General features: G+C 69.2%; 63 protein-coding genes and 1 tRNA gene (2 of these 64 running past the window's edge). 35 read left to right on the forward strand and 29 right to left on the reverse strand.

The features are described from left to right. The 8 genes from iscX to ACO073_RS14030 all read left to right on the forward strand — a co-directional run. Positions 1-201, forward strand: partial view of a Fe-S cluster assembly protein IscX gene (gene iscX, locus ACO073_RS13995; protein WP_421998100.1) — the 3' portion only. 6 nt of this gene lie to the left of the window's left edge; the window shows 201 of its 207 coding nt (coding positions 7-207); the start codon falls outside the window, past its left edge; its stop codon occupies positions 199-201. A gap of 57 nt (positions 202-258) precedes the next feature. Continuing rightward, complete coding sequence (locus ACO073_RS14000) at positions 259-975, forward strand: hypothetical protein (RefSeq protein WP_421998101.1); 717 nt, start codon at positions 259-261, stop codon at positions 973-975. Between the two features lie 49 nt (positions 976-1,024). Beyond that, the gene (locus ACO073_RS14005) at positions 1,025-1,528 is read left to right on the forward strand and encodes a hypothetical protein (protein WP_421998102.1); all 504 of its coding nucleotides are present in this window, start codon (positions 1,025-1,027) and stop codon (positions 1,526-1,528) included. Positions 1,529-1,606: 78 nt separating this feature from the next. Further along, positions 1,607-2,749 carry a tRNA 2-thiouridine(34) synthase MnmA gene (mnmA, locus tag ACO073_RS14010; RefSeq protein WP_421998103.1) on the forward strand — a complete coding sequence of 381 codons (1,143 nt, stop codon included), beginning with the start codon at positions 1,607-1,609 and terminating at the stop codon, positions 2,747-2,749. A gap of 84 nt (positions 2,750-2,833) precedes the next feature. Continuing rightward, positions 2,834-2,910 (forward strand) — tRNA-Met (locus ACO073_RS14015). A 153-nt stretch (positions 2,911-3,063) separates the two neighbouring features. Continuing rightward, a complete protein-coding gene (locus tag ACO073_RS14020) occupies positions 3,064-4,083 on the forward strand; it encodes an amidohydrolase family protein (RefSeq protein ID WP_421998104.1) in 1,020 nt (339 codons plus the stop codon). Beyond that, positions 4,080-4,397, forward strand: coding sequence for a NifU family protein (locus ACO073_RS14025; RefSeq protein WP_421998105.1), 318 nt, complete (start codon positions 4,080-4,082; stop codon positions 4,395-4,397). The genes ACO073_RS14020 and ACO073_RS14025 overlap by 4 nt, the downstream gene beginning before the upstream one ends. Positions 4,398-4,449: 52 nt before the next feature. After that, complete coding sequence (locus ACO073_RS14030; RefSeq protein ID WP_421998106.1) at positions 4,450-5,472, forward strand: NAD(P)/FAD-dependent oxidoreductase; 1,023 nt, start codon at positions 4,450-4,452, stop codon at positions 5,470-5,472. A 77-nt stretch (positions 5,473-5,549) separates the two neighbouring features. Here ACO073_RS14030 and ACO073_RS14035 read toward each other — a convergent pair whose 3' ends face one another. The 7 genes from ACO073_RS14035 to ACO073_RS14065 all read right to left on the reverse strand — a co-directional run bounded on the left by ACO073_RS14035 (position 5,550) and on the right by ACO073_RS14065 (position 14,287). Further along, positions 5,550-6,689, reverse strand: coding sequence for an epoxide hydrolase family protein (locus tag ACO073_RS14035; protein WP_422002137.1), 1,140 nt, complete (start codon positions 6,687-6,689; stop codon positions 5,550-5,552). Between the two features lie 262 nt (positions 6,690-6,951). Next, positions 6,952-8,025, reverse strand: a complete 1,074-nt coding sequence (locus tag ACO073_RS14040) for an ABC transporter ATP-binding protein (protein ID WP_421998107.1) — start codon at positions 8,023-8,025, stop codon at positions 6,952-6,954. Continuing rightward, on the reverse strand, positions 8,022-9,026 hold the full coding sequence (locus ACO073_RS14045) for an ABC transporter ATP-binding protein (RefSeq protein ID WP_421998109.1): 1,005 nt from the start codon (positions 9,024-9,026) through the stop codon (positions 8,022-8,024). The genes ACO073_RS14040 and ACO073_RS14045 overlap by 4 nt, the downstream gene beginning before the upstream one ends. A gap of 100 nt (positions 9,027-9,126) precedes the next feature. Then, the gene (locus tag ACO073_RS14050) at positions 9,127-10,593 is read right to left on the reverse strand and encodes an amidohydrolase family protein (protein WP_421998110.1); all 1,467 of its coding nucleotides are present in this window, start codon (positions 10,591-10,593) and stop codon (positions 9,127-9,129) included. Between the two features lie 159 nt (positions 10,594-10,752). Then, positions 10,753-12,330 (reverse strand): ABC transporter substrate-binding protein, encoded by a 1,578-nt coding sequence (locus ACO073_RS14055; RefSeq protein WP_421998111.1) that lies wholly within the window; start codon positions 12,328-12,330, stop codon positions 10,753-10,755. Positions 12,331-12,342: 12 nt separating this feature from the next. Further along, positions 12,343-13,248 carry an ABC transporter permease gene (locus ACO073_RS14060; protein WP_421998112.1) on the reverse strand — a complete coding sequence of 302 codons (906 nt, stop codon included), beginning with the start codon at positions 13,246-13,248 and terminating at the stop codon, positions 12,343-12,345. A gap of 100 nt (positions 13,249-13,348) precedes the next feature. Further along, a complete protein-coding gene (locus ACO073_RS14065; protein ID WP_421998113.1) occupies positions 13,349-14,287 on the reverse strand; it encodes an ABC transporter permease in 939 nt (312 codons plus the stop codon). Between the two features lie 113 nt (positions 14,288-14,400). Between ACO073_RS14065 and ACO073_RS14070 the strand changes: the two genes are divergently transcribed. From ACO073_RS14070 to ACO073_RS14090, 5 genes are all read left to right on the forward strand, one after another. Beyond that, positions 14,401-15,360 (forward strand): dihydrodipicolinate synthase family protein, encoded by a 960-nt coding sequence (locus ACO073_RS14070; protein WP_421998114.1) that lies wholly within the window; start codon positions 14,401-14,403, stop codon positions 15,358-15,360. A 93-nt stretch (positions 15,361-15,453) separates the two neighbouring features. After that, positions 15,454-16,929: a dihydropyrimidinase gene (gene hydA, locus ACO073_RS14075; protein WP_422002139.1), complete on the forward strand. Its 1,476-nt coding sequence runs from the start codon at positions 15,454-15,456 to the stop codon at positions 16,927-16,929. A gap of 12 nt (positions 16,930-16,941) precedes the next feature. Next, positions 16,942-17,892 (forward strand): N-carbamoyl-D-amino-acid hydrolase, encoded by a 951-nt coding sequence (locus ACO073_RS14080; RefSeq protein ID WP_421998115.1) that lies wholly within the window; start codon positions 16,942-16,944, stop codon positions 17,890-17,892. Between the two features lie 90 nt (positions 17,893-17,982). Next, complete coding sequence (locus ACO073_RS14085; RefSeq protein ID WP_421998116.1) at positions 17,983-18,612, forward strand: flavin reductase family protein; 630 nt, start codon at positions 17,983-17,985, stop codon at positions 18,610-18,612. A 44-nt stretch (positions 18,613-18,656) separates the two neighbouring features. Continuing rightward, the gene (locus ACO073_RS14090; protein ID WP_421998117.1) at positions 18,657-19,418 is read left to right on the forward strand and encodes a hypothetical protein; all 762 of its coding nucleotides are present in this window, start codon (positions 18,657-18,659) and stop codon (positions 19,416-19,418) included. Between the two features lie 278 nt (positions 19,419-19,696). Here ACO073_RS14090 and ACO073_RS14095 read toward each other — a convergent pair whose 3' ends face one another. The 6 genes from ACO073_RS14095 to ACO073_RS14120 form a co-directional block, all read right to left on the reverse strand. Then, positions 19,697-19,867, reverse strand: a complete 171-nt coding sequence (locus ACO073_RS14095; protein ID WP_421998118.1) for a hypothetical protein — start codon at positions 19,865-19,867, stop codon at positions 19,697-19,699. Positions 19,868-19,949: 82 nt separating this feature from the next. Then, positions 19,950-20,138, reverse strand: coding sequence for a CsbD family protein (locus ACO073_RS14100; protein WP_421998119.1), 189 nt, complete (start codon positions 20,136-20,138; stop codon positions 19,950-19,952). A 17-nt stretch (positions 20,139-20,155) separates the two neighbouring features. Further along, positions 20,156-20,401, reverse strand: a complete 246-nt coding sequence (locus ACO073_RS14105; protein ID WP_421998120.1) for a hypothetical protein — start codon at positions 20,399-20,401, stop codon at positions 20,156-20,158. A 127-nt stretch (positions 20,402-20,528) separates the two neighbouring features. Next, complete coding sequence (locus ACO073_RS14110) at positions 20,529-21,128, reverse strand: general stress protein (protein WP_421998121.1); 600 nt, start codon at positions 21,126-21,128, stop codon at positions 20,529-20,531. A 23-nt stretch (positions 21,129-21,151) separates the two neighbouring features. Then, entirely contained in the window at positions 21,152-21,619 is a 468-nt protein-coding gene (locus ACO073_RS14115) for a hypothetical protein (RefSeq protein WP_421998122.1), read from the reverse strand. 152 nt (positions 21,620-21,771) lie between these two features. Then, complete coding sequence (locus ACO073_RS14120; RefSeq protein WP_421998124.1) at positions 21,772-22,446, reverse strand: aspartate/glutamate racemase family protein; 675 nt, start codon at positions 22,444-22,446, stop codon at positions 21,772-21,774. A gap of 86 nt (positions 22,447-22,532) precedes the next feature. Between ACO073_RS14120 and ACO073_RS14125 the strand changes: the two genes are divergently transcribed. The 6 genes from ACO073_RS14125 (at position 22,533) to ACO073_RS14150 (ending at position 27,933) form a co-directional block, all read left to right on the forward strand. Beyond that, the gene (locus tag ACO073_RS14125) at positions 22,533-23,381 is read left to right on the forward strand and encodes a transporter substrate-binding domain-containing protein (RefSeq protein WP_421998125.1); all 849 of its coding nucleotides are present in this window, start codon (positions 22,533-22,535) and stop codon (positions 23,379-23,381) included. Positions 23,382-23,497: 116 nt separating this feature from the next. Continuing rightward, the gene (locus ACO073_RS14130; RefSeq protein ID WP_421998127.1) at positions 23,498-24,238 is read left to right on the forward strand and encodes an amino acid ABC transporter ATP-binding protein; all 741 of its coding nucleotides are present in this window, start codon (positions 23,498-23,500) and stop codon (positions 24,236-24,238) included. A gap of 104 nt (positions 24,239-24,342) precedes the next feature. Continuing rightward, positions 24,343-25,023: an amino acid ABC transporter permease gene (locus ACO073_RS14135; protein WP_421998129.1), complete on the forward strand. Its 681-nt coding sequence runs from the start codon at positions 24,343-24,345 to the stop codon at positions 25,021-25,023. Further along, positions 25,020-25,685: an amino acid ABC transporter permease gene (locus ACO073_RS14140; RefSeq protein ID WP_422002141.1), complete on the forward strand. Its 666-nt coding sequence runs from the start codon at positions 25,020-25,022 to the stop codon at positions 25,683-25,685. The genes ACO073_RS14135 and ACO073_RS14140 overlap by 4 nt, the downstream gene beginning before the upstream one ends. Before the next feature lie 35 nt (positions 25,686-25,720). Next, positions 25,721-26,686 carry a Bug family tripartite tricarboxylate transporter substrate binding protein gene (locus tag ACO073_RS14145; protein ID WP_421998131.1) on the forward strand — a complete coding sequence of 322 codons (966 nt, stop codon included), beginning with the start codon at positions 25,721-25,723 and terminating at the stop codon, positions 26,684-26,686. After that, on the forward strand, positions 26,683-27,933 hold the full coding sequence (locus ACO073_RS14150; RefSeq protein WP_421998133.1) for an alpha/beta fold hydrolase: 1,251 nt from the start codon (positions 26,683-26,685) through the stop codon (positions 27,931-27,933). The genes ACO073_RS14145 and ACO073_RS14150 overlap by 4 nt, the downstream gene beginning before the upstream one ends. A gap of 4 nt (positions 27,934-27,937) precedes the next feature. On the opposite strand, the gene ACO073_RS14155 is transcribed toward ACO073_RS14150, so the two are convergent. The 3 genes from ACO073_RS14155 to ACO073_RS14165 form a co-directional block, all read right to left on the reverse strand. After that, on the reverse strand, positions 27,938-28,333 hold the full coding sequence (locus ACO073_RS14155; RefSeq protein WP_421998135.1) for a hypothetical protein: 396 nt from the start codon (positions 28,331-28,333) through the stop codon (positions 27,938-27,940). Between the two features lie 121 nt (positions 28,334-28,454). Then, positions 28,455-28,778, reverse strand: coding sequence for a hypothetical protein (locus ACO073_RS14160; protein ID WP_421998137.1), 324 nt, complete (start codon positions 28,776-28,778; stop codon positions 28,455-28,457). A gap of 140 nt (positions 28,779-28,918) precedes the next feature. Next, positions 28,919-29,278: an MliC family protein gene (locus ACO073_RS14165; protein WP_421998139.1), complete on the reverse strand. Its 360-nt coding sequence runs from the start codon at positions 29,276-29,278 to the stop codon at positions 28,919-28,921. Positions 29,279-29,375: 97 nt separating this feature from the next. Between ACO073_RS14165 and ACO073_RS14170 the strand changes: the two genes are divergently transcribed. After that, positions 29,376-29,843, forward strand: coding sequence for a YbaK/EbsC family protein (locus tag ACO073_RS14170; protein ID WP_421998141.1), 468 nt, complete (start codon positions 29,376-29,378; stop codon positions 29,841-29,843). An 8-nt stretch (positions 29,844-29,851) separates the two neighbouring features. Here ACO073_RS14170 and ACO073_RS14175 read toward each other — a convergent pair whose 3' ends face one another. From ACO073_RS14175 to ACO073_RS14185, 3 genes are all read right to left on the reverse strand, one after another. Beyond that, complete coding sequence (locus tag ACO073_RS14175; RefSeq protein ID WP_421998143.1) at positions 29,852-30,487, reverse strand: isochorismatase family protein; 636 nt, start codon at positions 30,485-30,487, stop codon at positions 29,852-29,854. Positions 30,488-30,629: 142 nt separating this feature from the next. Continuing rightward, on the reverse strand, positions 30,630-30,929 hold the full coding sequence (locus ACO073_RS14180; RefSeq protein WP_421998145.1) for a hypothetical protein: 300 nt from the start codon (positions 30,927-30,929) through the stop codon (positions 30,630-30,632). A 98-nt stretch (positions 30,930-31,027) separates the two neighbouring features. Next, entirely contained in the window at positions 31,028-31,600 is a 573-nt protein-coding gene (locus ACO073_RS14185) for an NnrU family protein (RefSeq protein WP_421998147.1), read from the reverse strand. Between the two features lie 218 nt (positions 31,601-31,818). Between ACO073_RS14185 and ACO073_RS14190 the strand changes: the two genes are divergently transcribed. Beyond that, the gene (locus ACO073_RS14190) at positions 31,819-32,313 is read left to right on the forward strand and encodes a hypothetical protein (protein WP_421998149.1); all 495 of its coding nucleotides are present in this window, start codon (positions 31,819-31,821) and stop codon (positions 32,311-32,313) included. Between the two features lie 37 nt (positions 32,314-32,350). Here the strand turns inward: ACO073_RS14190 and ACO073_RS14195 are convergent, their stop codons facing one another. The 4 genes from ACO073_RS14195 to bamE form a co-directional block, all read right to left on the reverse strand. Continuing rightward, positions 32,351-32,875 carry a chromate transporter gene (locus ACO073_RS14195; protein WP_421998151.1) on the reverse strand — a complete coding sequence of 175 codons (525 nt, stop codon included), beginning with the start codon at positions 32,873-32,875 and terminating at the stop codon, positions 32,351-32,353. After that, on the reverse strand, positions 32,872-33,444 hold the full coding sequence (locus tag ACO073_RS14200; RefSeq protein WP_421998153.1) for a chromate transporter: 573 nt from the start codon (positions 33,442-33,444) through the stop codon (positions 32,872-32,874). The genes ACO073_RS14195 and ACO073_RS14200 overlap by 4 nt, the downstream gene beginning before the upstream one ends. Beyond that, positions 33,441-34,391: a hypothetical protein gene (locus tag ACO073_RS14205; protein WP_421998155.1), complete on the reverse strand. Its 951-nt coding sequence runs from the start codon at positions 34,389-34,391 to the stop codon at positions 33,441-33,443. The genes ACO073_RS14200 and ACO073_RS14205 overlap by 4 nt, the downstream gene beginning before the upstream one ends. 85 nt (positions 34,392-34,476) lie before the next feature. Further along, entirely contained in the window at positions 34,477-34,764 is a 288-nt protein-coding gene (gene bamE, locus ACO073_RS14210) for an outer membrane protein assembly factor BamE domain-containing protein (protein WP_421998157.1), read from the reverse strand. 123 nt (positions 34,765-34,887) lie between these two features. On the opposite strand from bamE, the gene ACO073_RS14215 reads away from it, so the two are divergent. From ACO073_RS14215 to ACO073_RS14230, 4 genes are all read left to right on the forward strand, one after another. Continuing rightward, positions 34,888-36,084, forward strand: a complete 1,197-nt coding sequence (locus tag ACO073_RS14215) for a pyridoxal phosphate-dependent aminotransferase (RefSeq protein WP_421998159.1) — start codon at positions 34,888-34,890, stop codon at positions 36,082-36,084. A gap of 106 nt (positions 36,085-36,190) precedes the next feature. Next, positions 36,191-36,964, forward strand: a complete 774-nt coding sequence (locus ACO073_RS14220) for an ABC transporter ATP-binding protein (protein WP_421998161.1) — start codon at positions 36,191-36,193, stop codon at positions 36,962-36,964. After that, the gene (locus tag ACO073_RS14225) at positions 36,961-37,758 is read left to right on the forward strand and encodes an ABC transporter permease (protein ID WP_421998163.1); all 798 of its coding nucleotides are present in this window, start codon (positions 36,961-36,963) and stop codon (positions 37,756-37,758) included. The genes ACO073_RS14220 and ACO073_RS14225 overlap by 4 nt, the downstream gene beginning before the upstream one ends. Before the next feature lie 22 nt (positions 37,759-37,780). Next, positions 37,781-38,152: a hypothetical protein gene (locus tag ACO073_RS14230; RefSeq protein ID WP_421998165.1), complete on the forward strand. Its 372-nt coding sequence runs from the start codon at positions 37,781-37,783 to the stop codon at positions 38,150-38,152. A gap of 10 nt (positions 38,153-38,162) precedes the next feature. On the opposite strand, the gene mepA is transcribed toward ACO073_RS14230, so the two are convergent. Then, a complete protein-coding gene (gene mepA, locus ACO073_RS14235; protein WP_421998167.1) occupies positions 38,163-38,993 on the reverse strand; it encodes a penicillin-insensitive murein endopeptidase in 831 nt (276 codons plus the stop codon). A 128-nt stretch (positions 38,994-39,121) separates the two neighbouring features. Here mepA and ACO073_RS14240 point away from each other — a divergent pair, with 128 nt between their 5' ends. From ACO073_RS14240 to ACO073_RS14250, 3 genes are all read left to right on the forward strand, one after another. After that, positions 39,122-39,925: an enoyl-CoA hydratase/isomerase family protein gene (locus ACO073_RS14240; protein ID WP_421998169.1), complete on the forward strand. Its 804-nt coding sequence runs from the start codon at positions 39,122-39,124 to the stop codon at positions 39,923-39,925. A gap of 2 nt (positions 39,926-39,927) precedes the next feature. Further along, positions 39,928-40,764: a TauD/TfdA dioxygenase family protein gene (locus ACO073_RS14245; protein ID WP_421998171.1), complete on the forward strand. Its 837-nt coding sequence runs from the start codon at positions 39,928-39,930 to the stop codon at positions 40,762-40,764. A gap of 171 nt (positions 40,765-40,935) precedes the next feature. Beyond that, on the forward strand, positions 40,936-42,255 hold the full coding sequence (locus tag ACO073_RS14250; protein ID WP_421998173.1) for a hemolysin family protein: 1,320 nt from the start codon (positions 40,936-40,938) through the stop codon (positions 42,253-42,255). Between the two features lie 103 nt (positions 42,256-42,358). On the opposite strand, the gene ACO073_RS14255 is transcribed toward ACO073_RS14250, so the two are convergent. From ACO073_RS14255 to ACO073_RS14265, 3 genes are read right to left on the reverse strand one after another with little or no spacing between them, the layout of a single operon-like run. Beyond that, on the reverse strand, positions 42,359-44,779 hold the full coding sequence (locus ACO073_RS14255) for a penicillin acylase family protein (RefSeq protein ID WP_421998175.1): 2,421 nt from the start codon (positions 44,777-44,779) through the stop codon (positions 42,359-42,361). Positions 44,780-44,811: 32 nt separating this feature from the next. Further along, positions 44,812-45,969 carry a CaiB/BaiF CoA transferase family protein gene (locus ACO073_RS14260; protein WP_421998177.1) on the reverse strand — a complete coding sequence of 386 codons (1,158 nt, stop codon included), beginning with the start codon at positions 45,967-45,969 and terminating at the stop codon, positions 44,812-44,814. A 9-nt stretch (positions 45,970-45,978) separates the two neighbouring features. Beyond that, positions 45,979-46,854, reverse strand: coding sequence for a DMT family transporter (locus ACO073_RS14265; protein WP_421998179.1), 876 nt, complete (start codon positions 46,852-46,854; stop codon positions 45,979-45,981). A 28-nt stretch (positions 46,855-46,882) separates the two neighbouring features. On the opposite strand from ACO073_RS14265, the gene ACO073_RS14270 reads away from it, so the two are divergent. From ACO073_RS14270 to ACO073_RS14280, 3 genes are all read left to right on the forward strand, one after another. Next, complete coding sequence (locus tag ACO073_RS14270; RefSeq protein WP_421998181.1) at positions 46,883-47,875, forward strand: YheT family hydrolase; 993 nt, start codon at positions 46,883-46,885, stop codon at positions 47,873-47,875. A 195-nt stretch (positions 47,876-48,070) separates the two neighbouring features. Then, positions 48,071-49,066, forward strand: coding sequence for a YheT family hydrolase (locus ACO073_RS14275; RefSeq protein ID WP_421998183.1), 996 nt, complete (start codon positions 48,071-48,073; stop codon positions 49,064-49,066). Positions 49,067-49,070: 4 nt separating this feature from the next. Beyond that, positions 49,071-49,196, forward strand: a complete 126-nt coding sequence (locus ACO073_RS14280) for a hypothetical protein (RefSeq protein ID WP_421998185.1) — start codon at positions 49,071-49,073, stop codon at positions 49,194-49,196. Positions 49,197-49,205: 9 nt separating this feature from the next. Here ACO073_RS14280 and ACO073_RS14285 read toward each other — a convergent pair whose 3' ends face one another. Beyond that, entirely contained in the window at positions 49,206-49,694 is a 489-nt protein-coding gene (locus tag ACO073_RS14285; protein WP_421998187.1) for an NUDIX hydrolase, read from the reverse strand. Positions 49,695-49,703: 9 nt separating this feature from the next. Further along, complete coding sequence (hemB, locus tag ACO073_RS14290; protein WP_421998189.1) at positions 49,704-50,714, reverse strand: porphobilinogen synthase; 1,011 nt, start codon at positions 50,712-50,714, stop codon at positions 49,704-49,706. 97 nt (positions 50,715-50,811) lie between these two features. On the opposite strand from hemB, the gene ACO073_RS14295 reads away from it, so the two are divergent. The 4 genes from ACO073_RS14295 to ACO073_RS14310 form a co-directional block, all read left to right on the forward strand. Beyond that, the gene (locus tag ACO073_RS14295; RefSeq protein ID WP_421998191.1) at positions 50,812-51,951 is read left to right on the forward strand and encodes an acyl-CoA dehydrogenase family protein; all 1,140 of its coding nucleotides are present in this window, start codon (positions 50,812-50,814) and stop codon (positions 51,949-51,951) included. 112 nt (positions 51,952-52,063) lie between these two features. Further along, positions 52,064-53,131: an enoyl-CoA hydratase/isomerase family protein gene (locus ACO073_RS14300; protein WP_421998193.1), complete on the forward strand. Its 1,068-nt coding sequence runs from the start codon at positions 52,064-52,066 to the stop codon at positions 53,129-53,131. Between the two features lie 21 nt (positions 53,132-53,152). Further along, positions 53,153-54,034, forward strand: coding sequence for a 3-hydroxyisobutyrate dehydrogenase (mmsB, locus tag ACO073_RS14305; RefSeq protein ID WP_421998195.1), 882 nt, complete (start codon positions 53,153-53,155; stop codon positions 54,032-54,034). Positions 54,035-54,041: 7 nt separating this feature from the next. Beyond that, on the forward strand, positions 54,042-54,049 hold the start of the coding sequence (locus ACO073_RS14310) for a glutathione S-transferase N-terminal domain-containing protein (protein WP_421998197.1). The gene runs 679 nt beyond the window's last position; only the first 8 of its 687 coding nucleotides appear in the window; it begins with the start codon at positions 54,042-54,044; its stop codon lies off the right edge, out of view.

Below are 54,049 nucleotides of genomic sequence, written 5' to 3' on the forward strand. Positions count from 1 at the left end.
GGCAAGCTGCGCTGGACCGACGTGCGCGACATCGCCATCGAGCTCGAGGAGCGTCATCCCGACGCCGACAACGTCAACCTGCGCTTCACCGACCTGCATCGCTGGGTGATGGAGCTGCCGGATTTCGGCGACGATCCCAACAAGTCGAACGAGAAGATCCTGGAGGCCATCCAGGCGGCCTGGATCGAGGAACGCGACTGATCTGCCGCAATTCGGCCGAAAATTCACCCGTATACAGTGTTCCACTGGGAGGGTCGGATGAGGGGCATTCGCGTTCTGGTACTGCCGCTGCTGCTGGCCGTCGGTCTGGGCGCCTGCGCGTCCAATGCCGTTCAGCCCGGCATCGTCTACACGTCCGGCGCGCCAAGCGGACCGGCTGGCGGGGCCTATGGCAGCCCTCCCCCTGGGAGCTATCCGGGGACCTACAATAGCGGGGGACCCTATGGCGCGACGCGGGTCAGCAGCACGGGGCAGCCCGTGCAGACCGCCGCCTATCCGTCGCAGGCCTATCCCTCGCAAACCTATCCGTCCCAGCCCTCCTATCCGCCGTCCAACGTCCCGCCCCAGGGCAGCTATGCCGGCGGCGTGGGCGACAGCGGTCGGGTCGTGTCCATCCGCGAGGTGCCGCTGGCCGGCCCGGGGTCGGGCGGCGGCGGCAACGGCGCCTTCATGGGCGGCCTGATCGGCGCGGCCGGCGGCGCCACCCTGGGTGCCATCACCAGCCAGACCCTGGGCGGCGGCATCGTCGGCGCGGTGCTCGGCATGGTGGGCGGCGCCATCGCCGGCAGCATCGCCGACGGCCAGCGCGGCTCCGGCCGCGGCATCGAAGTCGTGGTCCAGCGCGACGACGGCCAGCAGGTGACGATCGCGCAGCGCGACGACGGCGACATCCAGCTGGGTGACCGGGTGCAGATCGTGCAGAACCGGCAGGGCGTCGCCCAGGCGGTGCGCGACACGACCCGCAACCCGGACTGACGCTGGCGCGTTTCTCTACTTCTACTACGCTTCGGAGATAGGACGTTCGATGGTCGGCAAGTGGTTGCTCAGCGTTCTCGTGCCGCTGGCTCTGGTGAGCGGGCTTGCTGCCTGCAACGGCGGCGGCGTGCAGCCCGGCGTCGTCAACACCTCGGCCGCCGGCGGTTATCGCGGTGAGACGGGTCGTGTGGTCGGCATCACGGAAGTGCCGGTCCGGACGCGCAACTCCGGCGTCAGCGACGGCACGCTGGTCGGCGGCGGCATCGGTGCCGCGGGCGGCGCGGCGATCGGTGCGGCGACGACGAATTCGGTGGGCGGCGCGGTGGTCGGCGGCCTGCTCGGCGCGGTGGCCGGCGGCATCGCCGGCACGGCGATCGACCAGAACTCGACCCGCCGCGGCATCCAGGTCACGGTCCAGAAGGACAACGGCCAGCGCGTGGTCATCGCCCAGCCCGACGACGGCGACATCCAGATGGGCGACCGGGTGGCGATCGTCTACGACCGCAACGGCACGGCCAAGGCCGTGCGCGACACCGGCTATCGCGACTACTAGCCGGCCGGGTTTCGGGCTCGGGTCCCTGAGGGACCCGAGGTGGCCGGCCGCGGGCGGGAGGCCTATATAGGCCCCGTCATGGCCCTCAACTCCCTCGATATCGACAAGGCGCCGGGCGACACCCGCGTGGTCGTCGCCATGTCGGGCGGCGTCGATTCGTCGGTGACGGCGGCGCTCCTGAAGGAGCAGGGCTACGACGTCGTCGGCATCACCCTGCAGCTCTACGACCACGGCGTCGCGGTGGGCCGCGCCGGGGCCTGCTGCGCCGGCCAGGACATCCAGGACGCCCGCACCGTCGCCGAGACGCTCGGCATCCCGCACTACGTCCTCGACTACGAGAGCCGGTTCCGGGCCGAGGTGATGGACGCCTTTGCCGAGTCCTACCTGCGCGGCGAGACGCCGGTCCCGTGCATCGCCTGCAACCGTACCGTCAAGTTCCGCGACCTGCTGCGCACGGCCCGCGAGCTGGGCGCCGAGGCGCTGGCGACCGGCCACTATGTCCGGCGGGTGGCGGGCGAGGCGGGGCCGGAACTCCATCGCGGCGCCGACCCGGCGCGCGACCAGAGCTACTTCCTGTTCGGCACGACGGCCGAGCAGCTCGACCTGCTGCGCTTCCCCCTGGGCGACCTGCCCAAGAGCGAGACGCGGGCGCTGGCCGAGCGCTTCGGGCTGGCCGTCGCCGACAAGCCGGACAGCCAGGACATCTGCTTCGTGCCGAACGGCGACTATGCCTCGGTCGTGCGCAGGCTGCGGCCGGACGCCGTCGAGGCGGGCGACATCGTCGACCTGGAGGGGCGGGTGCTGGGCCGCCACGACGGCATCGTGCGCTTCACCGTCGGCCAGCGTCGCGGCCTGGCGTTGGGCGACCGCGAGGGCACCGGGAACGAGCCGCTCTACGTCGTGCGTCTCGAGCCCGAGGCTCGGCGCGTCGTGGTCGGCCCGCGCTCGGCGCTCGGCCGCCAGGAGATCGCCCTGCACGACGTGAACTGGCTGGGACCGCGCACCGCGGGCTCCATGCCGGTGCAGGTGCGCGTCCGCTCCTCGCAGGCCCTTCGGCCGGCCGAGATCGAATTGTCGGCCGACGGCGATCCCGCGGGGGCTGTCGTCCGCTTCGCCGAGCCGGAAGTCGGCGTCTCGCCCGGCCAGGCCTGTGTCGTCTACGATGCCGAGACCGGCAGCCGCGTGCTGGGCGGCGGCTTCATCCGGCGATTCGCGGCCTGACGGGACCCTGCATTGGGCGAGAAATCGGCCGGCCGGGCGTTTCTTGACAGCGAGCGCGCGCTGCCCTTAATACCGCGCACCCATGGCTGGGTAGCTCAGCTGGTTAGAGCACGGCACTCATAATGCCGGGGTCGGCGGTTCAAGTCCGCCCCCAGCTACCAACCTTTCGATGACTTGGCCGCCGGATGTGCCCCACAACGGGCCATCCGGTGCGCCGGCATGCCTATTTGCGATCGGTGTGAAATGGTTTTCACTGACTTGGTGGCCGCAGGGCGTGGGACGCCTTGTCCTCGGCACGAGATGGGAGAACCGAAATGCTGAACGGCGATGTCTTCGTCTTCGACAATGTCGTGCACATGTACGACCTGTCGGACGACAACCTGAAGCGACCGGACAACGACGCCGACCGCCACTGGCATCTCACCATCGGCAAGCAGAAGCGGCCAAAGGGGCAGGACAAGGCTGCCGGCATCACCGACCCCTACAGCGCGTTCGCCAAGCGCTGGACCTCGCCCGAGCTCGGCAAGATGCTGTTCGAGGACAGCTCGACCGACATGGCGATGGCGCAGGCCGTCGTCCTCTACGACGTCTACAAGGACGGCTTCGCTCCGGTGCGCGCGCAGTACGATTTCTGCAAGGCGTTCCCCGAGCGCACGCTGTTCTGTGGCGGTGTCGATCCGGGCTACCCCAGTGTCGCAGCGGCCTGCGAGGAGATGGAGCGCCAGGTCAAGGAGTGGGGTGCTGTCTCCTTCAAGTTCTATACCGGCCACCTCGAGGGCAAGTCGTGGCGGGCCGACGATCCCAAGATCGCCTATCCCCTGTTCGAGAAGGCGCGTTCGCTCGGTGTCAAGGTCCTGCAGTTCCACAAGGGCTTCCCGATCACGCGGGCCAAGCTCGAAGATCTGAGCCCGCTCGACCTGCAGCAGGCGGCGATGGACTTCCCCGACATGATCTTCGGCCTGCACCACCTCGCGCTCCCTTACTTCGAGGAAACGGTGTTCATCGCCGAGCGCTTCCCCAACGTGCACCTGGTGCTGTCGGGCACCATGAACCTGCCGGTGGTGGCGCCCTGGGAGTTCAAGATGTATCTCGGCCGCATCCTGCGCGACATCGGCTCCGACCGTATCCTGTGGGGCTCGGAATGCCCGCTGCTCGGCAACCCGCAGCCGGTCATCGAGTGGTTCTGGAACATGCAGATCGACGAGGAACTGCAGGAGCGCTACGGCTTCCCCGAGATCACCGAGACCGACAAGCGCCGCATCCTGGGCGAGAACCAGGCAAAGCTGTTCGGCATCGACCTCGAGAAGAAGAAGCGGGAGCTGGCGGCGGTATGATCGACGATCTCACCACGACCGTGATCGAAGTGCTCGACACGCAGGTCCGGCCGCTGCTGGCGGTGCACGGCGGCGGCGTCGAGCTGATCGAGGTGACGCCGGCCGGCGAGGTCAGGCTCGAATACCAGGGCGCCTGCCGTGGCTGTGCGCTCAAGTCCACGACCTACGTGCTGGGAATCCGCCAGAAGCTGATGCCGGTTCCCGGCGTCACCGAGGTCACGGTCGAGGGCGTTCGCCTGTCGCGTGCTGCGCTGGAGCGCGCGGCCCGCATGTACGCCAGCTATTCGCCCTGGGTCGGCGCGCCGCCGACCTGAACCCCCCAGTCTGGGGCTTTATTTTGTGGACTCTCTTCGCCACGTTCAGCCCATGGCCAGCGGACACATGCACCAGACCGACGTCGTGATCGTGGGGGCGGGCCCCGTCGGCCTGTTCGCCGTGTTCGAGTGCGGCATGGTGCGGCTCAACTGCCACGTCGTCGACGTCCTCGACGATGTCGGCGGCCAGTGCACGGCCCTCTACCCCGAGAAGCCGATCTACGACATTCCCGGGTTCCCGCGCGTCGAGGCGGCCGAGCTGGTGGTGCGCCTGAAGGCCCAGGCCGCCGCCTTCCGGCCGGTCTACCATCTCGGCGAGCAGGTCCAGGCGCTGGAGCCCCTGACCGGCGGCTTCTGGAAGGTGACGACCTCGAAGGGCACGGTGATCCAGGCCCGGGCGGTGATCGTCGCCGCCGGCGTCGGCGCCTTCGGGCCGAACCGGCCGCCGCTGGCCGGCATCGAGGCGTTCGAGGGCCGCAGCGTGTTCTACTACGTGACCCAGCGCGAGGCCTTCCGCGGCAAGCGCGTGGTGATCGCCGGCGGCGGCGACAGCGCCGTCGACTGGGCGCTGTCGCTGTCGGAGATCGCGGCCCGCGTCTCGGTCGTCCATCGCCGCGCCCGGTTCCGCGCCGCCCCGGAGAGCGAGGCGCGCCTGCAGGCGCTGGCGAAGGAAGGTGGGCTCGATCTGGTCGTACCCTATCAGCTGCATGGGCTGGAAGGCGCCGACGGCCAGCTCACGGCGGTGACGGTCGCGACCCTCGACGGCGACGTGAAGCGCCTCGAGGCCGATGCGCTGCTGCCGTTCTTCGGGCTCTCGATGTCGCTGGGGCCGATCGCCGACTGGCAGCTCGCGCTGGAGCACAACCAGATCGCCGTCGAGGCGGCGACGGCCGCGACCAGCAAGCCCGGCATCTTCGCCATCGGCGACATCGTCACCTATCCCGGCAAGCTGAAGCTGATCCTGACCGGCTTCGCCGAGGCCGCCATCGCCGCACGCTCGGCCTATGCGCTGATCCATCCCGAGACGCCGCTTCACTTCGAGTATTCGACGACGTCCGGCGTGCCGACCGCATGATCTTCTGGACCGCGAGCGTCCACGCTCGCTCTTGCTCATGAGCGCGCCGGGAGGCGCGCAGTCCAGAAGAGTATGAGCTAACGCAGCGTCCGGAAGAAGCGGCGCACGTCCTCGACGAACAGGGCCGGCTGCTCGAAGGCAGCGAAATGGCCGCCCTTCGGCATCTCGCGCCAGTGCGAGATGTTGGCGAAGGAACCTTCCATCCATTTGCGCACCGGCGTCACGATCTCCTTGGGAAACACCGCGACGCCGGTCGGCACGTCGACCTGATGCCGGGTGCGGCGGTCGGGGCCGAAGCTCTCCCAGTAGAGCCGGGCCGAGGAGCCGGCCGTCGCCGTCACCCAGTAGAGCATGACGTTGTCCAGAAGCTCGTCGCGGCCCAGCACGGTCTCGGGATGGCCGTCGCAGTCGGTCCAGGCCCAGAACTTCTCGAGGATCCAGGCGGCCTGTCCGGCCGGCGAATCGGTCAGGCCATAGGCCAGCGTCTGCGGCCGCGTCGACTGCTGCTTGGAATAGCCCGAATCCCGTTCGGCGTAGTACTTGATGCCGTTCAGGGCCCGCACTTCCTCGGGCGTGGGTTCGCCGACGACATTGGGGCGCGCCGACATGGCGAGCGTGATGTGGATGCCGGCGCAGTGCGCGGCATCGAGCGCACCGATCGCCGTCGTCACCGCCGAGCCCCAGTCGCCGCCCTGCGCGCCGTAGCGCGCATAGCCCAGCCGCTCCATCAGCCGGGCCCAGGTGGCGGCGATGCGATCGACGCCCCAGCCCGTGGTCGCGGGCTTGCCCGAGAAGCCGAAGCCGGGGAGGGAGGGGCAGATCACGTGGAAGGCGTCGGCCGCCTCGCCGCCGTGCGCCGGCGGGTCGACCAGGGGTTCGATCACCTTGTGGAACTCGACGATCGAGCCGGGCCAGCCGTGGGTGATCAGCAGCGGCATCGCGCCGGGATGCGGCGAACGGGCATGGATGAAGTGGATGTCGAGCCCGTCGATCGGCGTGACGAACTGGGCGAAGCGGTTGAGCTCAGCCTCGCGCCGCCGCCAGTCGTACTGCTCGGCCCAATGGCGGCAGACCTCCTGGATCCAGGCGAGCGGCGCGCCCTGGCTCCAGTCGGCGACCGTCTCGCGCTCCGGCCACCGGGTGCGGCGCAGGCGCGTCCGGAGATCGTCGAGCACCTCGTCGGCGACGGCGATGCGGAAGGGCCGGATGTCGTTCATCGCGTCACCCGCCGACACCCGCTGGGTGATCGCCGTCATGTCGATGACCTCGGCGCGCGCCGTCGCTGGGGCCGCGAGCGATGGCCCAACGGCCGCCATCAGGATGTCCCCTTGTCATCTTCCCCCCAAAGCATTGGCGTCCTTAGCCTGCCCTGCGGGTGGTGGAGGCACAATGGACTTCGCTGAAGCATCGAGCGTTCGGTCGCAATCGGCCGAACGCTCGATGCCAAAGGCAGGGATGTCCGATCTATTGCAAGCCGCTCTAACCGGCGGCCGCTTCGGGCTGTGCGAGCTTCCGGAGGGCCGCCAGCCGGCGGGCATAGGGCGGCTCGGACTCGGGGACCAGGCCGGCGGCCGTGATGCTCTCGGCGAAGTGGCAGGCGACGACCTGGCCCTCGTCGCCGACCGGCCGGAGCGCCGGCTCCTCCGCCCGGCAGCGCTCCTGGGCATAGGCGCAGCGGGTGTGAAAGCGGCAGCCGGGCGGCGGATTGAGCGGGCTTGGCACGTCGCCCGCGAGTTGGATGCGCTCGCGCCGGGCGGTGGGGTCGGGAACCGGCACGGCCGACAGCAGCGCCTGGGTGTAGGGGTGGCGCGGCCTCGCGAACAGGCTGCGCTTGGGACCGAGCTCGACGATCTTGCCGAGATACATCACGGCGACGCGGTCGCTGATATGGCGCACCACCGCGAGGTCGTGGGCGATGAAGATGTACGACAGGCCGAGCCGCTGCTTCAGGTCCTGCAGCAGGTTGACGACCTGCGCCTGGATCGACACGTCGAGCGCCGACACGGGCTCGTCGCAGACGATCAGCCTGGGCTGCGAGGCCAGCGCGCGGGCGATGCCGATGCGCTGGCGCTGGCCGCCCGAGAACTCGTGCGGATAGCGCAGCGCATGCCAGGCCGACAGGCCGACCTCGCGCAAGAGCTCGTCGATGCGGCGGCGCAGGGCGGCGCCCGAGGCGATGCCGTGCAGCCGCAGGGGCTCGGCCAGCGTGTCGCCCACGGTGAGGCGCGGGTTCAGCGAGGCATAGGGATCCTGGAAGATGATCTGCATGTCCCGCCTGAGGTCGCGCAGCGCCCGGCGGTCGAGCGCCCGCACGTCGCGGCCGGCGAAGCGGATGGTGCCGGCGGTGGCCTCGATCAGGCGCAGGACCATGCGGCCGGTCGTCGACTTGCCGCAGCCGGATTCGCCGACCAGCGCCAATGTCTCGCCCGGCGCCACGTCGAAGCTCAGCCCGTCGACCGCGCGCACCGTCCCGACGGTGCTCTGGAAGACGATGCCGCGCTTCACCGGAAAGTGCTTGGTGAGGCCGGCGATGGAGAGGAGAGGCTCGCTCACGACGCGGCCGCTGCGGCGAGCGACAGGTCGAGGGGCGCCTTCCAGCAGGCGGCGCGATGGCCGGCAGTGATCTCGCGCAGGACGGGCGGTTCGGCGCGGCAGCGGGCATCGGCCAGCGGGCAGCGCGGGCTGAAGCGGCAGCCCGGGGGCAGGGCGAACGGGTTGGGCACGACGCCCTCGATCGCGGTCAGCCGCTCGTCGCCGTCGCTGCCCAGGCGCGGGATCGAGCCCAGCAGGCCGAGCGTGTAGGGATGCTGCGGGTCGGCGAAAAGGGCGCCTACCGGCGCCTCCTCGACGACGCGTCCGGCGTACATCACGATCACGCGGTGCGCGAGCTCGGCCACGACGCCGAGGTCGTGGGTGATCAGCATGATGGCCGTGCCGGTCCGTTCCCGCAGATCGCGCAGCAGGTCGAGGATCTGCGCCTGGATGGTGACGTCGAGCGCCGTCGTCGGCTCGTCGGCGATCAGGATCTTGGGATCGCAGGCCAGTGCCATGGCGATCATCACGCGCTGGCGCATGCCGCCCGAGAGCTGGTGCGGGTACTCGTCCAGCCGCGTCTCGGGCGAGGGGATCTTCACCAGCCGCAGCATCTCGAGCGCGCGCGCCCGCGCCGCCGCCGCCGAGACCGGGCGATGCAGCAGGATCGCCTCGACGATCTGCTCGCTGACCGTCTGGACCGGGTTGAGGCTGGTCATCGGCTCCTGGAAGATCATCGAGACCGCGTCGCCGCGTACCGCGCGCATCTCCGACTCGGGCAGGTCGAGGAGATTGCGGCCCTCCAGCCGGATCTCGCCGGCGGCGATGCGGCCCGGCGGGTTGGGGACCAGCCGCATGATCGACAGCGACGTCACCGACTTGCCGCATCCCGATTCACCCACGATGCCCAGCGTCTCGCCCGGCGCCAGGGCGAAGGAGACGCCGTCGACGGCGGCGAACACGCTGCCGGCGGAACGGAACTCGGTCCGCAGGTCGCGGACCTCGAGGAGGGGGGAAGTCATGTGCTGACGCTCGGTGTCATCCCGAGCGCAGCGAGGGACCTTTCCTGTTGCCTCAAAAGTCCCTCGGCCTTCGGCCTCGGGATGACAGCCTCCCCGTGAATCACGTCACCGGCCTCGACTGCGGCAGCCGGTCCTTGGTGCCGTACACGGCCGGGGCGAGCTGGTCGGCGGTGCGGCCGGCCCAGTCGCGCTGGGGCACGGTCTTCAGCCGCTTGCGCTGGCCCTCGATCAGGCCGGCCGTGGCCGCCTCGACGTCGACCGTCAGCACCTTGCCGTCCTTCACCACCTGCGCGCCGTCGACATAGACGTGGCGGATGGCGCGCTCGCTCGCCGAGTAGATCAGGCTGCGGACCGGCTCGTGCGCCGGCTGCATGTAGGGATGGCTCATGTCGACCAGCGAGAAGTCGGCCTTGGATCCCGGCGCCAGGCGGCCGAGGTCGGGCCGGCGCAGGATGCCGGCGCCGCCCACCGTCGCCGCCTCGAAGGCGTGCCGGGTTGTGCCCATCTTGTAGTTGCCGGTGAAGACGCGCGCGGCGTAGCAGGCCAGCCTGATCTCATCGACCATGTTGTGCGGGAACGTGTCGGTGCCGATGCCGACCGGGATGCCGGCGTCCATGTAGCGGCCGATCGAGTTCAGCACCATGCCGCGGCGGGCGAACACGGTCGGGCAGTGCGCCACCGCCGCGCCCGAGTCGCGCAGCCGCTCGAAGTCGTTGGCATGCGGATAGTGGATCTGCGGATGGTCGTTGAGAAAGATGCCGTGGCCGATCACCAGGTCGGGGCCCAGCACGCCGATCGACTCCAGCCACTCGATGGGAGTCTTGCCGTGTCGATGCACCATCTCGTGGAACTCGACGACGGCCTGGCAGGCGTGGGTCTGCATCGGGATGCCTCGCCGCTTCGCCTCCTGGTGGGCTTCCTTGAAGTAGCCCTCCTTGCAGGTGTCGATCTGCGAAGGCCCGACCATTCCCGACAGGCGGCCGCTGGGATGCTTCGTGGCGGCGTCGATCGTCTTCATGGCCGCGGCGAAGGCCTTCTCGCCGGCTTTCTCGTCCCAGGCGTATTCGACCGTGTGGCCGTTCTTCGTGTACCAGTAGCCTTGCCGCATCATCGGGCAGAGCACGGCGCGGATCCCGGTCGCGGCCAGGTCGTCGACCCAGCCGTCGCGGCTCATCGACAGGTCCGAGATCGTCGTGACGCCGCTCTTCAGCAGCTCGGACATGGCCACCATCGTCGATGGTCCGGCATCCTCGGCGTCGAGGCCGAACACCGGCAGGTACTCGTAGAGCGAGCTCTGGCCGAGCTTGTCGCTGCCATACTCCTCCGTGAGGCCCTTGTTGGCCGGCTCGGAGAAGGGGTGGCTGTGGACGTTGACGAATCCCGGGATCGCCATGAAGCCGCGACCGTCTACCGTCGTATCGGCCGCTCCGGCGTATCCCGGCCCGACATGAACGACCTCGTTGCCCTTGAAGACGAGATCGCCGCCGTCGAGGTAGACGTGGCGCCGCTCCGATTCGTCCCATGCCACCACATGGTCGAGGTCGGCGATGCGGGTGGTCCTTGTCATGGGTTTCATCCCTTGCTGTCCGTCGTCTCTTGTCATGCTCCTCTCCCCCGTCAGGGGGAGAGGCTGGGTGAGGGGCTACACCCGTCGATTCCCCCTCACCTTACCTCTCCCCCTGGCGGGGGAGAGGAACTTGAGGAGTGAAAGCGTCTAGCCGCCGTTCTACTTGAACGCGATCCCCAGGCCCTTGTAGAGGCCGCAGCCGTAGTTGCCGTGGGCCCGGATGGGCTTCAGCTTGGAACCGGCGACGACGAACAGCGGCTCGTGGAACAGGGGGATCCAGACCGCGGCATCATGCACCTTCTTCTGCACCGCCGCATAGGCGTCGGCGCGGGTCGCGTTGTCGGTCGCCGTCGAGCCCTTCTCGAGGAGATCGTCGGTCTCCTTGTCTTTCCAGTTCATGCGGTTCGGCGTCGGCGTGTTGGCCGAGCGGAAGTAGAGGTTCAGCGCGTCGCCGGCGCTGACATAGGGGAAGCTCATGCCGAAGGCGTCGAACTCCTGGGTCGCGAGCTTGCCCCAGGCCACCGTCGAGTCGAAGAGCTGGATCTGCAGGTCGATGCCCACCTTGCGCAGGTCGCCCTGCACGGCTTCGGCGATCTCCTTGAAGGCGCCGGCGATGCCGTAGACGATCGGCGCGAGCTTCTTGCCGTCCTTGTAGCGGAACCCGTCCGGGCCCTTCTTCCAGCCGGCCTCGTCGAGCAGCTTCTCGGCCTCCTTGACGTTCTCGCCGTAGATGGCGCGGTCGACCTTGTCGTTGAAGTCGAGCACGCCGGGCATCAGCATGGTCGAGGCGGGCTCGGCGAAGCCGAAGGTGACGGCCTCGGCGATCGCCTTCTGGTCCACGGCCAGGTTCATCGCCTTGCGCACGCGAACGTCGTTCATCAGCTCCTTGTCGACCTTGAAGCCGATGAAGTAGGTCCAGAAGTAGTTCTCGGCCTTGGTGACCGACAGCGACTTGTTGGCCTGCAGCTCCTTGATCGACCAGTAGGGCACGTACTGGCTGGCATCCGCCTGTCCGGCCTGGAGGGCGGTGACGCGCGTGTTCTCCTCGGGAACGACCTTCCAGATGAGCTTGTCGACCTGCGCCTCGGTGGCGTCGTAGATCGGCGGTCCCCACTTGTAGCCCTTGTGCTTGACCAGCACGGTCGAATCGCGCGGCGTCCAGCTTTCGAGGCAGTAGGGTCCCGTGCCGTCGAAGGCCTTGACGCCGAAATCGGCGCCCAGCTGCTTCACCTGGTCGATGTTCAGCACCGTGTGGAAATACTGCGTCATCTGATAGAGGAGCTCGGAGAAGGGCTTCTTGAGCTTGTAGACGACCGTGTAGTCGTCCGGCGCGGTGATCGTGTCGACGTCACCCATGCGCCACTTGACCAGACCCTTGGTCTCGGGATCGCGCCAGCGCTCGTAGGTCGCCACGACGTCCTTGGCGGTCATCTTCTTGCCGCTGCAGAAGCTGACGTCGTCGCGCAGCTTGAACGTGTAGGTGAGGCCGTCGGGCGACACGGTCCAGCTCTTGGCCAGGCCCGGCTTCACGGTCTTCATGTCGAAGTCGAGGTTCACCATCGTGTCGCCGATCATGTAGATGACCTCGGCGCCCGAGCGAGCCGTCGACTTGTGCGGGTCGTAGCGGTCGGTGTCGATCTCGCGCACCACCGTCACCGTCTTCTGTGCGAGGGCAGGACCCGCCGCACCGATGACGGCTGCCGCGGCCACCGCCGCCCATGCCATGCGATTGCTCATTGCCAGAACCTCCTACTGTCTGAGCTTGGGATCGAGGGCGTCGCGCAGCGCGTCGCCCAGGACGTTGAAGGCGAGGACGATCAGGAAGATCGCCGCGCACGGAAGGGTCGAGACCCGGGGCGCGATCTGCAGGAACTTGCGGCCGTCGGCCGCCATGCTGCCGAGCTCGGCCGTCGGCGGCTGGGCACCCAGTCCGAGGAAGGACAGGGCGGCGCCCAGCAGGATGGCCTGACCGAGCTGCAGGGTCATGTAGATCAGGATGGTCGGCCAGCAGTTGCGCGCGAGGTAGCGCCAGATCAGCGCGGCATCGCCCAGACCGACGGCGCGGCCGGCCTCCATGTATTCCTGCTGCATGATCGACTGCGCGGCGCCGCGGGCGATGCGGGCGATCGACGGCACCGCCGCGACGCTGAGCGCGATCACCAGCGACGTCAGCCCGGTGCCCAGGACCGCGGCGATCGCCAGGCCGAACAGGATCGAGGGGAAGGACAGGAGCACGTCGACCAGCCGCATCAGCGGCGTGTCGAGGCGCCTGAAATAGGCGGCGCTGAGCCCGATGAGGGCGCCGAGGCCGCCGCCGACCCCGACCGCGATCACGCCCATGCCCAGCGTGGCGCGCAGCCCGAACAGGATGCGGCTCAGCATGTCGCGGCCCTGGTTGTCGGCGCCCAGCAGGAACCCCGGGCAACGCTCGCCGAGCGGCGGGCAGAAGCGCAGCCGCATGTTGTTGGTGTAGGGATCGTAGGGCGCGATCCAGGGCGCCGTGATGGCGGCCAGCAGGACGATGATGAGAAAGATGGCCGCCGCGGCGGCCGGCGGGTCACGCAGGATGCGCCGCCACACCGCGTTCTTGCGCCGGATGGCCGCGATGGCGCGCTGGTCGGCCTCGCTCTGGAGGGAGAGGGCGGCGTCGGTCACGAGCGGCACCCCTTGCTCATCCGGACCGCGAGCCTCCGGCCCGAGTCATGGTCATGAGCGAGGGGGAGGCTCGCGGTGCCGAAGAGCACGAAACTGCGCTTCATGATCGGGCGATCCTGGGATCGAGATAGGCGTAGAGCACGTCGACGCCGAGGTTGATGACCATGAAGCCGACGGCGAGGATCAGGATGGCGCCCTGCGCCAGCGGGAAGTCGCTGGAGGTGATGGCGCCGACGGCCATGCGGCCGACGCCGGGCCAGGCGAACATGGTCTCGGTCACGATCGAGCCGCCGAGCAGGAAGCCGATCTGCAGGCCGACCAGGGTGACGACGGGGATCATGGCGTTGCGTAGCGCGTGCTTCAGCGTCACGCGCCAGTCCGAGGCGCCCTTGGCGCGCGCCGTGCGGACATAGTCGGCGCTCAGGGTCTCGAGCAGGGACGTGCGCGTCATCCGCGCCACCGGGCCCACGAAGACGGCGCCGAGCGTGACAGCCGGCAGGATGATGCTCAACGCGCCGGCCGGGGTCCAGATCGGCCCGTCACGGCCCTGGAAGGGCAGCAGGCCCGCACCGCCGACATACTGGATCAGCAGGAGGCCGACCCAGAAGACCGGCACCGATACGCCCATCACCGACAGGGCCATGATGGCGCGGTCGACCAGGGTGCCGCGGCGGCGCGCCGCGAGGGTGCCGAGCGCGATGCCGAGCGGCACGGCCCAGACCAGGCAGGCCAGCATCAGCTCGACGGTCGGCCAGAAGGTGAGCGCGATCTCCTCGGAGACCGGCCGGTTCGAGATCATCGACCGGCCGAGGTCGAACTGCAGGACGCGGCCCAGATAGCGGGCGAACTGCACCCAGAGCGGCTGGTCGAGGCCGAGCTGCTGGCGGATGGCCTCGACCTCGGCCTTGGTGGCGGTCGGCCCGGCCACCACGGTCGCGGGGTCCGTCGGCACGACCTGCAGCAGCAGGAAGCCTATCAGGAGAACGCCCAGCAGCACCGGCAGCGAAATCATCAGTCGATGGGCGATATGCCGCGCCATTCGAAAAACCTGCTCCCCTGTTCCCAACGCAACACAGTCCCGCACCTCGCCGCTCGACAAGCGCGATGCCGGTGGCATGATCGCTGCAAGAAGCGCGCCGGAGAATGAAACCGATGTCTGCAGGAAAGCTGAACGAGCAAGCAAAAGGCGTTTACATCATCGCCGCCACGCCCTTCACGGAGGAGGGGGCGCTGGATCTGCAGAGCGTCGACAGCATGACCGACTTCTATTTGGGCTGCGGCGTCAACGGATTCACGCTGCTCGGCATGATGGGCGAGGCGCACAAGCTCAGCCCCGACGAATCGCTCACCGTGGTGAAGCGCGTGGCAGCCCGCGCACAGGGCCGCCAGATCATCGTCGGCGTGAGCCATGCCGGCCTGGAGAACGTGCGGCGTCTCGCCCACGAGGCGATGACGGCCGATGCCGCCGGCGTCATGGTCGCCCCGCCGCCGGGCCTCAAGGGAGACGACGGCGTCTACAGTTACTATGCCCAGCTCTTCAAGGAGCTGGGGCCGGACATCCCGGTCGTCTACCAGGACTATCCGCAAAGCACCGGGATCTATCTCGCGCCGGCGGTGTTCGAGCGCCTGGTCGACGACTTCCCGCAGCTCGTCATGCTGAAGCACGAGGATTGCCCCGGCCTGGCCAAGCTGACGCGCGTCCGCGAGGGCGAGAAGAAGCCGGGGCGGCGCCGGGTGTCGATCCTGGTCGGCAACGGCGGACTGTACCTGCCGCAGGAGCTGCGGCGCGGCGCCGACGGCGCGATGACGGGCTTCGCCTGGCCCGAGATGCTGGTGCAGGTCTGCGACCTGTTCGCCGCCGGCCGGGCCGAGGAGGCGGAGGACCTGTTCGACATCTATCTGCCGCTGGTGCGGCACGAGCAGCAGATCGGCATCGGTCTGGCCCTGCGCAAGGAAGTGCTGTTCCGTCGTGGCGCCATCAGGAGCCCGAAGCAGCGTGCGCCGGGCTCCTCGCTCACCGCGACCGATCGCGCCGAGCTCGACGGGCTGATGGCCCGGCTCGAGCGGCGTCTGGCGGCCGCCGGCAAGTCGGCGAGGCTCGCGGCCGAGTGATCTTTGCTGGGAGCGCGCCACTCCAGTGGCGCATCTTCTCCGTATTCGACATGACATGAGCGCCACTGGAGTGGCGCGCTCCCAGCACAGAGTATCGAGATGCCCGACTACGACCTGATCATCCGCAACGCCCGCATCGTGACGGCCGAGCGCCAGAGCGAAGGCGACATCGCCGTCAAGGACGGCAAGGTTGCCGCCCTGGGCGCCGACGTCAAAGGTACGTCGACACGCGAGATCGATGCGGCCGGCCGGTTCGTGCTGCCGGGCGGCATCGACAGCCACTGCCACATCGAGCAGAAGTCGGGCATGGGCGTGATGTGCGCCGACGACTTCTACACCGGCACGGTCTCGGCCGCGTTCGGCGGCACCACGACGGTGATCCCCTTCGCCGCGCAGCATCGCGGCATGTCGCTGCGCCAGGTGGTGAAGGACTATCACGAGGTGGCGACACCGAAGGCGGTGATCGACTACGCCTTCCACCTCATCGTCACCGACCCCAGCGAGCAGGTCCTGGGACAGGAGCTGCCGGCGCTGATCCGGGACGGCTACACGTCGTTCAAGATCTACATGACCTACGATGCGATGAAGGTCAGCGATTACCAGATGCTCGACATCCTGGCGCTGGCCCGCCGCGACGGCGCCCTGGTCATGGTCCATGCCGAGAACCACGACATGATCACCTGGCTGGCGCACCATCTGGTCGACCAGGGCCATGTCGCGCCGAAGTTCCATGCCATCGCCCACGCCCGCGTCGCCGAGGCCGAGGCGACCAACCGGGCCATCTCGCTCGCCCGCCTGGTCGACGCGCCGCTGCTGCTGGTCCACATGTCGGAGGTCGAGGCGATCGAGACGCTGCGCCAGGCGCAGAAGAAGGGTCTCAAGATCTTCGGCGAGACCTGCCCGCAGTACATCGCGCTGACGGCCGACGACATGGACAAGCCGGGCGTCGAGGGCGCCATGTGGTGCTGCAGCCCGCCGCCGCGCGATTCGGAAGCGCAGGAAGCGGTGTGGGCGGCGCTGAAGGACGGCACGTTCCAGACCTTCTCCTCGGACCATGCGCCCTACCAGTTCAACGAGAAGGGTAAGATCCCCAAGGGCGACAAGACGACCTTCAAGGAGATGGCCAACGGCGTGCCGGGCCTCGAGATCCGCCTGCCACTCCTGTTTTCCGAGGGGGTGCAGAAGGGGCGCATCACCCTGCAGCAGTTCGTGGCACTGACCTCGGCCAACCACGCCAAGCTCTACGGACTCTATCCGCGCAAGGGCACGATCGCCGTCGGCTCCGACGCCGACTTCGCGATCTGGGATGCCGACAAGGACGTGACGATCCGCTGGAAGGACCTGCACGACAATGTCGGCTACACGCCCTACGAGGGCCGCCAGATCCGGGGCTGGCCGGTCGTGGTGGTGAGCCGCGGCCGCGTCGTGGTGGAGGAGGGCAAGCTCAACGCCGAGCGCGGCTCGGGCCAGTTCCTGCCCTGCGCCTCGCCGGATTCCGCCAAGCCGCAGGGCCAGGCCGCGCCCGAACTGCAGTCGATGTCGCGCTTCGGCCTGAAGCCGCTGTTCTAGAGGAGAAAGCCGTTGTCCCGTCGCCTGAAAGTCTCCGCCGCCCAGCTCGGGCCCATCAATCGCGCCGACAGCCGCAAGAGCGTGGTCGCTCGCCTGATCGAGATGCTGAAGGAGGCCGATTCGCGCGGCACCAAGTTCATCGTCTTCCCGGAGCTGGCGCTCACCACCTTCTTCCCGCGCTGGTGGATCGAGGGCCAGGCCGAGATCGACAAGTACTTCGAGGCGCAGATGCCGAGCCCCGAGACGCTGCCGCTGTTCGAGCTGGCGCGCTCCAAGGGCATCGGCTTCTACCTGGGCTATGCCGAGCGTACGGAAGAGGACGGCGGCGAGCACCGTTTCAACACCTCGATCCTGGTCGGGCCGGACGGGCGGCTGATCGGCAAGTACCGCAAGGTCCATCTGCCGGGCCATGCAGAGCACCGGCCGACGGCGCCCTACCAGCATCTCGAGAAGAAGTACTTCGAGGTCGGCAATCTCGGCTTCAACGTCTGGAAGATGTTCAAGGACGACATCATCGTCGGCCAGTGCATCTGCAACGACCGGCGCTGGCCCGAGACGTTCCGCGTCATGGGCCTGAAGGGCGCGGAGATGGTGGTGCTGGGCTACAACACGCCGACCGACAACGTCTACGCGCCCAAGGAGCCGCCGTACCTGCGCGTGTTCCACCACAATCTCTCGATCCAGGCCGCGGCCTACCAGAACGGCATCTGGGTCGTCGCCACCGCCAAGGCGGGCAAGGAGGACGGGTTCAGCCTGCACGGCGGCTCGGCCATCGTGGCGCCGACCGGCGAGATCGTCGCCAAGAGCACGACCGAGGAGGACGAGGTCGTCTCCTACGACTGCGACATGGAGCTGGGCGAGTATATCCGCAACACGACCTTCAACTTCGCCAAGCACCGCCGCCCCGAGCACTACAGGCTGATCGTCGAGCGCACCGGCGTGAAGGTCGAGCCGAGCAACTAGCTGGGGGCGCGAGACTCCAGTCGCGCGTCTTTGGCTGCCACAGGAATGATCGCGCCACTGGAGTGGCGCGCCCCCAGCGGAGAGGACTCAATGCAATACGCCGCATCCGACGTTAACCATCACGACCGCTACAAGATCCTGACGGCCTTCGTGCTGCCCCGGCCGATCGCCTGGGTGACCACGATCGGTCCCACGGGGGTCGTGAACGCCGCGCCGTTCAGCTTCTTCAACGTCTTCGCCGAGGACCCGCCCCTGGTCATGTTCTCGCTCAACAAGCGCCCGGACGGGCGGCTCAAGGACACCTGGAACAATATCCAGCGGACCGGCGAGTTCGTGGTCAACCTCACCGACGAGCCGCTGGCCCGGGCAATGCACGATTCGAGCGGCGACTTCCCGCCCGACATGGGCGAGCCCGACTATCTCGGCCTGAAGCTCGCGCCCTCGATCGACATCAAGACGCCGCGCCTGGCCGAGGCGCCGTGGGCCATGGAGTGCAGGACCTGGCAGGTCATCAACGTCAAGGACGACCGCCAGCTCATCATCGGCGAGGGCCTGCGCTTCCACATCCGCGACGAGCTCTGGGATCCCAAGGCCATGCGAGTCCACATGGACAAGTACCATCCCGTGGGCCGCATGTTCGCCGATCGCTACTGCCGCACGGATGACAGAATCCTGTTCCCTGCTGCCGACGGACCCAAGAAGGCGGCCGCCGCGGACTGACCTCCGCTTTCGGGCCGCCGGGCCTGAAAGCGAGGCATCGGGACATGTCGGAAGCGGCGGCGTCGAGGCCGGGCCGGGCACCGGTGCGGGTCTGGACGCACTGGCTCGCGGGCCTGCTCATGGGCGTGCTGCTGCTGCTGGCGCTCCTGCTGGCGTCCTGGATTCTGCGCGCCTGCGTGCCCGTCGATCCCGACACGAGCGTCAGCCTGCATCAGCCGCCGACCCCGCCGGCGCCCCCGGCACCGCCCGATCCGACGCCCGCCCTGAAGGTCGCCCTGGAGGATGCGCAGGCGACGGAAGCGAAGCTCAGGGCGGAGCTTGCGGCGCTGTCCGGGGACATGAAGAACCGTCTGTCACGCTGCCCGCCGGCCGAGACCAAGGCGCCGCCAAAGCCCGCTGCTCCGCCCGCGCCGCTTCCCGCCGACCGCTGGGCGCGCAAGGATCTCGGCATGCTGCAGGGCTGCTGGCGCCTGGGACGCGACACGGAGGGAAGCATCGGCGCGGGCGGAGGCAGCGAGCGCTGCGGCGTCAAGGCGGGGCGGATCTGCTTCCAGGGCAACGGGGCAGGGCAGCGCGAGACGACGGCGGTGTGCCCGCGGGCCGGGACGATCCGCTGCACCGCGTCGATCACGGCGCGCTTCGGGAACGACGACACGCTGGGGACCACGCAGCCGCCGGTGCGCTGCACGCCGACGGGGACGGTCTGGAACGGTCCGCCCAACAGTCTTACCTGCCGGCGGGTGAACGACAGTCTGGCGATCTGCAGGGACCGGCTGGGCTTCCAGCACGAGTTCCGTCGGGAATAGCTCGAGACGGGCGACCGTCAGGAAGCGGCGGCGCCTGCCGTCGACGGGGGAAGGGTGCGTGCTTGGCGCTTTCGCTGGCGGCGGGCGCGCAGACCCGCCACGAGATCCCGGAGCAGACGAAGCTCGACCGCCGCTCGCGAGACGCTGAAGTCGGGAAGGCGCCGGGGACGCACGGCGATCCCGGCAGCACGGTCAGGTTTGGCACTCATGGCGAGGCAACGGAAAAGTCGCGTCTTGGTTGCGCAACCATTCCCGACACCTGTCGGCACTCGCGGTCGTCAGCTTTTCGATGTCGTGGATTGGGAGAAGAAGAAGGCCGTCCTGTCGCCCGGTAATTCCGCGATTCCCCAGATCGCGGCCCCTGCCACGATCACGGTCAGGAGCACCACCCACCAGCGGAAAGGGCGGTCCGGCCGATGGGCTTTCAGTGTCTCCTCGTTCGCGATCAAAGGCCGTATCTCCCCGAGACGCAAACACCAGTCCGTGACAGGGGCCCGGAATGCAACGGCGTACCGGGCCCCGATTATCGGACTAGAGATCGGCCGCCTTCTTGATGCTTTCCTTGGCGTTGCCGACAGCCTTCTGCATGTCGCCCTTGCCTTCCTGCACGGCGCCCTCGGCCTGCATGCCGGTGTCGCCGGTGGCCTTGCCGATGCCCTGCTTGACCTTGCCGACGGTCTCGTTCGTGGCGCCCTTGATCTTGTCGGTCGTGCTGCTCATGGGAGTGTCTCCTTCAGTTAGCGGGTGGTGTAGACGGTGGTGGACGTGGACGGCGCCGGGGTCGCATAGGTCGTCGTCGTGGCCGGCGTCGTGTAGGTCGTGCTCGAGCCGGTCGGGGTGGTGACCGTGGTCGAGCCCGACGGCGTGGCGTAGGTCGTGCTCGTCGCAGCCGGCGTCGGCTGCACCGTCGTCTTCTCCTGAACCGAGCAGGCGGCGGTGGCGGCGGCCGTTGCGACAGCCAGCGCGATGATCGAAATCCTCATGATCTGTCCTCCTTTGGGCATTCCTGAGCGTGATGAACGAGCCCCGGACCTTGAGGGTTGCGCCGGGAGCGGGGGCCCCGGCGGAAAAGGCCGGACCACCGGTCCGCCCTCCCGCTCCTTGGCTGCCTCAGTTCGGCCAGTTGGCCCGCATGCGGTCGACCTCGGCCTGGCTCGGCCGGTAGGGAGGGGCCTTGGGATCGAAGGTCTGCCAGCCGGTCTTGCGATACTCGGCGCCGCGGACGGCCGGATCGATCGGTCGATAGCCGGCCATGATCGCGTCGACGCGCGCGACGTCCCCGTCGGCGACGCGCACCGTGACGAGAGTGCCGCCGCGGCGGATCGCCTCCGAGTAGACCTGCGCCTCGTCGGGCTCCATGCCGGCTCCGACCAGCGCGCCCACGATGCCGCCGGTCGCGGCGCCTGCGACCGCACCGACGGCCGTGGCGGCGAGCCAGCCCGCGGCCACCACCGGGCCGAGCCCGGGAATGGCGAGCAGGCCGAGGCCGGCCAGAAGGCCGGCGCCGCCGCCGACGGCCGTTCCGATGCCGGCACCGGTGCCGGCCGCGGCGCCGGTGGTGGAGACGTCCTCGACGTCGGCGTACTCGGCGCTGACATACTTGTTGGCGACGATGCTGATGTCGGAGGCTGGGACGCCGGCGCGCTCGAGATCATCCACCGTGGCCCGCGCTTGGGCGTAGCTGTCATAGACTCTGCTGAGGGTCTTCATCTGATTCTCCTGTCGATGGGGGATCAGGGCGCCGTCGCGACGACGTTGCCCTTGTAGTCGATGGCGACGGACACGGACTTGCCGTCGGCGCCGGTGGCGGTGCCGCGCCAGATCCCGTCGCCGTCCTTCTCGAGCGCCGAGACGTTGGCCAGCCCGCGCGCCGTGGCGCGATCCTTGGCCTGGCCTTCCGTGAAGCTGTTGGCGCCCTTCAGCGGCGCGCCGGCCTCGTTGGCTTGCGTGGCGTAGGCGTAGCTGTCGCCCTTGCAGGCCGCCATGAACTCGTCGCGCGTGATCCTGCCTTCGGCCGCGACCGTGCGGTTGCCGATCCGCATCAGCGCGACGTAGCGCACCGACTCGCCGTCCGAGAGCACGCCGTCGGCATTGGTGTCGGCCTTCGTCCAGAGGTCCTGGCATTCCTGGTCGGTGGCGGCGAGGGCCGGCAACGACACGACCGCGCCTGCGAGGGCGGCGATCGCGATGAGGGGCTTCATGACTTGTCTCCCGATGAGGGTGTTGGAGCGAACGGCAGCATGCCGCGCCCTCCCAACGTGCCCCCCATCGTGCGGTTGCCCGCAGGAGGAGCGCCGCGATCGGAAACGTCAGATGTCGGAGACCGCCTCGACTTCGGCGGCGAGGATGTCGATCAGGTCGACCAGTGGAGACGCGAGCGCCCGATCGCCATCGACACGGCGGCCTGGCTGGGCTCGACCACCGGCAGGCCGACATGGCGCTGCAGGCGGTCGCGGTAGCGGGCCATGCCGGCGCAGCCCATCACCAGGACGTCGGCGCCGTCCTCGTCGCGCAGTTCGGCGGCGACCTCGGCCATGCGCGCGAAGGTGCGCGCCTCGTTGGCCAGATCGACGACGCCCAGCCCGATCGCGCGGTCGCCGGCCATGCGGTCGTTCAGGCCCATCTGCCCGACGTAGCGCAGGTGGCGCGGAATGGATTTCCGCAGGATGGAGATGACGCCGAAGCGCTGGCCGAGGGTCAGCGCCGTCAGGATGCCGCTCTCGGCGATGCCGAGGACCGGCTTGGTCGTGATCTCGCGCGCCGCGTGCAGCCCGGGATCCGAGTAGCAGGCGATGACGAAGGCCGAGCAGTCGTTGTCGCGCTTGCGCACCATGTCGCCGATCGGGCCGACCACCTGCTCGACATGGGCCTGGGATTCGATGCCGGGCGGGCCTTCGGGCAGGGTGACGCATTCGATGGCGGGTCCGCCCTTCATGCGCAACGGCTCCATCGCGGCGTCGATGCCCCTTGTCACCGTCTCGGTTGAGTTGGGGTTGATCACGAGGATGCGGTCGGCAGTGTCGGACATGGCCCTACCATGGCCCCTAAATTGCTATTCGCCAATGCCTGATCTAGGTTCGCCACCTGGGGATTTTGGAAGGGAGACTATTGGAAATGATGCATCGTCGTTTCGCTGCGATCGCCGTCGTGGCCCTCCTGTGCGCGGGGCCGGCCCTGGCCCAGGACAAGAAGCCGCCTCTGCGCACCGGTGTCGACGGGACGTTCGCGCCGCACGCCATGCCCAAGCTGGGCGGCGGCACCGAGGGCTTCCAGATCGACGTCTTCACCGAGGCGGCGAAGCGCATGAAGCGCGACATCACGATCGACGCGGTGAGCTTCTCGACGCTGATCCCGGGCATGCAGGCCGGCCGCTACGATTTCATCGCCGCGCCGACGACCGTCACCAAGGAGCGTGCCGAGAACATGCTGTTCACCGCCGGCTACCTGTGGACCGCCTACCAGTTCGGCATCAAGAAGGGCTCGGCGCCGATCAAGAGCTGGGCGGACCTCAAGGGCAAGGCGGTGTCGGTCAACAAGGGCACGCCCTACGAGAAGCTCGCCAAGGAGATGGGCGAGAAGCACGGCTTCACCGTGCAGGTCTACGACACCCAGCCGGACGCCACGCAGGCGGTCCTGTCGGGCCGTGCCTATGCGACGCTCGGCGGCAACACGACGATCGTCTATGCCGCGTCGAAGAATCCGCAGTTCATCGCCGATCTCGAGCTGACGGACACGCGCGCCCACTGGGCCGCGCCCGTGCCGAAGAACAATCCCAAGCTTCGTGCCGAGCTGCAGGATGCGCTCGACTGCATGAAGAAGGACGGCACGATGGCCAAGCTCTACGAGAAGTGGTTCCACAAGAAGCCGGCGCCGGACGACCTCGCCGTCACCATCACGCCGGGCTACGGCGTGCCCGGCATGCCGGGCTACGATCCGACCCCGCACGCGCTGAACTGCGGCTGACGTCCAGTCCGTCATCCCGAGCGGAGCGAAGCGAAGTCGAGGGACCTTTTTCGCCAGATGAGTAATAAGAGGCCCCTCCACTTCGGCCCTTCGGGCCTCCGGTCGGGGTGACGGTGATGTCGGAACCCATCGTAGAAGCCCGCGCCATCCACAAGCATTTCGGCTCCCTCCACGTCCTGAAGGGCGTCGATCTCCGGGTGGCCGAGCGCGAGCTGGTGTTCGTGATCGGCCCGTCCGGGTCGGGCAAGTCGACGCTGCTGCGCTGCCTCAACCGGCTCGAGGAGCCGTCGTCGGGATCGGTCGTGGTCGACGGCATCGACATGCTCGACGCGCGCACCGACATCAACCATGCCCGCCAGCGCATCGGCATGGTCTTCCAGTCCTTCAACCTCTATCCGCACATGACGGCGCTGGGCAACGTGACGCTCGCCCTGCGCAAGGTGGCGGGCAAGTCGCGCGGCGAGGCCGAGGCGCTGGGCCGGGCGGCGCTCGAGCGCGTCGGCCTGGCCGATCGCGCCGGCCATACGCCGGGCCAGCTCTCGGGCGGTCAGCAGCAGCGCGTGGCGATCGCCCGCGCGATCGCGCTCGAGCCGCGCGTCATGCTGTTCGACGAGCCGACCTCGGCGCTCGACCCGGAGCTGGTCGGCTCGGTGCTGGAAGTCATGCGCGACCTGCGCCAGAGCGGAATGACGATGATCGTGGTCAGCCACGAGATGGGCTTCGCGCGCAATGCCGCCGACCGCATCGTGTTCATGGACGACGGGCTGATCGTGGAGCAGGGGGCGCCTGCCGAGATCTTCGAGAACCCGCGCCACGAACGCACGCGGGCGTTCATCGGGCAGATCCAAAGGCATTAGATGTTGGCCTTTCGTGTCGTCCTGAGCGCAGCGAAGGACCTCATCGCCGCATGCAATCGGCATGAGATCCTTCGCTGCGCTCAGGATGACAGCAATGGTGCGCCATGAGCACCTGGGACCGCTTCGTCGAGACCTTCTTCAACGCGAAGGTGATGGTGAAGTACCTGCCGGACATCCTGTCCGGCATGGTGGTCACGATCGAGCTCGCCGTGCTGATCGTGCTGACCGGGCTGGCGGCCGGCCTGATCCTGGCGCTGTTGCGGGCGCTGGCGATCCGGCCGCTCAACTGGCTGATCATCTTCGCCGTCGACCTGTTCCGCTCGCTGCCGCCCCTGGTCATCATCGTCCTGATCTATTTCGGCCTGCCGGCGGCCGGCCTCTCGCCGTCGGGCTTCGTCTCGACCTGGCTGTCGCTCGCCTTCGTGCTGATGGCCTTCTCCGAGGAGATCTTCTGGGCCGGCATCACCTCGATCCCCAAGGGCCAGTGGGAGGCGGCGCGCTCGACCGGCCTGTCGTTCGGGCAGACGCTCCTGAACGTCGTGCTGCCGCAGGCGATCCGGCTCACCATCCCGCCGCTCACCAACCGGACCATCGCCATCACCAAGGGCACGGCGCTGGGCTCGGTGGTGGCGGTGACCGAGATCCTGGGCGAGGCGAGCTCGGCGGTGTCCAATTCCTACAATCCCTCGCCGCTGATGATGGGCGCCGCCGCCTACCTCGTGCTCTTCCTGCCGGTGGTCGTGGTGGCGCGCTGGATCGAGACGAAGTTCGCGTGGAAGCGATGATCGAGACCTTCTTCAATCCCGAGATCATCGCGGCGATCTGGCCGATCGTGCTGGCCGGCCTCCTGAACACGGTCCTGCTGTCGCTGATCGTCGTGCCGCTGGGCTTCCTGGGCGGGCTGATCCTGGCGCTGCTCGCCACGGTGCATCACCGTGCGGTGCGCTGGCCGCTGATGGCCTGGGTCGACTTCTTCCGCGCCTTCCCGCCGCTGGTGCTGCTGATCCTGCTGTTCGCCGGCCTGCCGTTCGCGGGCATCGAGCTGGGCGGCTTCGCCTGCGTCGCCATCGCCTTCTTCCTGAACACCGGCGCCTACTACGGCGAGATCCTGCGCGCCGGCATCGAATCGGTGCCGGCGGGCCAGGTCGAGGCGGCGCGCTCGACCGGGCTCAGCCGCCTGCAGGCGATGGGCTACATCGTGCTGCCGCAGGCGGTGCGGAACGTCCTTCCCGACCTGATGTCGAACACGCTCGAGGTGGTGAAGCTGACCTCGCTCGGCAGCGTCGTCGCCGTGCCCGAGCTGCTGTTCCAGGCCCGCCAGGCGCAGAGCGTGACCTACAACGCCACGCCGATCGTGCTGGCCGCCATCATCTATTTCCTGATGCTCTGGCCGCTCGTTCGCCTGTTGAGCCGACTCGAGAATCGGGCCTTGGCGGTGCGGCGCTAGTTGCCCTAGCCTCCCTGTCAATTGGGAGGAAACAAATGCATCGTCTTCTGCGCGCCGCGCTGGCGCTCCTCGTCGTCGCGGCAGCCGGTCCGGCTCTCGCCCAGGCCAACTGGCCGGACAAGCCCGTGAAGGTGGTCGTGGGCTTCACCGCCGGCAGCGCCACCGACGTCACCGCGCGCATGTTCGCGCACAAGTTCCAGGAAGCCTGGGGCCAGCCGGTCGTGGTCGAGAACATCGCCGGAAATTCCGGCGCCATCGGCGCCGATCGCGTCGCCAAGGCGACGCCCGACGGCTACACGCTGCTCTGGGCCGGCAACGCCGCCATCACCATCCTGCCCAGCATGCAGACTCTGCCGTTCGATCCGCTGAAGGACCTGACGCCGATCTCCACGGCGCTGCGCATGCCGTCGATCATGATGGTGAACAACGACCTGCCGGTGAGGTCGCTGGCCGACCTCGTCGCCTATGCCAAGGCAAATCCCGGCAAGCTCTCCTACGGCACGCCGGGCGTCGGCACGCCGCAGCACATCGCGGGCGAGCTCTTCTGCCATCTGGCCGGGATCAAGATGGAGCACATTCCCTATCGCGGCGCCAACCTGTCCGACCTGATGAGCGGCGTGGTGCAGGTCGGCATCCAGAATGCCGGCGCCAGCCTGCCGCTGGTCCGCGACGGCCGCGTGCGCGGCATCGCCGTGACCTCGCTGCAGCGTTCGCCCAACGCGCCTGACCTGCCGACCTTCGCCGAATCGGGCTTCCCCGGCTTCGAGGCGACCTCGTGGTTCGCCCTGATGGGGCCGGCCGGGCTGCCGCAGCCGATCGTCGACAAGATCCGCGCCGAGTCCCTCAAGGTCCTGGCCGATCCCGACCTCAAGAAGAAGTTCGCCGCGCTCGGCCTCGACACGGTGGGCAGCACGCCCGAGGAGACACGCCAGGCGATCGCCACCGACATCCCGAAGTGGGCGAAGGTGATCAAGGACGCCAACATCAAGCCCGGCCAGTGACCGTGGACGTCGCGGGGCTCGCCGGCGCGCTCGACGGCAACGCCGCCCTGCAGCGGCGGGCGCGGCTGGCCGCGCTCGCCTTCGCCGTGCGGGCGGATACCGCGGAAACGACGGTCCGTATCGGCGAGCGCGTCACCGTGTCTTCCGGCCGGGCCGGCGATGCGGCCTTCACCCTGGTCGCGTCGGCGGCCGCCTGGCAGGCCTTCGCGAGCGCCGTGCCCGCCGTCGGCTATCAGAGCCTCGTCGGCATGCAGCGCATGGGCCATCTGCGCGTGGAGGGCGACGTGCTGGCCTGGGGCCGCCACATGCTGTTCCTCGAGCAGCTCTTCGCCACCTTGCGCCCGTCTGCGGCCCCGGCGGTCGCGGCCGCGGTCGGCACGCCCTTCATCGAGCCCGTGGTCGGGCGCTACCTGCGCCTCGACCTCGATGGCCGGCCGCAGCGAATCTATTTCGAGGAGGCCGGCCCCGCCGACGGCATTCCGCTCCTCTGCCTGCACACCGCGGGCGCCGACGGCCGCCAGTATCGCGCCCTGCTGAACGACGCGGAAGTCACGCGCCGCTTCCGGGTCATCGCCTTCGACCTGCCGTGGCACGGCAAGTCCTCGCCGCCGGCCGGCTTCGAAGCCGAGGCCTACCGGCTCACGACCGATCTCTATGTCGACACGGTGATGGCGGTGTCGCGGGCACTGGGGCTGGAGCGGCCGGCGGTCATGGGCTGCTCGATCGGCGGCCGGGCGGTGCTGCACCTCGCACTGCGCCACGGCGGCCACTTCCGCGCCGCCATCGGGCTCCAGTCGGCGACCCATGCCGAGGCGGGTGCCGACCCGCGCCTGCGCGATCTGGGCGTGCTTTTCCGGCCCGACATCCATGGCCAGGAGGCCGCGGCGGGCACCGTCGCCTGCCTGATCGCGCCGACCTCGCCGGCTGCCGACCGCTGGGAGACGCTGTGGCACTACATGCAGGGCGGGCCGGCCGTGTTCATGGGCGACCTGCACTACTATTTCGGCGAGGGCGACCTGCGGAACACCGACTTGGCCGGGCTCGACGACAAGTGTCCGCTCTACCTGCTGACCGGCGAATACGACCTGTCCGCGACGCCCGAGCTCACCGCCGAGCTGGCGCGCGCCACGGGCGCCCGTCATTTCGAGGTGATGAAGGGAATGGGTCACTTCCCGATGTCGGAGAATCCCGCCGCTTTCCGCGGCTACCTGCTTCCCGTCCTCGATCGCATCGCTGCCGAGGGCTGACGGGTCAGGGCGTGTATTCCTCCACGACGCGACCGTCGGGATGGATGATGACGCGACTCGGCACGCCCTTCGGCCGGGTCGGCACCGCGTTGCGCGTGGCGTCGGCCTTCCACGACCCATCGTTCTGGCGGGTCAGGCGATCGACCTTGTAGCCCTGCGATTCGACACGGTCGCGCGCCAGCGACTGGGTGTTGGGATAGCGGCTGCCGTAAGAGGCGGAAGGAGCAGGAACGGGGGCCGCGGGCGGCGAGATGGTGGGCGGCGGCGGCAGGGCGCCGGGCGACATGGTCTCGGGCATGCGCCCGCCATTCCCGATCGAGCCGGGCGCATACTGGGCCAGCGCCGGCGTGGCCGCAGCCATCAGCAGAGCAGAGAACAGGGCGGCGAAGAAGCCACGCATGACCTCGATATGGTGCGGCCGGAAGCCCGCACAAGAGCCGGGGGCAGGGCGCCCCCGTGCGCTGGCGGGACGTAAACGAGGAGAAACCGTCCCGCCAGGCCGGGTGGCAGGGCCTTGCGGCCTACTGCTCCCTGACGTTGCCGTTGGCCTCGAGGACCACGGCGACCTCGGCGTTGTTGCGCATGGCCTTGGCCGCCCAGTTGCCGGCCGGATCGCGCGTCAGGCTGCGCACGCCGGTGTAGCCCTTGGCCTCGAGGCTCGCCCTGGCCGCGGCCTCGGCGGCCGACGGGTTCTGCGGGTTGGCGGGCAGGCCCGTGTTGGGATTGCTCGTCCCGCCGGGCATCGACCGGCTGTCGCGGCCCAGCGGCGTGCTGGGCGCCTGCATCTGGGCTTCGGCCACGCCGGCGGCCACGACCAGGGCGACGGCGGCAAGTGCGGTGCGCATGAACAAGATTGTCCTCCTTCGGTGTTCGGTTGCGGGTTGAACGCCGCCCTCCGCTCGGTGTTGCATGACAAAAAGCGCGCTGCTTCGCGGCGGCAGCGCGACGCTGCGGCCGGCAGTGCGCAGGAAGACTGCTGATTGCGCTACTTGCGGGCGACGCAGTCGCGGAACGTCATCGTGGCCTGCGGTCCTTCCTCGACGAAGGCGCTGTCGCCCTTGCTCCAGAAGACGAACGACTGATCGGCATTGGCGTAGCGGATGCCCGAGCCCGACAGGGTCTGCGGCAGCGAAAGCGAGCGTCCGTCGGGGAGGACCAGCTCGACCCGTCCGCCGGGGATCGGGCGACCGTCGGCGGCGGTCCGCGTCGGGCCGTCGAAATACGAAGCGGTCAGCGCCTTGCCCTGGGCGCAGGCGTAGTGGACGGTCGAGAGCGGCTTGGGCGCGGGTGTGCAGGCGGCGGCCGCGGCGACGAGGCAGAACAGGGCGAGGGCGGGGCGCGTCATGATCGGGTCCTCCAGGCGCGACGCTGCCCGCCCGGCACTCTCCTGTCGAGCTTCGTCGCGACGTGCGGCCGACACCCTCGCTTGCTAATCAGGGAGGATGAGCATCGAGAGCGTCCGCACCTTCCTCGCCCGGCATGCGCCCGACATCGCGATCATCGAACTCGACGGCAGCACGGCCACCGTCGCCGAAGCGGCCGCCGGCCACGGCGTGGCGCCGGCGCAGATCGCCAAGACGCTCTCCCTGCGCGTCCGCGACCGCAGCCTGCTGGTGGTGGCGAGCGGCGAGGCGCGGCTGGACAACAAGAAGGCCAAGGCCGTGTTCGGCGGCAAGCCGCGCATGCTGACGGCCGAGGAGGTCGTCGCGGTCACCGGCCATCCGGTGGGCGGAGTCTGCCCGTTCGGCCTGGCGACGCCCGTGCCGGTCTATTGCGACGTCTCGCTGCGCGCCTTTGCCGAGGTCGTGCCGGCGGCGGGATCGACCAACAGCGCGCTCCGCATCGACCCGCAGCGCCTGGCCGAGCTGGTCGGCGCCGAATGGGTCGACGTCTGCGGCGTGCCGGGCTGAGCCGCCCGTCAGGCGGCGTTGCGGCCGGCCCAGCGCTCGAGATAGTCGGTGCAGAAGGCGAGGTCGGTGACGTCGACATAGCGGCGGCCGATATCGCGCAGATTGTCCCGGTGCGGGCCTTCCTCGATGTCGCCGACGCAGTCCTCGGGCACCAGGGTGCGGAAACGGTGGCTGAAGGCGTCGAGCGCGCTGCCGCGGATGCAGCCCGACGTGTTGCAGCCGGTCACGATCACCGTGTCGACGCGCTCCTTCATGAAGTAGTTGGCGACGCCGGTCTCGAAGAAGATCGAGGGACCCTTCTTGGTCACCTTGAGGTCGTAGGCCGGGTCATAGATGCGCGGGTCGAGCGCCGTGCTGGGATGGTCGTGCAGGAAGGTCTCCTTCACCGCGGTGATCTTCCAGTAGGGCATCTCGCGTTCGTTCATGTAGGCCGTGTTGCACACAGCGACGGGCGCCCCGACCCGGCGCGCCACCGCCAGCAGCCTTGCCGTGTTCTCGACCGCGCGCATGACCAGCGGCGCGCCGCCCAGCGGGTACTTCGGATCCGTGAAGCCCAGCTGGAAGTCGACGACCACGATGCCCGGCTTGTCGCCGGTGCCCACGGCGATTTCGCCATAGCTGCGCCGCTGATAGTCGTCGGTCATGCCACGCTCCTCTGTCGTCGACGGATCGTAGGGAACGGCTGCCGCGCGATCAACGCGTCCTCGGGACGCCGACAAGGAAAAGCCCGCCCCGTCGGAAACGGGGCGGGCGATCGGCGGGCCCGTCGCAGCGGGCCCGCTCGGCCTAGCGGGTCGGCGTGACCTTGCCGTTGGCGTCGACCGTCAGCGCGACCGGCGCGTTGCGGCTGTCGCGCGCCACGGCATACCAGACGTCGCCGGGGCCGCGCTGCAGGCCGCGCACGCTGGTGTAGCCGCTCTTCTCGATCTGGACGCGCGCCACGGCGCCGGCGACGGTCACGGTCGGCATGCTTTTCGGACCGAGCGCGTCGGACTGCGCCGGATCGTGCGGCGGACGGGCCTGGGCCTGCGTGGCCAAGGCCACGGCGGCCAGAGCGAGAGTGGTGAGGAAGAGGGGACGTTTCATGATTGGGTACTCCTGTACTCCGGGCTGACGAACGTCCGCGATCCTCGCCAGAATTGCGGCGGCTTGATGATCCGCCGACGCATCAGGCGTGCTGCAACTCAGACGGCAGCGACGCCGATCAGCACGTCATGCAGGGCGAGCAGCGCGACGTAGGCGACCGTTCCGATGAGGACCACGATCACGTCGTTGCGCCCGAACGATGCGACCGGCGACGCCCCGGCGTCGCCGCGCCGCTTGACGGCGATGCGATCGTAGACGGCCCACGCCAGCAGCGTGCCGAACAGGAGCATCGAGCCGACGTCGCCGTTCACCAGAAGATGGGCCAGCGCCCACGCCTTGACGGCGACCAGCATCGGATGCCGGAGCAGCGCCTTGATGCGGCCGGGCGGCGCGTAGGCTGCGGTCAGGGCGACGATGGCGCACCAGAGGAGCACCAGTGCGACGGGGTGGAGGAGGGTGAAGGGCGGGTCCCAGACCTGGATGTAGCCGGAAGTGCGATAGCGGGCGAAGCCCCAGACGATCAGCGCCAGGCCCACGGCCGCGACGACGGAGTAGAGGCCCCGGTAGGGACCCTCGCCCAGCCGCCCGATCACCGCAGCCCTGGGCGTCCGCAGGGTCGTAAAAGTGTGAATGCCGACAAACAGGACCAGGCCCAGGATCAAGATCGCCATGTGTTCATCCTAGCACGGCGCGCCAGTTGCCCACCGGGCGCCACGTTGGGGACATATCACCCCCAAGATTCGCGCGCCTGATGCAGCAACCCTCGTGGGGAGGGGGCGTTGGGACATTTGCGACCCGGGGGCCGCAAGGGGGCACGATGCGTCTGGTTCCATTGGTTTTTGCTTGCGTGATGATCGCCAGTGGGCCGGTTGGCGCCCAGGATCTCGCCGTGGCTTCGGCCAAGGCCGACTGTCCGCCGGGCGAGCCCGATTCGCTGGAGATCAGCTGGAACACGCCCTGCGATTCCGGGGACTGGCTGTTCGACACGCAGGCCGGATGCCGCATGTGGGACTGGCACCCGGCGCCCGAGGACAAGGTCGTCTGGAAGGGCGCCTGCCACGCCGGTCGCCCGGACGGCCAGGGCCAGGCCCGCTGGTCCGAGCACGGCCAGCCCATCGACCGCTTCGAGGGCACCTACCGCAACGGCCAGCGCGAGGGCGTCGGACGCTACGACTGGACGGACAGCGTGAGCTACGAGGGCGGCTATGCCGGGGACGTGCCGGAAGGCTACGGCGTGGTTCGCATCGGCCCGCTCGTCCTGCGCGGCACCTGGCACAAGGGGTGCCTGGCCGCCGACGGCAAGGTCGTGGCCATCGGCGTGCCGCGCGAGTCCTGTACCGCCCCGCCGGCGAGCGGCCAGCAGGTGGCCCAGAACCAGCCCTGATCGCACTCCATCGCGAGGGTGTCGCGGCCGGCCCCGCTCAGAGGAAATGGTCGGCGAGCCCGATCAGTCCCGAGGCCACGATCGGATAGGCGGGGTTGATCTTGCTGCGCAGCAGCAGGCCGAAGACGCCGATCGCCAGCGCGGCATAGAGGACGTTGGTCAGTGCGCCGCGGCCCATGATGATGGCGCCCGCCAGCACCAGCCCGACCGACACGGCGCCGAGCCCGGCCTGGATCGCGGGACGCCAGCGCCAGGTGGCGAGATGCGTCCACAGCCGGCCGATCCCGAAGGTGAGCAGGCCGGTCGGCAGGAAGAAGGCGATCAGCGCCACCGCCGCCCCGGGCAGGCCGGCGACCACCGCGCCGATCGACGCCACCATCATCATGTTCGGTCCCGGCGACAGCTGGCCCAGGCTGTAGAAATGCAGCAGGGTCGAGAAGTCGACCCAGTGATAGACGTCGACGGTGAGCGTCGTCAGCTCGGGGAACGCCGCCATGCCGCCGCCCACGGTCAGCAGCGACAGGTAGGCGAAGACGCCGGCGATATCGACGAGCTGCTTCATTTCGTCGACCGGTCGCGCGGGCGATGCCACCAGATGGCGACCGCGCCGGCCGCGATCAGCACATAGGGGACCGACACGCCGAAGCCGGCCACGGCGGCGGCAGTGAGGACCACGAACACGTAGTCGGCCGGGGTCTTCAGCACGCGGCTGCCGAGCTGGACCATCACCACGACGATCAGGCCGACGGCGCCGGCGGCGATGCCGTGCAGGAAGGCCTTCGAGGCGGGGTCGTCGCCGCCGATGCTGTAGGCGAAGGCGGCGCCGGTCATCAGCGCGGCGCCCGGCAGGCACATGCCCAGCGTGGCGACCAGCGCGCCCCAGCCGCCCTTGAGGCGGTCGCCGACCAGGATCGACATGTTGGTGGCGTTCAGTCCCGGCAGGGTCTGGCTGATCGACAGCAGCTCGACGAAGGTCACGTCGTCCAGCCAGCGCTGGCGCACCACCAGCGTGGTGCGCAGATAGCCGACCACGCCGCCCCCCAGGCTGGTGGCGCCCATGACCAGGAAGACCCAGAAGATCCTGCCGAGGGACGGCCGGGGCGGCTCCGGCGAAGCGGACGAGTCGGTCATTCGTGGGCCTGCGGAGGATTGCCTCTCAGCCGGTAGACGGCGCCGGTCTTGGTGGTGGTGAGCGCCAGCCAGTCGCCGGCCGTCTGTTGCAGCTCGATGAAGAAGCGCTCGCAGGCCTCCAGCGCCTTGCGGTTGATGCCGTCGGGCCCGTCGAAGCGGAGCTGGTAGGCGAACTCGCCGACGAAGGCGCGATGGTCGCCGCGCGAGCGCCACAGCGACAGGTTGGCCGTCGATCGCGCGTGATGGCCGAAGTCGAGCTGGCAGATGTCCTGCAGCAGCTCCTCGACGATGCATTGGTTGACCAGGGCGACGTCCTCCGGACCGTCGCAGGCGACCGATTCGAGCGGCGGGAAGAGATGCTGCAGCTCGCCGAGGGTCATGTGGCCGAGCGAGGCCATGGCCAGCCGGTCGGCCTCGGGCGCCTGGCTCAGCCCGAACTCGACATTGTGCGACAGGAGCCGCCGCACGCCGCCGATATGTTCCTTGAGCGGCAGCAGCTCCATCTTGAACTTGATCTTGTAGGCGCCGGAGATGCGCGGCCGCACGTCCATGGCCTGGGCGGTCTCCATGTCCTGCGTGCGGAACTTGAACACGATCTCGGGGTCGGCGACCGGGAAGCCGTCCTCGTAGGCGATGCGCCGCCGCACGATGAAGGCGTGGTTGTACAGGTGGAAGTCGCCGGTATCGAGGAACAGCACCTCGCGCACTTCCGGGCGTTCCTGGAGCCTCGGCGCATGCTCGTAGCCGACGCCGGTGACGTCGGCGGCGCGCTCGACCAGCCGGGCGAACTCCTTGAAGACGCGGGCGGAGGTGAAACGGTCCGGCTTCAGGATCAGCTTGCACTGCAGGTAGCCGATCTCGTCGAAGCGTCGGCCGTCGGCGTAGGTGCCGTCGCGGCGCTCGGCGAGCCACTCCGGCAGCATCATGCCCTGGGTTTCGCCAGCCATACCCTCTCCCCGGAACGCAGCGTATCGCGGGCCCTTGTCCCTGTCATCCGGCCCCCGTCATCCAGCCCCAGTCATCCGGCCCTCGTCATCCGGTGGCCTCGCCGTCGACCTTGCCGAACGAGTCCAGCTTGCCGTCGTCGTAGCAGACGAAATAGCGCTCGGAGATCGACCACGGCGTGCGGCTCCAGAAGTCCTTCGTGAGCGAGTAGTACGCGCATTGCTTGCCGGGCGCGTGCGCCACCGTGTCGGGCTCGCCCATGATCGGACGCACCTGAGCGGGCGTCATCCCGGCCTGCAGGCGGTCGACGTTGCGGATGGGCGCGCCGCAGGCCGCGAGCAGCAATGCCGACAGCACGAGAACCGAGCGCTTCATGGTGAAACTCCCCGACGCGGTGGGCTGTGTCGCCAGCAATAAGCCAAGCTCGGCCTCGCCGGCAACAATTGTCGGGCAGGGCCTCGGCTGGCGGAAGACCCGGCGATGCGCTACCTCCAGCGCATGCAATCCGTCCCCCGTTTTCACGCCGACCGGCTCGGCGCGTCGCTGAGCGGCGACATCGCCGGCCTGTCCGAAACCCCCATCGCCGAGGTCGCGATGAGCGTGTTCGGCGATCCCGATGTCGTGCCCCTGTGGTTCGGGGAGAGCGATCTCGCGACGCCCGGTTTCGTGCGCGCGGCGGCGGCGCGCGGCCTCCAGGACGGCGAGACGTTCTACACCTGGCAGCGCGGCATCCCCGAGCTGCGCGAGGCGCTGTCGGCCTACACCGAGCGCCTGTACGGCATCAGCTGCCCGGTCGACCGGATCTCCGTCACGACCGGCGGCATGCAGGCGATCCTGCTGACCTGCCAGTTGCTGCTCGATCCGGGCGACAACATCGTCATCGTCTCGCCGATCTGGCCCAACATCACCTCGGCTGCCCGGCTGGTGCGCGCCGAGCCGCGCTACGTCGCCCTCGAACGGCGCGACGAGGGCGGCTGGACGCTCGACCTTCAGAAGGTGTTCGACGCGGTCGACGACCGCACGCGCGCGATCTTCGTGAACTCGCCGGGCAACCCGACCGGCTGGACGATGACGACCGACGAGCAGAGGGCGCTGCTCGCCTTCGCGAAGGAGCGCGGCCTGTGGATCATGGCCGACGAGGTCTATGCCCGCCTGATCTACACCCGCCCCGTGGCGCCCTCGTTCCTCGAGGTTGCCGGGCCCGACGATCCGCTGATCGTGCTCAATTCCTTCTCCAAGCCCTGGGCCATGACCGGCTGGCGCATCGGCTGGCTGACCCATCCGGCGGCGCTGGGCGAGCAGTTCGCCAAGCTGGTCCAGATCAACACGTCGGGCGTGCCGCATTTCCTGCAGCGCGGCGCCGTCGCGGCCCTGGAGAAGGGCGACGGCTTCGTCGAGGAGATGGTCGAGCGCTGCCGGGCCGGCGGCGAGCTGGTCTTCCAGCGCCTGTCGGCCCAGAAGCGGGTCACGATCGCGCGGCCGGAGGCGGCCTTCTATGCCTTCTTCTCCGTCAACGGCGTCGAGGACACGATGGCCTTCTGCAAGACGCTGGCGTCGACCTACAAGGTCGGCCTGGCGCCGGGCGAGGCCTTCGGCCCCGGCGGGCAGGGCAACGTGCGGCTGTGCTTTGCGTCGGGCGCAGAGCGGCTGAGCAAGGGGCTCGATCGCATCGAAGCCGCGATCAAGGCGTTGTAGACTGCAGGAGAGCGGGAGGACGGCCAAGGCCGTCGCCCCCAGGGTGAAGGAAGAGGGACCTTCGCCTCGCGCGCAGACGTCCCTCGCTGCGCTCGGAAAGACGGTCGTGCTGGCATCCCCCTCGATAGAAGTGAGTCACCTGCGCAAGGTCTACGGCCAGGTCGTCGCCGTCGACGACCTGACCTTCGCCGTGCCGGGCGGCACCGTGCTCGGCCTGCTGGGCGGCAACGGCGCCGGCAAGACCACGACCATCGCCATGCTGCTCGGGCTGCTCGAGCCGACGGCCGGCGACATCCGGGTGCTCGGCATCGACATGCGCCGGCGACGCTACGCCGCCCTGCCGCACATGAATTTCTCGTCGCCCTATGTCGACCTGCCGCACCGCCTGACGGTGCGCCAGAACCTGCTCTTCTATGGCCGCCTCTACGGCGTGCCCGGGCTCGCGGACCGCATCGCCGAGATCGCCGAGCACATGCAGGTGACGCCCTACCTCGACCGCCAGACGGGTAAGCTGTCGGCTGGCCAGAAGACCCGCGTGGCGCTGGCCAAGGCGCTGATCAACAAGCCCGAGGTGCTGCTGCTCGACGAGCCGACGGCGTCGCTCGACCCCGACACGGCCGACTGGGTGCGCGGCTATCTCGAGGACTACCAGCGCGCCAACCACGCCACGATCCTGCTCGCCTCCCACAACATGGCCGAGGTCGAGCGGCTGTGCGACGACGTCCTGCTGCTCCAGGCCGGCCGGATGTTCGATCGCGGCAGCCCGCGCGAGCTGGTCGAGCGGTTCGGGCGCGAGGACATGGAGGAGGTGTTCCTCGACATGGCGCGCGGCCGCGGGCGCGGCCTCGACGCGCTCGGCCACAAGGAAGCGGCATCGTGAGCGGCTCGGCGGGACGGATCCATGCCCTGGTGATGCGCCACATCCAGCTGTGGCGCAGCTCGGTCATGCGGCTCATCGATTCGATCTACTGGCCCGCCGTCCAGATGGTCATGTGGGGCTTTCTTACGCAGTTCCTGATGCCGCAATCGTCGTTCGTCGCCCAGGCCGCCGGTGCCCTGCTGGCCGGGCTTCTGCTGTGGGAGATCGTCCTGCGCGGCAACCTCTCGCTGTCGATCGCCTTCCTCGAGGAGATCTGGTCGCGCAATCTCGGCCACCTGTTCGTGAGCCCGATCCGTTCGTGGGAGATGGCGACCGGCATCATCATTGCGGCCCTGCTGCGCACGCTGCTCGGCCTGATCCCGGTCTCGCTGCTGACCTGGGCGTTCTTCGGCTACTCGATCTACACGCTCGGCCTGCCGCTCGTGGCCTTCTTCGTCATCCTGCAGATGTTCTCCTGGTCGGTCGGCCTCGCCATGTCGGGGCTCGTCATGCGGGTGGGGCAGAGCGCCGAAAGCTTCGCCTGGGCGGGCATCTTCATCATCATGCCGGTGAGCGGCGTCTACTATCCGATCAAGGTGCTGCCGGGCTGGCTGCAGGTGATCGCCCACGGCCTGCCGACCTCGTATGTCTTCGAGGGCATGCGCGCGATTCTGACCGAGAAGGTGGTGCACTGGGACCAGCTCGGCTTCGCCTTGGGCCTGTCGATCGTGTATCTGATCGTCGGCTTCCAGGTCTTCCAGTGGTTCTTCCGGTCGTCGCGACGGGCCGGCAGCCTGCTGGGGCAGGGCGAGTGACGGCACGCAATCGGAGGGGAGCATGATGAAGCGATTTCTGGCGGGAGCGGCCGTGGCGGCCGGACTGTCGGCCTGCGCCAATCCGCAGGACCAGCCCAGGCCCGACGTCTGGACGGTGAACTACAACGTGGGCTTCGACAGCATGGTCGCCTGCCTCGCGGCGCCGGCACCCGCGGGCTACCAGGTCTATCCGCCGGGCTACCCGGAAGCCGGAATGGCCCGCATCGTGTTCATGCCGGCCAACACGCCGCAGGCGCGCTCCGAGTACGTCGTGCTGAAGATGGTCGGGAACGTCAGCCAGGTGAGCTGGCGCCGGTTCGGCCAGGTGGGCGGCTACGACTGGCTGGACAACGAAGCGCGCCGCCGCGCCGACAACTGCAGCCGCAACCTCTGATCGGGGCCGCTCAGCGCGCCTTGAGCACGGCCTGGCAGGCCGGCGGCAGCTTGGGGCGGTAGGGTGCCTGCGGCGTGCCGGGCGGCGGCAGGCGCACGGGCGGCCGCGAGAACCAGAGTTCGAGCGGCTCGCCGCAACCGTCGTCGCTGTAGTAGCGGGCCTGCGGCTGGCATTGCGGATTGCCGGGCGGGCAGGACAGGCGGACGTGGAAATGCTCGTCATGGCCGGCCCACACGACGATCTTGTTGAGCCATTTTCGATCGCCGCCGACTGTCTCGCACAGCCGCTGCTTGATCCACTTGTTGACGAAGATGCGGTCGACACCGGGCGCCATCGCCGCCATGTGCAGCACCGTCACGTGCTGGGCGTTGAACACGTTGTCGTCGATGCCGGCGTCGTCGGCGCGCACCAGCGAGCGCAGCCGCGGGTTCTCGCGCTCGGCCGGAGGCCGTGGCGGCCCGGGCTGGCGCTCGAACCAGATGTCGACGTCGAGACCGGTCTGGTGGCTGGCATGGCCGCTCGGGGCGGGGCCGCCGCGCGGCTGGCCGATATCGCCGATGTAGAGCGGCGCCTGGCCGGCGTTGCGGACCTGCTGGGCGAGGCGCTTGACGAAATCGAGGGTGGTGGGCTGGCCCCAGTAGCGATTGCGGCTGACCCGGATCGCCTCGTAGCCCGGCCCGTCGAGCGGCAGCGCCTGGGCACCCTGCAGGCAGCCGGCGGTGTAGAAGCCGATCGACTGCGTGGGGCCGGGCGCCGGAGTCGTGACCTGACCCCAGTCCTGCGCCGCCGCCGTGCCGGCCCATGACAGCGCCGCGAGCAGCCAAACTACCAAACGCTTCATCCGGCGAGATTGGCCGATCCGCGCCGGGCTGTCATCCGAGGCGGCCGGCCGGCGCGTGCCGCCGGCCCTTTCGCGCATCGGTCAGGGTGCCTCGCGTCGCCGCGGAGGACGGTGCTAGATGGCCGGCCATGGCCGACTACGCCAACATCCGGGTCGAGCGCGAGGGCGCGGTGGTGCGCCTGGTGCTGAACCGGCCGGACCGCCGCAACGCGCTGACCCATGCGATGATGCTGGAACTCGAGCGGGCCTTCACGGCGCTGCGGGACGACGCGTCGTGTCGCGTGCTGGTCCTGCGCGGGGCCGGCGGGCATTTCAGCGCCGGCGGCGACCTCGACGCCATGGCCGACATGCCGCCGCGCCCGGCAGACGGTACCGCCGATCCGCTGGTGCCGGCCTACCGCCAGTTCGGCTCCGCCCTGCAGGCGCTGAACGGCCTGCCGCAGGCCACGATCGCCGTCGTCGAGGGCTCGGCCGTCGGCGGGGGCTTCGGCATGGCCTGCTGTTCCGATGTCGTGGTGCTGCACCAGAGCGCCCGCTTCGGGATGCCCGAACCCAAGGTCGGCTTCATTCCCTCTCAGATCCTCCCCTTCGTCGTCCGGCGCATCGGCGAGGGTGCGGCGCGTGACCTCGCCGTCACCGCGCGCGTGATCGATGCGGTCGAGGCCCATCGGCTGGGCATCGGCCGCCATCTCTGCGCCGATGGCGCGAGCCTCGAGCGCACCCTGAAGGGCCTCGTCGACGACATCCTGCTGCTGGAGCCGCAGGCCGTTGCGACGGCCAAGCGGCTGGTGCTGGCCTGCGCGAGGGAGGATGATGGGGCGGTTCTCGACGATGCCGCGAGCAGCCTGGTCGGCCTCCTGCGCCGGCCGCAGGCGGCCGACGGCATCCGGCATTTCATGGCCCGCACGCGGCCGCCCTGGGCGGGGAAATAGACATGCGCAACTATCGCCACATCGAGGTCAGGCCGGTCGCCGGCGCCCTGGGGGCCGAACTGGCGGGCGTCGACATGGCGCGAACGCTGGACGACGAGGTCGTGGGCGAGGTGCGGCAGGCCCTGCTCGACCACCTGGTCATCTTCCTGCGCGACCAGCGCGCGACGCCGCAGCAGCAGGTCGCCTTCGCGCGCCGCTTCGGCGAGCCGATCGAGTATCCGCAGCTCAAGGGTCTGCCCGAAGCGCCGCTGATCACCGCCGTCGTCAAGCTCGAGCACGAGCGCAACAATTTCGGCGGCATCTGGCACTCCGACACGACCTACCTCGCCGAGCCGCCGATGGGCAGCATGCTGCTGGCGCGCGAGGTGCCGCCCTACGGCGGCGACACGATGTTCGCCAACCAGTACCTCGCCTACGAGGCGCTGTCGGACGGGCTCAAGGCGACGCTCGACGGGCTGGTCGGCGTCAGCTCCTCGGCCAAGGCGGAGGTCACGAAGACCCGCGAGGACCGCATGAAGTCGGCCGGGGCCGCGCTCAAGGTCCTGACCGCCGAGCATCCGCTGGTGCGGACCCATCCCGAGACCGGACGCAAGGCGCTCTACACCTCCGAGGCCCACACGCTGCAGATCAAGGGCTGGACCGAGAAGGAGAGCCTGCCGCTGCTGAAGTTCCTGTGGGAGCACCAGACGCGAGCCGAGTTCACGTGCCGGTTCCGCTGGGAGCCCGGGTCGCTGGCCTTCTGGGACAATCGCTGCGCCATGCACAATCCGATCAACGACTATCACGGCTTCCGACGGGTCATGCACCGCATCACCCTGGCGGGCGACCGTCCGCGCTAAAACATCGAGCGTTCGGTCGGAATCGGCCGAGCGCTCGATGCCGAAGGCGGGGCTGCCCGACTTGATGCGCTTCCGATCAAGCGCGACCGCCAACGCGGTCCCGATTGATCGCAAGCCGCTGTAGATCGGACGGTCACACAGCGCGGCCTCCTCATCTGCTATGAAGGGGCCATGTCCGAGCTGATGGGCCTACTGGCTGTCTTCGTCCTGGTCGCAGCGAATGGCTATTTCGTTGCCGCCGAATTCTCCCTCGTGGCCGTGCGCCGCAGCCGTGTCGCCGAGCTGGTGGCCGCCGGGCGCATGAACGCCAAGGCGCTGGAGCGTGCCCTCGACCATCTCGACGCCAACCTGGCGGCGACCCAGCTCGGCATCACCATCTCCTCGCTGGGCCTCGGCTGGATCGGCGAGCCGGCGATCGCGCACCTGATCGAGCCGGTGCTGGCGCGCCTCGTCGGCCCCTCCGTGGCGGGGATAGGCGCCTATGCCATCGCCGTGGCCGTGGCCTTCATCGTGATCACCGCGCTGCACATCGTGCTGGGCGAGCTGGCCCCCAAGAGCCTGGCGCTCCAGCGCAGCGAGGCCACGGCGCTGTGGATCGTGCGGCCGCTCGCCCTGTTCCTCTGGCTGCTGCGTCCGGCGATCTTCGTGCTGAACGGGCTCGGCAACCTCGTGCTGCGCCTGTTCGGCCTGCAGCCGGGAACCGGCGAGGGCTCCCTGCATTCGGCCAGCGAGCTCAAGCTGCTGGTGGCCGAGAGCCAGGAGGCCGGGCTGCTGCAGGAGGCGCAGGAGGAGGTGGTCGTCCGCGCGCTCGACATCGGCACCCGCAACGTCGGCGAGATCATGACGCCGCGCACCGAGGTCGACTGGATCGACGCCGGCGACGACCGCGAGGAGATGCGCGCCGCGATCGGCCGCAGCCGGCACTCGCAGCTCCTGGTGGGACGGGGCTCGATCGACGAGCTGATGGGCGTCGTGGCCAAGCAGGACCTGCTGGGCCAGGCGCTGGCCGGGCGGGAGATCGATCCGCTGGCGGTGATGGGTCAGCCCGTGCTGGTCCACGAGACGATGCCGGTCTTCAAGGTGCTCGACCTCTTCAAGCAGGCGCCGGTGCGCCTCGCCGTGGTGGTCGACGAGTATGGCGGGCTCGAGGGCATCGTCACGCCCTCCGACCTGCTGGAGGCGCTGGCCGGCGACCTGCCCGATGCCGAGGACGAGACGCCGGACATCGTCGAGCGCGCCGACGGCTCGCTGCTGATCGACGGCATGGCGGCGGCGCGCGACATCCTCGAGCGCCTGGAGCTGAAGTCGCGGCCGGGCAACGCCGCGTTCCACACGATCGCTGGTTTCGCGCTCGCCGAATTCGGCCGCCTGCCGAAGGTCGGCGATTCCTTCGTCTACGACGGCTGGCGCTTCGAGGTGGTCGACATGGACGGCCGCCGAATCGACAAGCTGCTGGCGCAGCGCGAGGAGCCCGGCGAGGTCATCAACTGAAAACGGGATCGCCAGCCGCGGCTTTCACTCCTCATTGGACCGCGGACCTTCAGGTCCGCGCTCCGATCTTCACAACCTTTCCGTGGCGCTCCGCCAGCGGCCCCTAGTGCGCCGGTGGCGTGAGCGAGAGCGTACCGATGGCGCCGCGGCCGAGCTCGCCGCGGGTGCCGGTGATCTCGATGTAGGAGAGGTTCTGCCAGCCGGCCAGGAAGTTGCGGGCCCACGGTGACAGCATGTTTCCCGACTGGCCGAGCGGCATGGCGAAGCGGCTGTTGTCGAGATCGCTGAAGTCGTAGATGCCGCGGTAGCCGGCGCCGTGCACGGCGTCGAAGGGCCGCGCGCCCCGGTAGGAGGGCAGGGCGCGGTTCAGCGTCTGGCCGCCGCCGTCCGACGGAAAGCGCACCGAGGCGATATCGCGCAGCAGCGGCACGGCATCGAACAGGGGATGGCGGTGGGCGGCCTCGTGCTCGGCGCCCCATTGCCACGTCTCCATGTCGCGTCCCTGGCGCGAGGAGATCCAGGCGAGGGCGCGATCGAGGGCGATCGCGACTGCGTCCTCGCAGGTCTCGGTCTGCCGCGTGCCGCCGTCGTCGCACCAGCCGGGCTTTTCCTCGATGATGCGCTTCATCAGCGGCACGTCGGGCGCCTCCATCGAGCGGAACAGGTCCTCGCCCAGCTCGTCGGCGAGCAGGCCGCGCTGGAGCTGCCAGATCCAGGCCGTGTAGATCAGCGGCTCGGGCCGGCTGGCCAGCATGAAGCGGTTCCAGCTCGACAGCATGGCATGCGCCTTGGCGGCCCGCGCGTTGCGCGGCGCCCCCTTGAGCAGCAGCGGCAGCATGTCGTCGGCGTCGAGGGCGAGATTGTCGGCCTGCATGACGATCATGCCGTAGACCGGATGGCGCTCGACCTCGTGCAGCAGCTGGCCCGCGCGGCGCTGGCGGTAGGGCTCGCCCCAGTCGCGGCTGATGAAATGGCGGTAGTCGTCGGGCACCAGCCTGGCATTGGCGTTGACGATGATGCCGCCCGGCGGGTTGTAGACCCGCGGCAGCTCGTCGAACGGCACGAAGCCCGCCCAGTCGTACTCCGACGTCCAGCCGGGAACCGGCATCGAGCCGTCGCCCTTGCGCCGGATCGGCACCCGCGCCGGGGCGATCAGGCCGATGTTCCCGGCCGTGTCGGCGTAGACCATGTTCTGCATCGGCGACACGATCCGCCGCGTCGCCGCCAGGAACTCCTCCCAGTTCTGCGCCAGGCCGACCCGGGCGAAGCCCTCGGCCGAGGTGTCGGCGGCATCGAGCGCCGTCGCCTGCAGGGCGAGCACGTGTCCCTGCGGCGTCAGCTCGTTGCTGCTGCGGCCGACGAAGTCGTCGACCACCGGCCCGTGCCGCGTCTCGCGTACCCGCAGCGAGACCGGCTCGCCCCACAGGACGTTGATGGTCTCCTCGCGCACGGCGAAGGGACGCGGCCCGTCCGGCGTGATGTAGCGGTTGGGATCGGTCGGGTCGACGCGCTCGACGTAGAGGTCCTGGCTGTCGAGGTTGGTGGTCGTGAAGCCCCAGCCGATGCTGGCATTGTGGCCCAGGATGACGGCGGGCGAGCCCGGCGAGGTGGCGCCGCGGATGTCGAAGCCCGGCCCGACCAGGCGGGCGAGATACCAGGTGCCGGGGAAGCCGAGGGACAGGTGCGGGTCGTTGGCGAGCAGGGGCTTGCCGGAGACGGAATGGGCACCCGACACGACCCATTCGTTCGAGGCCTCGCGCTTGCGCGTCGCGATATTGTCGGTCTTGCGGTAGAGCCGCTCGAGGTCGGTGCCCTTCAGGGCGTCGATCATCATCGACAGCGTGGCGTCGCGATTGTCGCCGGGCGGCGCGGTGAGGAACTTCACGCCGTCGACGCCGATCCGCTGCGCCAGGCGCAGCCGCAGCAGCTCGGCGCGCCAGTTGCCGTCGAGCCCGAGCGCCATCAGCTTGGCCCAGACGAGGGAATCGGCGGGGCGCCAGGGCTCGGGATGGTAGGAGCCGCCCGACAGCAGCTTGATCAGGGTGAGCTCGAGGCCGAACTGCTGCTCGGGATCGCGGATCCAGGCGTTCACCCCGGCGGCATAGCCATCGATCATGCTCCGCACGCCCGGCGACAGCGCGTTCACGCTCTCGCCGGCGCGCCGGTAGAGGCCGAGGCCGCGCATCGTCCGGTCGGTGTCGACCAGCCCCGTTCCCACGAGCCGGGCCGGCACGATCTCCGACAGGCGCCCCTGGCCGAGGCGGCGCATCAGCTCCATCTGCCAGAAGCGGTCCTGGGCGTGGACGTAGCCGAGCCCGAAGGCCGCATCCTCGAGCGAGCCCGCGATGATGTGCGGGACGGCGTGCTTGTCGCGAACGATCTCGACGGGCGCCCGCAGGCCCCGGCCCTCGACAGGGCCGCTGTAGGGGGGCAGGGCGCCGCGGACCTGGAAATAGGCCCCGGCCAGGAAGACCAGGATGGCCAGCACCGTGCCGGCCAGGACCTTGCCCAGTCGCACAGCCACGCGGGTGAGCCGGCGCACGGTCGGCCCTGCGCTCAGCCGCCGATGAAGGAAAGGATGGAATCGCGGTCGTGATCGAGATCGGGCGCCGGCCGGCGCGTCGCCGGATCGTCGAAGGCCGACATCTTGAGCGGATTGCCGGCCAGCTTCAGCGTGCCGCCGCTGCCGTCTGGCACCTCGATCAGCATGTTGCGCGCCGCGACCTGCGGATGCTCGAGCGCCTGCTTGATGTTGTTGATCGGTCCGGCCGGGACGCCTGCCTTGGCGAGGATGGCGAGCCAGTGCGCCGTCGTGTTGCCCTTGAGCACCGATTCGAGTGCCGCCTCTAGCCTGTGATGATGCTTGAGGCGCAGCGCATTGCTCTTGTAGTCGGCGTCCGCCGCGATGTCGGGCCGGCCCAGGGCGTCACAGGTCTTGACGAAGAGGCCGTCGTTGCCGGCGGCGATGATGATGGCGCCGTCCGAGGTCTTGAACGCCTGGAAGGGCGTGATCGTCGGATGGCGCGCGCCCAGCGGCCCCGGGATCTCGCCCTCGACCGTGTAGCGCATGACGGCGTTCTCGAGCAGGGCGATCTGGCAGTCGAACATCGCGATGTCGACCTTGGTCGCCTCGCCGGTCTTCAGCCGGTGAACCAGCGCGGCATTGACGGCGACCGCCGTGAAAAGGCCGGCGCCGATGTCGCCGATCGACATGCCGACGCGGCTCGGCGGCTGGCCCTCGTTGCCGGTGATGCTCATGATGCCGCCCATGCCCTGGACGACCATGTCGTAGGCCGGGTCCTTCGAGTTCGGGCCGCTATGGCCGAAGCCCGAGGCCGAGGCGTAGATGAGCTGCGGGAACTTCTTGCGCAGCGTGTCCCAGCCGAAGCCCAGCTTCTCCATCGTGCCGGGGCGGAAGTTCTCGACCACCACGTCGGCCTTGGCCAGCAGCTTCTCGAAGATCGCGCGGTCGGCCTCGGCCTTGAGGTCGAGCGCGATGCTCTCCTTGCCGCGGTTGACCGAGGCGAAATAGGTCGACCGTCCGTTCACGAAGGGTCCGTAGGCCCGGGCATCGTCGCCGCCCTTGGGCGGCTCGACCTTGATGACGCGGGCCCCCATCTCGGCCATGAGCAGGGTGCAGTAGGGGCCGGCGAGGATGCGCGACAGATCGATGACGAGGACGCCCGACAGAGGGCCCTTGGTAGTCTGGGTCATGTCGGGTTCTTAGCCAGTGGCCCGGCGCGAATCCAGCCAGACGTTTGCCGCAGCGGCGCCGATCACGATCGCGCCACCGATCAGGGTCAGGTCGTCCGGCTTTTCGCCATCGAACAGCCACACCCAGAGCGGTCCCAGCACCAGCTCTAGCAGGCCGAGCAGGGCGGCACGCCCGGCCGGGATGCGCCGCAGGCTCGCCATGTAGAGCAGCAGGCCTCCGGCCAGCTGGCCGGGGCTGAGCGCGAGCAGCCAGGGAAGCTGGCTCCAGGTGATCGCTTCGGGCCGGGCGAACGGCAGGGCGACGAGGGCGGAGATGACGCCGGCCAGCCAGATCGCCGGCGCCATGCCGACGTCGCGGCGGTGGCGGACCACGACATAGTTGCCGCTCATGCACAGGACGACGATGCCGGCCACCGCCATGCCGGCCAGCCCCCCGGCCTTCAGCGATCCCGCGACGCTGATCGACAGGCCGATCAAGGCGGTCAGCATGGTGACGATCGTGTGAACGTGCAGCGGCTCGCCGAGGAAGAGCCGGGCCAGCAGGGCGGTGATGAAGGGCGTCGCGCCGAACATCAGCAGCACGTTGGCGACCGGGGCGAGGCCCAGGGCCAGGATGAAGGCGACGAAGCTGCCGGCCAGCAGGACGGCACTGGCCACCAAGGCCACGCCTGCGTTGCGTGCGTCGATCAGCGCCCCCCGGCGCTGCCAGACGAGCAGCGGCAGCAGGGCAGCCACGAGCAGGGCGGATCGCCAGAACGAGACGTCCCAGGCCGGCATGTCGAGCCGGCGAACGATCACGCCCGCCGTGCTGAACATCGTGGCCGCGCCGACGGCGCACAGCACGCCCAGGGCAGCGGAACTCTGGGAAAGGCCGTGCGTTTTCATGACAAGAAACTGTGAATACGGATTCGACGTGCCTCCGTCCATCAATTCCCTCGAACTGCCGCGGTTTCGGCCGCGCTTTCCCTGGTGGGGGGCAGATCTTCAGACCATCGCGGTCCTTCTCGGCGGTCATGAGACCGACCTGTCGCCGCACACGAGCGAGCGCCTGTGCTTCTGCATGGCCGACCGCAGCGGTGACATCCTGGTGGGCATGCTGGACCGTCCCGCCGTTCCGCAAGCCGACCGGCCGCTCGCCATCCTGGTCCACGGCCTCACCGGCTGCGAGAACAGCTCGCACGTCCTGAACGGCGCGCGCCTTCTGCTCGACCTCGGCTACTGCGTGCTGCGCCTGAACCTGCGCGGCTGCGGCGCCTCGCGTCCCCATTGCCGCGAGCACTACCATATCGGCCGCACCGCCGATTTCCGCTGCGTGCTCCAGCAGCTGCCCGACGACCTCACGCACAACGGCGTCGTGGCGGTGGGCTATTCGATGGGCGGCGCGATGCTGCTGAAGTACCTGGGCGAGGAGGGCGCCTTCTCGCCACTGCGGGCCGCCGCCACGATCTGCGCGCCGCTCGACCTTGCGCTCACCGCGCGGCACATGAACAGGCGGCGCAACTGGCTTTACCACAACTACCTGCTGACCGACGTCAAGAAGGAGACGCTTACGCCGGCCGGCGTGCTGGACGACGAGGAGCGCGAGACCGTGCGCTCGGCACGCAGCCTGCGCGACTACGACGAGCGCTTCATCGCGCCGCGCTACGGTTTCCGCGATGCCGACGACTATTACGCGCTGTGCACGCCGCTCACCTACATGCCGGAGATCCGCGTGCCCACGATGGTTCTGGCGGCGCGCGACGATCCCTGGATCCCGGCGTCGTACTACCGGGAGTTCAAGTGGTCCGACAATCCGGCGCTGCTGGCCGTGATGGCAGAGGGCGGCGGCCATCTCGGCTTCCACACCGCCGGCAGCGACCGGCCCTGGTGCGACACGGTCCTGGAGAAATTCCTCGAGCGGGTGTGATTCGTTTTCCAACCACCGCTCTCATATTCCCCTCCCCCGCGAGGGGGAGAGGTTAGGTGAGGGGGCATCGACGAACGCGAGTCACCCCCTCACCCATCCTCTCCCCCTAGCGGGGGAGAGGAGCATGAAGTTCAGCGCGTGAGGCGAGGGCCTGACGATGGATGATCGGGACCGAAGCCCCGCTATTATCCACGGGTGACTCTCGCCCCAACCACCGACTTCCCGCCCTTCCGGCCACGCTTCCCCTGGTGGGGCGCCGACCTGCAGACGGTCGCCAACCGCTTCCGCCGCCAGCTGCCGGCGCTCGCCGCGCACCGGACGCGCCGCCTGTCCCTGGTCCTGCCCGACGGTACCGGCGATACGCTGCTCGCCTGCCTCGACGAGCCGGGCACCCCGCGGCCGGGCGCGCCGCTTGCGATCCTGATCCATGGCCTGACCGGCTCGGAAGACAGCGCTTACATCCTGTCGATGGCGGGGCTGCTGCTCGACCGTGGCGCGCGCGTGCTGCGGCTCAACCTGCGAGGCGCGGGCCCGTCGCGCGCCCTGTGCGGCCAGCACTACTATGCCGGTCGCAGCCAGGACTTCCGCGCCGTCCTGTCGGTGTTGCCGGAAGCGCTGACGCGGGACGGCGTCGTGGCCGTCGGCTACTCGCTGGGTGGCGCCATGCTGCTGAAGTATCTGGGCGAGGAGGGCGCTTCGACGCCGCTCCGCGCCGCCGCCACGGTCTGCGCGCCGATCGACCTGGCCGCCACCTGTTTGAACATGATGCGGCCGCGCAACCGGCTCTATCACCGCTACATTCTCGGGCAGATGAAGGTGGAGGCGACCGGCGAGGGCGCCATCGTCTCGGCCGCCGAGCGCGCGGCCATCCTGGCCGCCGGTACCGTGTGGGCCTACGACGACGACTTCATCGCGCCGCGCTACGGCTTCGCCAGCGCCGAGGACTACTACGACCGCTGCCGGCCCACCCGATTCATGGCCGCCATTCGCGTCCCGACGCTGGTGCTGGCGGCGCTGGACGATCCCTGGATTCCGGGTCCGCTCTATCGCAGCTATGATTGGGCCGGCAACCGGTCGCTGACGCCGCTGCTGCCTGCCGCGGGCGGGCACGTCGGCTTCCATGGTGCGGGCAGCCGCCAGCCCTGGAGCGACCTCGTCGTGGCGAGGTTCCTCGAGCATGTCACACGTTGATCCGATGACCCTGATCATGGGTGTCGCCTCCCTTATGGCGGCGCTGGTCCTGGCCTGGCGCGCCTATCGCGGCGCCGCCCGGTACGAGGCGCAGAAGAAGCGCGAGAGAGAAGAGGACGATCGCCGCTAGAGCGGGCTGTCAGAGGATCGCGAGCGGCTCGTCCGGCGGGCCGTCGCGCAGCAGTGCCTGCAGGCGCGGCGCGAGTTCCCGCGGCTCGAAATGCTCGGCCGAGGCCGCGATCTCGTCGGCCGGCCACCAGCGATGGCCGAGGGTCCAGCTGCGCTCGCGCTCGTCGAGGCCGGACGTGTCGATCTCGGTCCGGCTCGTGCGGGCCAGGAAGAAGCGCTCGCGGTGCAGCACGTCCTTGCCGCGCCAGCTCATGCGGCGCTCGCGCTTCCACACCCAGTGCACCGGTCCGTCGACGGTGAGCGCCGTCTCCTCGCGCGCCTCGCGGACGGCGGCGTCGGCGAAATCCTCGCCGGGATCGACGAAGCCGCCGATCATCACCCAGAAGGGATCGAAGTGCGGGTTCGCGGGGTCGAAGACGCCGGGATCGTGGACGTTGAAGAGGAACAGGCGGTCGGCCGGATCGAGCAGGATCAGCCGCGCCGAGGGACGCTCAATCATGCGCGGCGGTCACCGGGCCTTGAGGAGCTTCGCCGCGTCCACCGCGCCGTAGGTCAGGATGCCGTCGCAGCCGGCGCGCTTGAAGCCGGTCAGGGTCTCGATCAGGACCTTGTTCCAGTCGAGCCAGCCGCGGTCGGCGGCGCCCCGCAGCATCGCGTACTCGCCGCTCACCTGGTAGGCGTAGGTCGGCACGCCGAACGCGTCCTTCACCCGGCGCACGATGTCGAGGTAGGGCAGGCCGGGCTTGACCATCACCATGTCGGCGCCTTCCTCGATGTCGAAGCCGACCTCGCGCAGCGCCTCGTCGGAGTTGGCGTAGTCCATCTGGTAGGTCTTCTTGTCGCCCTTGAGCGCGCCCGAGCTGCCGATCGCGTCGCGGAAGGGGTTGTAGAAGGCCGAGGCGTACTTGGCGGCGTAGCTCATGATCTGGGCGTGGATGTAGCCCCTGTCGTCGAGCGCCTTGCGGATGGCGCCGATGCGGCCGTCCATCATGTCCGACGGCGCCTGAACGTCGGCGCCCGCCTCGGTCTGGACGATCGCCTGCCTGACCAGCGCCTCCAGCGATTCGTCGTTCTGGACGTAGCCGTCGCGCACGATGCCGTCATGGCCGTCGCTGTTGAAGGGATCGAGCGCCACGTCGCAGACGATGCCGAGGCCCGACACGTCCTTCTTCACGGCGCGGATGGCGCGGCAGACGAGGTTGTCGGGATTGTAGGCTTCGCGCGCGTCGGGCGTCTTGGCCGCCGGATCGGTCTCGGGGAAGATCGCCACGGCCGGAATGCCGAGGTCGCGCGCCGCCTTGGCGGCCTCGACGAACAGGTCGACCGACAGGCGGTCGACGCCGGGCATCGAGGCGACCGGGGTGCGCTGGTTGGTGCCTTCCTGGACGAACACCGGCCAGATCAGGTCGTCGACCGACAGCCGGTGCTCGGCCACCAGGCGGCGCGACCAGTCCTCGCGCCGGTTGCGCCGCAGCCGCGTCGTCGGATAGCGGCCGAGAGTCGAGAAGCGCTTCGCCATGGCGGGGTCTTATGGCGCGATCCGCCGATAGCCGCAATGCGGCTTGTTTGACCGGCATCTTTGACTGGCATCGGCCCCCCGATATGATCGCGCCGCCATGGATTTCCGCCTTTCCGAGGACCAGGAAGCTTTCCGCGACACGGCCCGCCAGTTCGCCACCGAGCGCATGCTGCCCGAGGCCGCGCGCTGGGATGCCGACAAGGTGTTTCCCGTCGAGGCCCTGCGCGAGGCCGCGGCGCTGGGCTTCGGCGGCATCTACGTGCGCGACGATGTCGGCGGCAGCGGCCTGTCGCGTCTCGACGCGGCGCTGATCATGGAGGAGCTGTCGGCCGCCTGCCCGAGCACGGCGGCCTACATCTCGATCCACAACATGGCGGCCTGGATGATCGACGCCTTCGGCGACGACGACCAGCGCCGGCGCTTCCTGCCCAGGCTCTGCTCGATGGAGCATTTCGCCAGCTATGCCCTGACCGAGCCCGGCGCCGGCTCCGACGCCGCGGGCCTCGCGACGCGGGCCGAGCTCGACGGCGACCACTATGTCGTGAACGGCACCAAGGCCTTCATCTCGGGCGGCGGCCGCAGCGACCTCTACGTCGTGATGCTGCGCACCGGCGGCAAGGGCGCCGGCGGCATCTCGACCCTGGTGGTGGAGAACGGCACGCCCGGCCTCTCGTTCGGCAAGCAGGAGCAGAAGCTCGGCTGGAACAGCCAGCCCACCGCCGCGGTGATCTTCGAGAACTGCCGCGTGCCGGTCGCCAACCGGCTGGGGCCGGAGGGCCACGGCTTCAAGATCGCCATGGCGGGCCTCGACGGCGGCCGCATCAACATCGGCGCCTGCTCGCTGGGCGGCGCGCGCGCCTGCCTCGAGACCGCGTCGCGCTACGTCGTCGAGCGCAAGCAGTTCGGCCAGGCGATCGCCGACTTCCAGGCCACCCAGTTCAAGCTTGCCGACATGGCGACCGAACTCGACGCGGCGCGGCTGCTGATCTGGCGAGCCGCCTCGCTGCTCGACGCCAAGTCGCCGGAGGCGACGCAGGCCGCCGCGATGGGCAAGCGTTTCGCCACCGACGCGGGCTTCCGCATCGTCAACGAGGCGCTGCAACTGCATGGCGGATACGGCTACTTGAAGGACTTTCCCATCGAGCGCTATCTGCGCGACCTGCGCGTGCACCAGATCCTCGAAGGCACCAACGAGATCATGCGCGTCATCATTTCGCGACGGCTGCTGATGGGCTAGGCACGACGGTGGAACGGGTACCCTGTCATCCCGAGCGCAGCGAGGGACCTTTGAGTCGCGAGGAAGTCCTTCGCTGCGCTCGGGATGACAGCAACGATTTGACGGAGAGTGAATGTCTGAGTCCGAGATTCTGTTCGAGGTGAAGGACGGGCTGGGCGTGATCACGCTGAACCGGCCCAAGGCGCTGAACGCGCTGTCCTACGGCATGATCCTCGAGATGGAGAAGGTCATCCCGGGCTGGGAGAAGGACCCGGCGGTCAAGGCGGTGATCCTGCGCGGCGCCGGCGACCGCGCCTTCTGCGCCGGCGGCGACGTGGCGGGCCTCTATCGCGAGATGCGCGACGATCCCAAGGGCACGCTGCGGCGCGACTTCTTCCGCGACGAGTACATCGTCAATCGGCGCATCTACCGCTACGCCAAGCCGTGGATCTCGCTGATCGACGGGATCAACATGGGCGGCGGCGTCGGCCTGTCGGCCCACGGCTCGCACTCGGTGGCGAGCGAGAAATTCCTGTTCGCCATGCCGGAGACCACGATCGGGCTGTTCCCCGACGTCGGCGGCGGCTACTTCCTGACGCGCCTCAAGGGCGCGCTCGGCACCTTCCTGGCGCTCACCAGCCACCGGCTGAAGGTCGCCGACGCGATCTGGGCCGGCATCGTCGATGCCCACGTGCCGAGCGCCCGCATGGACGAGCTGCAGGCCGCGCTGGGCGCCGCCGACCTCGCCGGGCCGGACGCCAACCGCAAGGTCGACGCCGTGATCGCCCGCTTCAGCGCCGATGGCGGCATGCCGACGCTGCCGTCGCTGATGCCCGACATCGACCGCTGCTTCTCGGCCGAGACAGTGGCCGAGATCGAGGCCAAGCTCAGGGCGCATCCGGGCGAGTGGGCCGCGAAGCAGCTCGCGGCGCTGCTCAAGCTCTCGCCGCTCTCGATGGCGATCACGCTGGAGCAGCTCAGGCGCTGCGCCAACCGCTCGTTCGAGGACGTGATGACCATCGAGTACCGCATGTCGCAACGCTGCATGCAGGCAGGTCACGACTTCTTCGAGGGCGTGCGCGCGCTGCTGATCGACAAGGACCAGAAGCCGCAGTGGAACCCGCCGTCGATCGACGGCGTCACGCGCGAGATGGTCGAGGATCATTTCAAGCCGGTCGCGAACGACCTGTTCTTCGACTGACATCCTGGGAGGGAGGACGGCATGGCGAAGATCGCCTTCATCGGTCTCGGCAACATGGGCGGCCCGATGGCCGCCAATCTCGTGAAGGGCCAGCATCAGGTCATGGCCTTCGACCTGACGGCGGCCGCGGTCGACGCGGCCGTCGAGAAGGGCGCCCGCAAGGCCGCCTCGGCGGCGGAAGCGGTGAAGGGAGCGGAGATCGTCGTCACCATGCTGCCGGCCGGCAAGCACGTGCGCGGCGTCTACGAGACCGACGTGCTGCCCAACGTCGCCAAGGGCACGCTGCTGATCGACTGCTCGACCATCGACGTCGACAGCGCCCGCCATGTCGGCGAGCTGGCGGCGAAGGCAGGACTGGAGATGGTCGATGCCCCGGTGTCGGGCGGCGTCGGCGGCGCCACCGCCGGCACGCTCACCTTCATGGTCGGCGGCACCGATGAAGCGGTCGCCAAGGCGCGGCCGATCCTCGAGAAGATGGGCAAGAACATCGTCCATACCGGCGCGCCGGGCTCGGGGCAGGCGGCCAAGATCTGCAACAACATGATCCTCGGCATCACCATGATCGGGGTCGCCGAGGGCTTCCTGCTCGGCAAGCGGCTGGGGCTCGACGTGCAGAAGCTGTTCGACATCGTGTCGACCTCGTCGGGCTCGTGCTGGGCGGTGAACAACTACCTGCCGCTGCCCGGCCCGGTGCCGGCCTCGCCGGCCAACCGCGACTATCAGGCCGGCTTCAGCGCCGACAACATGCTGAAGGACCTCAAGCTCTCGCAGCAGGCGGCCCAGACCTCGGGCGCCAGCACGCCGATGGGCGCCGAGGCGGCGCAGCTCTTCAACCTGTTCGTCAATGCCGGCAACGGTGCCAAGGACTTCTCGGGCATCGTCAAGATGCTCGAGGGGAAGTGAGCCGCGCATGATCAC

Origin of the sequence: Reyranella sp. (assembly GCF_965229815.1) — a bacterium.
Classification (GTDB): domain Bacteria; phylum Pseudomonadota; class Alphaproteobacteria; order Reyranellales; family Reyranellaceae; genus Reyranella.

Coding starts and splice junctions, on each gene's coding strand:
- ACO073_RS14000 (WP_421998101.1), top strand. CDS start 259: ATGAGGGGCATTCGCGTTCTGGTACTGCCGCTGCTGCTGGCCGTCGGT.
- ACO073_RS14020 (WP_421998104.1), top strand. CDS start 3,064: ATGCTGAACGGCGATGTCTTCGTCTTCGACAATGTCGTGCACATGTAC.
- ACO073_RS14295 (WP_421998191.1), top strand. CDS start 50,812: ATGGATTTCCGCCTTTCCGAGGACCAGGAAGCTTTCCGCGACACGGCC.
- ACO073_RS14005 (WP_421998102.1), top strand. CDS start 1,025: ATGGTCGGCAAGTGGTTGCTCAGCGTTCTCGTGCCGCTGGCTCTGGTG.
- ACO073_RS14200 (WP_421998153.1), bottom strand. CDS start 33,444: ATGACCGACTCGTCCGCTTCGCCGGAGCCGCCCCGGCCGTCCCTCGGC.
- ACO073_RS14115 (WP_421998122.1), bottom strand. CDS start 21,619: ATGAAGCCCCTCATCGCGATCGCCGCCCTCGCAGGCGCGGTCGTGTCG.
- ACO073_RS14145 (WP_421998131.1), top strand. CDS start 25,721: ATGCATCGTCTTCTGCGCGCCGCGCTGGCGCTCCTCGTCGTCGCGGCA.
- ACO073_RS14165 (WP_421998139.1), bottom strand. CDS start 29,278: ATGACGCGCCCCGCCCTCGCCCTGTTCTGCCTCGTCGCCGCGGCCGCC.
- ACO073_RS14250 (WP_421998173.1), top strand. CDS start 40,936: ATGTCCGAGCTGATGGGCCTACTGGCTGTCTTCGTCCTGGTCGCAGCG.
- ACO073_RS14155 (WP_421998135.1), bottom strand. CDS start 28,333: ATGCGTGGCTTCTTCGCCGCCCTGTTCTCTGCTCTGCTGATGGCTGCG.
- ACO073_RS14170 (WP_421998141.1), top strand. CDS start 29,376: ATGAGCATCGAGAGCGTCCGCACCTTCCTCGCCCGGCATGCGCCCGAC.
- ACO073_RS14140 (WP_422002141.1), top strand. CDS start 25,020: ATGATCGAGACCTTCTTCAATCCCGAGATCATCGCGGCGATCTGGCCG.
- ACO073_RS14245 (WP_421998171.1), top strand. CDS start 39,928: ATGCGCAACTATCGCCACATCGAGGTCAGGCCGGTCGCCGGCGCCCTG.
- hemB (WP_421998189.1), bottom strand. CDS start 50,714: ATGGCGAAGCGCTTCTCGACTCTCGGCCGCTATCCGACGACGCGGCTG.
- ACO073_RS14195 (WP_421998151.1), bottom strand. CDS start 32,875: ATGAAGCAGCTCGTCGATATCGCCGGCGTCTTCGCCTACCTGTCGCTG.
- ACO073_RS14260 (WP_421998177.1), bottom strand. CDS start 45,969: ATGACCCAGACTACCAAGGGCCCTCTGTCGGGCGTCCTCGTCATCGAT.
- ACO073_RS14285 (WP_421998187.1), bottom strand. CDS start 49,694: ATGATTGAGCGTCCCTCGGCGCGGCTGATCCTGCTCGATCCGGCCGAC.
- ACO073_RS14120 (WP_421998124.1), bottom strand. CDS start 22,446: ATGTCCGACACTGCCGACCGCATCCTCGTGATCAACCCCAACTCAACC.
- ACO073_RS14130 (WP_421998127.1), top strand. CDS start 23,498: ATGTCGGAACCCATCGTAGAAGCCCGCGCCATCCACAAGCATTTCGGC.
- ACO073_RS14045 (WP_421998109.1), bottom strand. CDS start 9,026: ATGACTTCCCCCCTCCTCGAGGTCCGCGACCTGCGGACCGAGTTCCGT.
- ACO073_RS14125 (WP_421998125.1), top strand. CDS start 22,533: ATGATGCATCGTCGTTTCGCTGCGATCGCCGTCGTGGCCCTCCTGTGC.
- ACO073_RS14025 (WP_421998105.1), top strand. CDS start 4,080: ATGATCGACGATCTCACCACGACCGTGATCGAAGTGCTCGACACGCAG.
- ACO073_RS14065 (WP_421998113.1), bottom strand. CDS start 14,287: ATGGCGCGGCATATCGCCCATCGACTGATGATTTCGCTGCCGGTGCTG.
- ACO073_RS14215 (WP_421998159.1), top strand. CDS start 34,888: ATGCAATCCGTCCCCCGTTTTCACGCCGACCGGCTCGGCGCGTCGCTG.
- ACO073_RS14070 (WP_421998114.1), top strand. CDS start 14,401: ATGTCTGCAGGAAAGCTGAACGAGCAAGCAAAAGGCGTTTACATCATC.
- ACO073_RS14160 (WP_421998137.1), bottom strand. CDS start 28,778: ATGCGCACCGCACTTGCCGCCGTCGCCCTGGTCGTGGCCGCCGGCGTG.
- ACO073_RS14230 (WP_421998165.1), top strand. CDS start 37,781: ATGATGAAGCGATTTCTGGCGGGAGCGGCCGTGGCGGCCGGACTGTCG.
- ACO073_RS14280 (WP_421998185.1), top strand. CDS start 49,071: ATGACCCTGATCATGGGTGTCGCCTCCCTTATGGCGGCGCTGGTCCTG.
- ACO073_RS14265 (WP_421998179.1), bottom strand. CDS start 46,854: ATGAAAACGCACGGCCTTTCCCAGAGTTCCGCTGCCCTGGGCGTGCTG.
- ACO073_RS14205 (WP_421998155.1), bottom strand. CDS start 34,391: ATGGCTGGCGAAACCCAGGGCATGATGCTGCCGGAGTGGCTCGCCGAG.
- ACO073_RS14300 (WP_421998193.1), top strand. CDS start 52,064: ATGTCTGAGTCCGAGATTCTGTTCGAGGTGAAGGACGGGCTGGGCGTG.
- ACO073_RS14105 (WP_421998120.1), bottom strand. CDS start 20,401: ATGAGGATTTCGATCATCGCGCTGGCTGTCGCAACGGCCGCCGCCACC.
- ACO073_RS14240 (WP_421998169.1), top strand. CDS start 39,122: ATGGCCGACTACGCCAACATCCGGGTCGAGCGCGAGGGCGCGGTGGTG.
- ACO073_RS14100 (WP_421998119.1), bottom strand. CDS start 20,138: ATGAGCAGCACGACCGACAAGATCAAGGGCGCCACGAACGAGACCGTC.
- mepA (WP_421998167.1), bottom strand. CDS start 38,993: ATGAAGCGTTTGGTAGTTTGGCTGCTCGCGGCGCTGTCATGGGCCGGC.
- ACO073_RS14175 (WP_421998143.1), bottom strand. CDS start 30,487: ATGACCGACGACTATCAGCGGCGCAGCTATGGCGAAATCGCCGTGGGC.
- ACO073_RS14035 (WP_422002137.1), bottom strand. CDS start 6,689: ATGAACGACATCCGGCCCTTCCGCATCGCCGTCGCCGACGAGGTGCTC.
- mnmA (WP_421998103.1), top strand. CDS start 1,607: ATGGCCCTCAACTCCCTCGATATCGACAAGGCGCCGGGCGACACCCGC.
- ACO073_RS14180 (WP_421998145.1), bottom strand. CDS start 30,929: ATGAAACGTCCCCTCTTCCTCACCACTCTCGCTCTGGCCGCCGTGGCC.
- ACO073_RS14110 (WP_421998121.1), bottom strand. CDS start 21,128: ATGAAGACCCTCAGCAGAGTCTATGACAGCTACGCCCAAGCGCGGGCC.
- bamE (WP_421998157.1), bottom strand. CDS start 34,764: ATGAAGCGCTCGGTTCTCGTGCTGTCGGCATTGCTGCTCGCGGCCTGC.
- ACO073_RS14050 (WP_421998110.1), bottom strand. CDS start 10,593: ATGACAAGGACCACCCGCATCGCCGACCTCGACCATGTGGTGGCATGG.
- ACO073_RS14055 (WP_421998111.1), bottom strand. CDS start 12,330: ATGAGCAATCGCATGGCATGGGCGGCGGTGGCCGCGGCAGCCGTCATC.
- ACO073_RS14185 (WP_421998147.1), bottom strand. CDS start 31,600: ATGGCGATCTTGATCCTGGGCCTGGTCCTGTTTGTCGGCATTCACACT.
- ACO073_RS14030 (WP_421998106.1), top strand. CDS start 4,450: ATGGCCAGCGGACACATGCACCAGACCGACGTCGTGATCGTGGGGGCG.
- ACO073_RS14085 (WP_421998116.1), top strand. CDS start 17,983: ATGCAATACGCCGCATCCGACGTTAACCATCACGACCGCTACAAGATC.
- mmsB (WP_421998195.1), top strand. CDS start 53,153: ATGGCGAAGATCGCCTTCATCGGTCTCGGCAACATGGGCGGCCCGATG.
- ACO073_RS14135 (WP_421998129.1), top strand. CDS start 24,343: ATGAGCACCTGGGACCGCTTCGTCGAGACCTTCTTCAACGCGAAGGTG.
- ACO073_RS14090 (WP_421998117.1), top strand. CDS start 18,657: ATGTCGGAAGCGGCGGCGTCGAGGCCGGGCCGGGCACCGGTGCGGGTC.